Raw genomic sequence first — 57671 nt, forward strand, 5'->3', positions numbered from 1 at the left:
GAACTTTCCTTTCGCGACGTGTAAGGATATGTCGTCTACCGCTGTGTCTTCGCCAAAGTGCTTCGACACATGGGAAAGCTCTATCATTTATGTCCTCCGGGGCGAAGCGCGTCGGCTAACGCCCCCAAACTAGCATCTACAATAAGTGCCAAGACTAAAATAGGCAGCGCGCCAAGCAACACCATGTCCATAGCCGCTTGGCCCAACCCCTGAAAAATGAACGTGCCAAGCCCACCCGCCCCAATCAACGCAGCAACGGCCGTTAATCCAATCGCTTGAACAGCGGTGATTCGCACGCCTTCTAATAGTATTGGCAGCGCCAACGGAAATCTTACCTGCCAGAAGCGCTGATACGGACGCATACCCATCGCCTTAGCAGCATCTAAGGTTTCAGGGTCGACTTCATCAAGCGCAATATAAGTATTGCGCACCATGGGTAACAGGCTATAGGCAATGAGCGCCATCAATGCGGGGGTGGCGCCGATACCGCTAACCCCCAACTGGGCTAAAACAGGTACGTTAGCAGCTAGCCAAGCAAGCGGAGCCAGCAGTAGACCAAACAGAGCCAAGCTCGGAATCGTTTGCAGGAAGTTCAGCCATGCAAACGCTATTCGTTGTAGACGTTGGTAACGTCGCATTAGCATAGCGAGCACTAAACCAACTACGATACTAACGCTCACCGCTATGCCGACCAGTACCACATGTTGCAGCATGGCACGATAAAATTGCTGGTCGCGCGCTTGAAACTCCTGAACAAGGGCTAAATTTTCAAGCCATAAGGCGGCACAAAGCAGCCACGCTCCCCCCACGCTGCTGAGCAATAGGGTGGTCCATAAGCGCGACAACCCCAAACGTAAACGCACTTCCACTAGGCACAATAAAAGTAAAAAAAGCACGACCCAATAGGCAGCACCAATACCTAAACGCGCTTGCGGCAGAGTGGGATCAATCAGCCAGTGGCCTGCTACCATAAGCCCGAATGGCATCAATAAGAGTGTCAGGGTAATGATACAGAGCTGAGCATAGCTATGAAGACGGCTTGGCTTAATAGCCAAGCCGCCCATAGCGATAAATAGCAAGGAAACAAGCAGCGCACCGGGCCACCCAATCGCATGTACTAAGCCATAAGATGTACCCGCTACAATTCTATTAGGCGCGACGCTAACAAGACCCAGTAGCCAAGAGGCTCCTAACATAGCGGCACTTAAACATATCAGTACTGAGTTTAAATGCCCATATTGACTGGGTGGCGATGGCAAAGCGTCTATCTGCGACATTCATTAGTCATCCAGGCTATCAAGATAGTCGCTTGCGACTTGATCAGGCGAGAAACCATTCACCGCGACATCTGCGTTGAGCGTTTGCAACGTCACAAGGTCAAGGGTTGCAAATACGTCGTTGAGTAGCGTCTCAATTTCAGGGTAGGCATCCAGCACTTCGGCACGCACCACTGGCGACGGCTGATATACCGGCTGAACCCCCTTAATATCTTCTAAAACAACCAGCCCAAGCGCACTTAAGCCACCATCGGTGCCATAGGTCATGGCACCATTAACACCGCTTGTTTGTTGGGCAGCGGCTCGCATAGTAGCCGCCGTATTACCACCGGACAGCACAAGCAGTTGATCATCGCTCAGTTCGAACCCATAGGCATCCTGGAATGCCGGCAATGCCTGAGCGGACTCTACAAATTCTGCACTCGCTGCGAATTTAAACTCGCCGCCTTGGTTAACATAGTCGGCAAGATCATCAAGGGTCGTTAAGCCGTTGGCCGTCGCCACGTCTTCACGAATACTCATGGCCCAGGTGTTATTAGCGCTAGCAGGCTTCAGCCATATCAGCCCCTGCGCCGCATCGCGCTCTTTAACAGTCTGGTAAGCATCCTCTGCACTATTCCAGACAGGGCTGTCAGTCATATCAAAGAAAAAAGCGCCATTACCGGTATATTCGGGATAAAGGTCGATTTCTCCCGCTTCAAGCGCACTACGCACAACGCTGGTGCCACCTAGCTGTAGGCGATCTTCTGTAGTCACACCGCCCCGTTCTAGCGTTTGAATAATCAGCTCACCCAGCACGGACCCTTCTGTGTCGATTTTGGAGGACACGACAACAGGGTCGCTGGCGTAAGCAGTCGAAAAAGTAATGGCTGACAAGCAAGCGGCGATGGTCGGTTTTAGAGTAAAGCGCATAGTGGTCATCCTATTATTTAGCGTCTTGGAGGTATTATCTCAGTATAAGAGCCAACGACATTGACGTCAGACGCCATATCAACGGCGCCTGACATCTACAACGTTTCTATTCAATGCCCCCCACTGTCATCACGCTCAACATCGGTAACACTTAAGGCGCTTCAATCACCCAGGTTGTTCCCTCACGGGAATCCTTCAGGATAATACCCAAACTCGCTAGTTCATCTCGAATAGCATCTGCCTGAGCAAAATCTTTATTGGCTTTTGCGTCTTTACGCTGTGCTATTTTAGCCTCAATCTCAGTCTCACTCAGCGCTACCTGCTGCTGATTACCTTTCAAAAAGGTCTGAGGATCTTGCTGCAAAAGCCCTAGCACACCCGCTAGACGTGTTAATTCCGATGCTAAACGCTGCACTTTTTCTGGCGACTCGCTCTTAGCGCGATTGAGATCCCGCGCCAGATCAAATAATACCGCTAACGCCTCAGGCGAATTAAAGTCGTCATCCATCGCCGTGGTGAAACGCTCAACATAGCCTGCCTCATCACCGTCACCGCTAGATGACACTTCCACACCTTCTAATGCTGTGTAAAAGCGCGTCAGCGATTTGCGGGCCTCATGGAGAGAATCTACCGAGTAGTTAATGGGGCTACGGTAGTGGCTAGCCACTAGCAAGAAACGCACGACTTCCGGATCATGCCCTGCCAACACATCACGGATGGTAAAAAAGTTACCCAGCGATTTTGACATCTTTTCCTGGTTAACCCGCACAGCCCCGGCATGCATCCAGGTGTTGACGTAGGTTTTACCAGTCGCTGCCTCTGATTGGGCAATTTCGTTTTCATGATGAGGAAACGTAAGGTCAGGACCACCACCATGAATATCGAAGGTATCGCCTAAGCAGCATGTCGACATTGCTGAGCACTCAATGTGCCATCCAGGACGGCCATTGCCCCAAGGAGAGTGCCAGTGTGCTTCGCCCGGTTTAGCGGCTTTCCAAAGCACAAAATCAAGCGGGTCTTCTTTATGAACATCAACCTCGACCCGGGCACCGGAACGCATGTCATCAAGTTGACGATTATTTAGCTTGCCGTAATCAGCGAACTTGCGTACCCGATAATACACATCACCATTGGCAGCAGCATAAGCAAAGTCTTTCTTAATCAGCGTCTCAATCATGGCAACAATGTCATCGATATGACCTGTCGCCCGAGGCTCATGGCTTGGGGGCAATACCCCAAGACGTGCTTCGTCTTCGTGCATTGCCTGAATCATGCGCTCAGTGAGTACGCTAATCGATTCGTTATTCTCTTCGGCACGCTTGAGAATTTTATCGTCAATGTCGGTGATGTTACGGACATAAGTAACATCATAACCGCGATAACGCAGATAGCGGGTTATCACATCGAAGGCCACCATGACCCGCGCGTGGCCAAGGTGGCAGTAGTCATACACCGTCATACCGCAGACATACATGCTGACTTTACCCGCCACTAGCGGGGTAAACGGTTCTTTACGGCGTGTCAGCGTATTATAAATGTGCATATGACGATTCCTTAGCCCTTCTGTTTGATTTTCGCCCAGCTATCTTTCAACCCAACGGTACGATTAAACACCAGCTGCCCTGGCTTGGAAGCATGACGGTCAGCGCAGAAATAGCCCACCCGCTCAAACTGGAAGCGATCTTCTGGAGCAGCATCCGCCAAACTGGGCTCGCCAATGGCGTGGCATACCGCCAAGGAGTCGGGGTTCAGGTGTTCGAGGAAGTCGACATCTTTGTCACGATCCGGCTGTTCAACCGTGAACAAATTGTCATACAAGCGCACTTCCATCGGTACACCATGGGCGGCACTCACCCAGTGAATCACGCCTTTCACCTTGCGGCCTTCAGGGTTTTTACCCAGCGTATCGAAATCCACCGAACAGTGCAGTTCCGTCACGTCACCGGCTTCGTTCTTAACAACGTCATCACAACGAATCACGTAGCTGTTACGCAGGCGGACTTCTTTGCCGGGCGCTAAACGGAAAAACTTTTTGGGCGCGTCTTCCATGAAGTCGTCTTGGTCAATATACAGCTCGCGACTAAACGGCACCTTACGCACCGCCATATCTTCTCGCGCAGGGTGCCCAGGCACGTCATACACTTCTTCATGGTCTTCAGGAACGTTGGTCAGTACCACCTTAAGGGGTTTCAATACGCACATTGCCCGCGGCGCATTGTCCTCAAGATCAGAGCGAATCGCATGCGTTAGCATGGCAATATCCACCAAACCGCCATCGGCGCGCGTAACACCAATCATCTCACAGAACTTGCGAATGGACGCTGGCGTATAGCCGCGACGACGCATACCTGAAATAGTTGGCATACGCGGGTCGTCCCAGCCATCAACAATCTGCTCGTCAACCAGCAGTTTCAGCTTGCGCTTCGAAGTGAGGGTGTAATCCAAATTAAGTCGAGCAAACTCGATTTGGCGCGGCTTGGCGGGAACCGGCAAGTTATTCAAAAACCACTCGTAAAGCGGGCGATGGTCTTCAAACTCTAGCGTACAGATTGAATGGGTAATGCCTTCGATGGCGTCAGACTGGCCATGGGTAAAATCGTACGACGGGTAGATTTTCCACTTGTCACCTGTTTGATGGTGGCTGGCATGGCGAATACGGTAAAGGATCGGGTCGCGAAGATTGATATTGGGCGACGCCATATCAATTTTTGCACGCAGTACTTTTTCGCCTTCGCCAAACTCGCCGTTACGCATGCGTTCCAGCAAATCTAGGTTTTCGTCAACGCTGCGCTCGCGGTAAGGACTTGGCTTACCCGGTGCCGTGAGTGTGCCACGGTATTCGCGAATTTCATCTGGAGAAAGATCATCAACGTAAGCTTTGCCCTCGCGAATAAGATGTTGTGCCCACGCATAAAGCTGGTCGAAATAATCAGAAGCAAAGCGAACTGGGCCTGCCCAGTTAAAGCCTAACCAGCTGACGTCCTCTTTGATAGCGTCGATATACGCCTGTTCTTCCTTCGCGGGGTTGGTGTCGTCAAAGCGCAGATGACACTCACCACCTAGCTGCTCTGCCAACCCGAAGTTTAAACAGATCGACTTTGCATGACCGATATGTAAAAAGCCATTAGGTTCGGGAGGAAAGCGCGTCACGATTTTGGTGACCTGGCCGCCCTCTATTTCGTCGCGTACTTGGTTGCGAATGAAGTTCGGCGCTGGGGTGGTCTCGTTGGTCATGGTGGTGTTGATAACCTCATGGTGGATGGCGGGCTAGGCAACCAATGCCTAAGCTATTAGGGTTTGCGCTTCGCGGTGCCAAGCAAAACCGCTATTATAACGTGACGCCGATGCACAGCGCCAAGGCGAACGCCTTTATTGAACAGGAATTTATCTATGATCGTATTACAGACCAACCACGGTGACATCACTATTGCGCTTAATCATGAAAAAGCGCCAAAAACTGCCGCTAATTTTGAGCAATATGTCCGCGATGGTTTTTATGATGGCACTTTGTTCCACCGTGTTATCGATGGCTTTATGGTTCAGGGCGGTGGCTTCGATCAAGATTTTAACCAAAAGCCAACGCGTGATCCGATCGAGAACGAAGCCGACAATGGTTTACAAAACACGGTCGGCACCCTGGCAATGGCACGCACCCAAGATCCTCACTCTGCCACAGCGCAGTTCTTTATCAACGTTGGTAACAATAGCTTCTTGAATCATAGTGGTAAAAGTCTTCAAGGCTGGGGCTACGCCGTGTTTGGCGAGGTTGTCGACGGCATGGACGTGGTAGACGCCATCCGCGGCGTCAGCACCACACGTCGTGGCATGCATGCTGACGTGCCCGCAGACGATGTCATCATTGAGCGCGCCTATGTAAAAGAAGCCGACTAATTACGGGAGTTCTATGCGCACTCTGCTGATAGCTGATATGCATCTAAGCAGTGATACCCCTGAGATTAATCAGGGGTTTTATCGTTACTTAGAGCACACCGCTACTGGGGCTGATGCCCTGTATATTCTAGGCGACCTGTTTGACGCCTGGATCGGAGATGATCTCCTTGACACACCACATCCTCTTAGCGACATTGCCTGGGAAGTGATCAGACGGTTACGCAAATTAAGCAGCAACGGAACTGCGATTTATTTCCTGCACGGCAATCGCGACTTTCTGATTGGCGAGCGCTTTATCAGTGAGTGCCAAGCCTCTCTGCTACCCGAAAGCCAAACGGTGGAACTCCAAGGAGTGCCTGTCGTTATTCTACATGGCGATAGTCTTTGCACTAAAGATGATGCTTACATGGCGTTCCGCCAACAGTCGAGAGATCCTCAGTGGCAAACGCAAATCCTATCCTTACCCCTTGATCAGCGGCTGGAGCTTGCCAAGAGTCTGCGTATGCAGTCGGGCGATGCCAACGCGAGTAAAACGGAAGCGATCATGGACGTGACACACGAAGAAGTGGTGGCGCTGATGGCGCACTCTGGTGTCACCACCATGATTCATGGCCACACCCATCGGCCAAAGGTACATGACCTGACGGTTGAGGAGGTACCTGCAAAACGTTTTGTTCTTGGTGATTGGGATGTTCACCATGGCTGGGACATCGTCATTGAACGCACGACAGAGCATGACGCCATGCCTATTCTGCGCCAATTTACCTTAGCCAACCCACCCTAATACTTAACGTTGCACATCAGCAAAAAAGCCATCAAAAAAGCCGGCCAAATCAATTTTGGCCGGCTTTTTTGGGTTGATAAAAACGCGTTAATTAACGCTCGATCTTCGCGTCACTACGCAGGTCGTCTACCAAGCCCTGAATGATAGACTGGGCGCGAAGTTGCTCAGCCATTTGCACTACAAAAGAAGTAAGCTGCTCATCAACTTCACCTACCGATACGCTATCCAGCGCAATGATGGCAACACCTTCCGGCAGCGATACAGAACGGTAAACGCTATCGCCCTCCTGCGGACGCGGCATACGAAATACCTGTTGCACTACCGCCTGCGGAAGCCCACTGTCAGACTGGCGCGAAATATTGCTAGCCTCAAGCCAATCAATGTCGCTGGCCTCGCCCGCTTCCACCGCCTCGATCATACGAGCCGCCTCTTGCTCAAGCGCTTCTTGGCGTTGTTGAGCAACAACAGCGTTAGCAACTTCGTCACGCACATCGTCTAGCGTGAGTTGGGTCGCTTCGCGATGCTCCGCAACACGCAGCACAAGGCGACGATCATCATCAAGCTCGATCACTTCGCTGTTATAGCCTTCTTCTAGCACATCAGCACTAAAGGCCTCATCTAGCACCCCAGGCTCTGAAAGTACGCCCTCACCTTCACCGCGTGCTAACCAGTCAGTCTGGTTTAGCGTTAGCCCGAGGTCATCCGCTACGCTTTGCAGATCATCGGCAGCAAAACTCTCATCAATTAAGCGCTGAACTTGCTGATTGAACTCATCATTGACTTCACGCAGAGCAACATCTTGCTGAAGTGCCTCACGCTGCTCTTCAAAAGCGGGTGCGACCAGCTCTGTTACCTGAAGGATATGAAATGCACCATCCATTTCTACCAGTTGAGATGTTTCACCTTCATCTAGAGCAAAAGCTGCTTCATCAAAGGCATCACCAAAGAAACCACGACTAATAACCCCCAAGTCGCCGCCTTCCTCAGCACTCGCCGTATCATCTGAATAACGCAGAGCTGTATCGGCGAAAGTTTCACCGCTGCTCAAGGCTTCTAGAGCCTCATTAGCGTGTGCTTGCGCTTCTTGGCGACTGCGCTCTTCGCCAAACGTCACCATAATATGCGAGACCCGCCGATCAGCATTGCGGTTCTGCTCACGCCACGCATCGCGCAAGCTCTGCTCGTTAACCTCAACGTTTTCCGCCATGGCTTGACGGTCAACTAGCACATACTCAACGCGCACCTGCTCAGGACGCTTGAAACGTGCCTGGTTTGCATCGAAATATTCCTGCATTTGCGCTTCAGTAACATCCGCCTCTACACTTACATCATCGGCATCTAATAAAACATAGCGAAAACTGCGCTGCTGGCGCTGCAGCTCAGCTAAGCGCTCCTGCTCGTTTTCCAAGCTAAAGTCGCTAAACGCAAGGCCTTGCTGCAAGTGCTGACGCTTAATATCAGCACGCAGCTCTTCACGAAACGCCACTGGCGTGTATCCTGCACCAGCAAGACGGTTGCGGAATATTTCAGCCGAGAACCGACCATCTTGATCATGAAACTCTGGCAAACCAACAATCATTTGATCTAGTTGGGCATCAGAAACAAACACACCACCGTCTTCCGCATACCCCGTTAGCAGTTGCTGAGTTATTAGCTGGTCAAGAACGTCATTACGCAGCGCTCGCTCTTGCTCTGGTGGCACCTGTCCAGAGCGAAGCGCACGTTGCACCTCAAGCTCAACCTGCTGACGCATGATAGGTTCGCCGTTAACGCTCGCCACTTCATTAGGGTCATCGCCAAAGACACTAAACAGCGACTCCACGCCAAACAGCGCCATGGCAGCCACCATGACACCGATAATTATTTTGGCACCCCAGCTTCTGGAGCCATCTCGAATACTTTGCAGCATGCTAGCCTCAGATCATCACAGCTATCTATCGCCCTAACTATCGGGCCAGAAAAAAACATGGGCGCATCGCGAATGCGATGCGCCCATTAGCTTACAGCAAACGCGAGCCAATTAGTTGACGGCGTCTTTCAGCGCTTTACCGGCTTTGAAGCTGGGGACTTTTGCAGCGCTAATTTCAATCGGCTGGCCGGTCTGCGGGTTACGACCAGTACGAGCAGCACGCTCTTTAATTGCGAAAGTACCAAAACCTACCAGTGAAACACTTTCGCCTTTTTTGAGGCTATCGGTGACAGACTCCACCATGGCATCCAATGCGCGGGTTGCCGCTGCTTTAGGAATATCAGCAGACGCGGCAATAGCTTCAATCAGCTCGGACTTATTCACACTTCACCCCTTAACTGTTTCAAAAAAATGGCTCTGAACGGCACTGCCACCGTTAGTTGCAACTTCAAAGCGTAGCTGTGTTTTATAGCAATGCCTTGAAACTCCTGTCAAGCGACAGTGCCGAGAAATGCCCGCAACTCAAGGTCTTGGGCAAAACTATTAAGTAATGTTAAAACTCAATGGAGTATTAACGCTTAATGGGTACTCGTTACGACGGTTGAATTAAAAGCCGGATCAGAACCTTTCAACGAGACGCTCTCGTCGATTGGATCGTTATGTAGCGCTACGGCCAGTACTTCATCTATCCACTGTACGGGGCGGATATCAAGTGCCCCTTTGATATTTTCTGGCACTTCCTTGAGGTCTCGACGATTTTCCTCAGGAATTAAGACCGTCTTTATACCACCGCGACGGGCTGCCAGCAATTTCTCCTTTAACCCCCCAATGGGCATCACTTCGCCACGTAGGTTCACTTCGCCTGTCATGGCCACATCACAACGCACAGGGCGTTGAGTATAGGCAGAGACAATCGCGGTTACCATGGCGATGCCTGCACTTGGGCCATCTTTAGGCGTAGCGCCTTCCGGAACGTGAATGTGTAAGTCTTCATTCTCAAACCGTTGCGGATCAATACCATACTCTTTTGCACGCGCCTTAACGACCGTTTGTGCCGCACTCACCGACTCTTTCATAACATCGCCCAGCGAGCCGGTTTTGTTAATACGCCCTTTGCCGGGTGTCACAACCGATTCGATATTCAGTAATTCGCCGCCAACCGATGTCCACGCTAGCCCCGTCACACGACCCACTTGGTCTTCCTGCTCAGCCAACCCGTAGCTATAACGGCGCACACCTGCATAGGCTTCAATATCTTCAGCTGCCAGGACTTGTTGAGCCTGCAGATGGCTACCCTGCTTACCACTCGTTGCCTGCTCGGCTTCTAAACGCTCGCGCAACACCTTACGGCACACTTTGGCGATCTGACGCTCCAGCTCTCGCACCCCAGCTTCACGGGTGTAATAACGCACTAGTTCTAGCAGAGCATCATCATTGAGCGCCAGCTCTTCTGTTTTGAGGCCATTCGCTTCTTGCTGCTTCGGCAACAAATAGCGCCTAGCGATCGCTAGCTTTTCATCTTCGGTGTAACCCGGCAAACGAATGATTTCCATACGATCCAACAGCGGACCAGGAATATTCATTGAGTTAGCAGTACAGATAAATAGTGTTTCTGACAGATCGTAGTCCAACTCAAGGTAGTGATCACTAAAGCTATTGTTTTGCTCAGGATCAAGCACCTCTAGCAGCGCTGATGCAGGGTCACCGCGGTGATCCATACCGAGTTTATCGACTTCATCCAATAAAAACAGTGGGTTCTTAACGCCAGCACGGCTCATCCGCTGCATTAACTTACCCGGCAACGAGCCAATGTAGGTGCGGCGATGACCGCGAATTTCAGATTCGTCACGTACGCCACCTAACGCCAGGCGAACATATTTACGATTCGTGGCCCGTGCGATAGATTGACCAAGAGAGGTTTTACCCACACCTGGTGGGCCCACCAAGCATAATACAGGCCCTTTCATCTTACGCACGCGCTTCTGTACTGCAAGATATTCAAGGATGCGTGCTTTGACTTCTTCTAAGCCGTAATGATCCTGATCCAGCACTTCCTGCGCTTTCACTAAGTCGTGCTTGACGCGGGTACGCTTCTTCCAAGGGACGGCTATTAGCCAGTCAAGGTAAGAGCGAACCACCGTAGCTTCGGCCGAGTTAGCAGCCATCATTTTCAGCTTACTAAGCTCTTGAGTAGCCTTTTCTGCCGCTTCTTTGGGCATTCCAGATGAAGCGATGGCTTGCTCGTATTTTTCGGCCTCGTTCGGCACATTATCCAGCTCACCCATCTCTTTCTGGATGGCCTTCATCTGCTCATTGAGGTAATACTCGCGCTGGGTCTTTTCCATCTGCTCTTTCACACGCGAGCGGATGCGCTTTTCAACCTGCAGCAAATCAATTTCGGACTCAATCAGCGCCATTAAGTGCTCAATGCGATCACGCACGCGATCCATTTCGAGCAACTCTTGCTTGTCGCCTATTTTTAATGACAAGTGCGCACAGATGGTATCGACCAAGCGGCTCGGATCCTCAATTCCAGAAAGCGAATTGAGCACCTCGTTAGGCACTTTTTTGGACAGTTTGACGTATTGCTCAAATTGGTTGAGCAGCACACGTACCAGTGCTTCTTGCTCACGACTGGTTAGCGGCTCGCTCTCGCGAGGCACCAAGTAAGCTTGGGTGTAGCCCGTTTCGTGCTCTTCAATATCAATAACATCCGCGCGAAAATTACCTTCAATCAGCACTTTTACAGTGCCATCAGGCAATTTTAGCAGCTGCATGATATCGGCCACGGTGCCCATGGCATAAAGATCAGCGTTATCGGGCTCATCCTGGGAGGCCTCACGCTGAGCCACCAGCAGCACACGTTTGTCGGCCTCCATCGCCGCTTCCAACGCTTGGATGGACTTCTCACGACCAACAAAAAGTGGAATAACCATTTGCGGGTACACAACCACGTCCCGCAAAGGCAACAGGGGTAGACATTGTGTCTGATCGGCGTTCTGCTGCATCGCAGACGTTCCTCAAAATCGGATGAGTACTTGAAAGGGTACTTAGCCAAGTACCTCACAGTATGAAAAGCATGGCGCTAGGGCGCTGAGCAGCTAGGCAAACATTTCATGAATAACTTATGAATAACAAGGGGTCGCCTAGGCGACCCCTTGGTTTGGCGCAAGCGGTAAAAGCTAGGCCGTGGCGTGCACGTCGGGACTAGCCGTCGGTGCCATCAACACGAGCGTCTTCTTGCTGCGAATAGATCAGTAGTGGCTCACTTTCACCAGCAATCACTGAACTATCAATCACCACTTTGCTAACACCTTCAAGCGAAGGAATCTCGTACATGGTGTCTAGCAGCACAGACTCAAGGATAGATCGCAAACCTCGCGCGCCAGTCTTACGCTCCATTGCCTTGGTAGCAACAGCACGCAGCGCTTCGTCTCTAAACTCGAGCGTCACATCTTCCATTTCAAAGAGCTTGGCGTACTGCTTAACCAGCGAGTTTTTAGGCTCGGTTAAGATCTGTACCAACGCATCTTCGTTTAGCTCCGTGAGCGTTGCAATCACGGGCAGACGTCCAACAAACTCAGGAATTAAACCAAATTTCACTAAATCATCTGGTTCTACGTCGGCCAGTAACTCACCTACACCACGTGAAGACTCTTTGCTCTTCACGCTAGCATTGAAACCAATGCCGCCTTTCTCAGCACGGTCACGGATAACTTTATCAAGACCCGCAAAAGCGCCACCCACAATAAACAGCATGTTGGCCGTATTGACCTGAACAAACTCTTGCTGGGGATGTTTACGACCACCCTGCGGCGGCACGGATGCTGTTGTGCCTTCAATCAACTTGAGTAGTGCCTGCTGGACACCCTCGCCCGACACATCACGTGTGATGGAAGGGTTATCAGACTTGCGCGAAATCTTATCGATTTCATCGATATAAACAATGCCTCGCTCAGCCTTTTCGACGTCGTAATCACACTTCTGCAGAAGCTTTTGGATGATGTTTTCAACATCCTCACCCACATAACCCGCTTCTGTCAGTGTAGTGGCATCGGCAATGGTAAAAGGTACATTCAATAACCGCGCCATGGTTTCCGCCAACAGTGTTTTACCACTACCGGTAGGACCAATGAGCAGAATATTTGATTTACCTAGTTCTACATCGCCTTCGCGCACTTCCGTCTTAAGACGCTTGTAGTGGTTATAAACCGCTACAGATAGCACCATTTTGGCGCGATCTTGTCCGATGACATAGTCGTCTAACGTATGACGTATTTCGCGAGGCGTAGGTAAACGCTCTTCATCGCTCTCGGCATCGGCTTCGAGAACTTCTTCGCGAATGATGTCATTACATAAGTCGACACACTCATCGCAGATATATACGGACGGGCCTGCAATTAGCTTACGCACTTCGTTTTGATTCTTACCACAAAACGAGCAGTATAAAAGCTTGCCACCTTCGTCCTTGCCTTTGCCGTCGGCCATTCGCGTACCTCTATCACTGCGGCGGCTTACGCCGCCGGAAAAGCTCGTTAGAAAAGCAGAATCCTACCACGCTATCAGGATGTAGGCCGCTTATCCAGCACTGCGTCAATCAAGCCATATTCTTGGGCTTTAGTGGCGCTCATAAAGTTGTCACGGTCAGTATCCCGAGCAACAGTATCAAGTTCTTGACCAGTATGATGGGCTAAAATCTGGTTCAGTTTTTCACGAATACCTAAAATCTCACGGGTGTGGATCTCGATATCAGACGCTTGGCCTTGATAGCCACCCAGCGGCTGGTGAATCATCACACGGGAATTAGGCAAACAATAACGCTTACCTGCTGCACCTGCTGTCAGCAGCAGTGCACCCATGCTAGCCGCTTGACCAATACATACGGTCGACACATCAGGCTTAATAAACTGCATGGTGTCGTAGATTGACATACCTGCCGTAACAGACCCACCAGGCGAATTAATGTAAAGGTGAATATCTTTATCAGGGTTCTCTGACTCAAGAAACAGCAGCTGCGCCACCACTAAGTTCGCCATGTAATCTTCAACTGGTCCAACCAGGAAAATAACACGCTCTTTTAGCAGGCGTGAGTAGATGTCATAGGCTCTTTCCCCTTTGGCGCTCTGCTCAACCACCATGGGCACTAAACCGCCGGCGTTTTGAATATCAAACTCACTCATTCGTGATTCCTTGCGTCCGGTAAGGGAAAGCGCACCCACATGGGATGCGCCACGCGATGAAGTTAAGCGCTAGCTTGTTCGCTTTCTTCAACACCTTCATCTTGCTCGGCCTGTTGCTGAGCCGCTGCCAATGCCTGCTGGTAAGACATTTCAACGTCTTTAACGTTCGTCTGCTCCAGCAGCTTATCAACAGCCTTCTCTTCCAGGATGGCAGACTTCACTTGGGTTTTGAGCTGCTCATTACCCATGTAGTATTCAACCACTTCGGAAGGATCCTGATACTGCTCTGCCAGCTCTTCAACCTTAGCCTTAATTGCATCATCATCAGCGTCTAACTCATTCGCCTTGATAACCTCGGCCAGCAGCAATCCTACCTGGACGCGGCCTTTCGCTTGCGCTTCGAAGAGTTCATTCGGCAGCTGGCTGACATCAAAGTCCTCGCCCAGACCGAACTGCTGTGCTGCCTGACGCTTCATGCCATCAGTTTCTTGCTGAACAAGCGCACTTGGCACAGGAATATCGTTCGCTTTTTTCAGCGCATCCAACACCTGCTGCTTAACACGGTTATCCACCGCTTGGGCCGCTTCGCGAGTCATGTTCTTTTTGATTTCAGCGCGGAATTTCTCTTCATCGCCATCGTCAACACCAAAGCGCGCAATAAACTCAGCGTCTACGGCCGGCAGCGTTTGGCTACTGACTTTATGAACGGTGACTTTAAAGGTGGCTTCCTGGCCTGCAAGATGCTCTGCTTGGTAATCTTCAGGGAAGGTAACAGTGATGGTTTTCTCATCACCCGCCTTCGCGCCGATCAACTGCTCTTCAAAGCCTGGGATGAAGCTGTTAGAGCCAATAACTAAAGCATGGCCCTCAGCACTTCCACCTTCAAACGGCTCATCACCCAGGAAGCCCTGGAAGTCGATGGTAACTTGATCGCCATCAGCAGCAGCGGCGTCTACTTCTTCCCACGCAGCATTTTGCTTACGCAGCGTATCGATCATTTCGTCGACATCAGCATCGCTAACCGTCACTACCGGACGCTCAACTTCAGTGCCTTCGATAGACGCAAGCTCAACCTGCGGGTAGATTTCCATAACTGCCACAAACTCTAGGTCTTTGCCAGTTTGGTTTACTTTTGGCTCAATCTGGGGAAAACCAGCAGGATTAAGGCCTTCTTCCGTGATGGCACGCACATAGCGCTCACGCATCACTTCACCTACCACCTCATTGCGCACGCTGTCGCCATAGCGCTGACGAACTACAGCCATCGGCACTCGGCCTTGGCGAAAACCATTCAGGCGAACGTTTTTCGCGGTGTCTACTAAGCGAGCGCTGACGGCCTCGTCGATTTCGGCGGCCGGCACCTGAATAGTGATACGGCGTTCGATCTGGGAGGTCGTCTCGACGGAAACTTGCATGAATTGTCCTCTAGCGGCTGGGCGTTATGTTGATTGCGTAAAATAAGTACAAGGGGGCAATTTTAAGAACCCTAGCGCATCGTGGCAAGCGCCATGCTCGCAAGATGGGGGCATAACCCGCAAATACAAGGGTAATCACTAGCAAAACGACCATTTTAGGTCGTTTTTTGACCATAATGCAGTCAAAATTATTTTTAAACGTTAGATGAAGCCTTGTAGCCTGGCGATCACATCTAAAGTAGTGGCCTTTAATCGCGTTTTGCCCACCACAAAGAAACAGCATGAAATAGCAAACCACAGGTTGCTGCGTGGGAAATAAACACTTGCCAGCTAATCCAGTCAGTGAACAGACCATGCCATGCCCCCATTACCAGGGCACCCATCAGCAGCATAAATAGCAAGCGCTGACATAATTTCGGCAGCGCTTTTCGTGCATCAACCGACAGCATTTTCCACTGAACAGCGGCAGCACCCACCACAATGGCTAGCGCAATAAGTAACAATGCCTGGCGTGTTTCATGCCCTTCTACCATGTAACGAGGTATCGCGGCCAACATCACAATACAAAGTCCGAGGGCAACGCTAATACGCTCTGGAGAAAAAGGGACTCGCTGCATGGTTAAGCAACCTTCAGTTGCTGAGACTCAATCCACTCTTCTACCCACGGAATAGCGGCGTCATCTGCCATAAAGGTTTCCATAGCATCCACTTCCAGCCGCTCACCTAAACGCGTTGCACCATGATCCGCTAATAACGCATCGAGCGCCCTTCCCGCCCCACAGAACGTGTCTCCGTATGAGCTATCGCCCAACGCAATCAACCCATAGCGCAACGATGTCAGCGAGGGACTTTTTTCCTGCAGCCCGCGCACAAAAGAAACAAAATTCCCTGGGTAATCTCCACTGCCCGTGGTTGATACACAAAACAGCGTAAGATCTTGGCTATTGGTCAAATCGTCAATCGTCGGCTGCTCAGAAATATCAACCTTGTAGCCAGCCTGCTCAAATAACGGCTTTACTTGCTCTGCGACATCTAGCGCGCCACCGTACATTGTACCGACTAGAATCGTTAGCGTTGGCATGGCCTACTCCTCTGCAATAGTGTCGCACTGTGCTTTGTTCAGTCGACAAATACCCGATGAATTTGGTCAAATATTAACACGACTCGCAAAAACGACACACGCCTTCTCATGAGGCACTATCAATCATTTAGTAGGAAATCTTATGCAGCAGCTCTTTGAGGCATGGATAACACCGATCATGGTCGGTGGCTTAATCGTGTTTATGTGCTTTATTATTTGGGACTTAGCTAAGAAGTCCAACGCAGGGAAGTTTGGCACGATCATGCTTTTTGTCGTTCTGGGTGCTGGCATGCTGGGTTATGTCATTAAGGTAGTGATCACTTGGCTCATTGAAGGACGTGGACTTTAGTCCGAAAATTAAAAAGGAGCACCCGAAGGTACTCCTTTTCATTTGCTACCATTCTGCGCATCAGCTCAGCACAACTGCTCGACACACTCAGCCACCGATCAGTGCGTTTAAACTTCCGCCACCCGCAAGTTAGCTACTTGTATAACGCTCTACCTGCTGCTTTAGTTTTTGACCGGGACGAAAAGTAACAACGCGCCGTGCAGAAATGGGAATCTCTTCACCTGTCTTGGGGTTACGCCCCGGTCTTTCGCGCTTATCACGCAAATCGAAATTGCCGAAACCCGATAGCTTAACCTGCTCGTTTTCGCGCAAGCAGGCACGGATCTCTTCAAAAAAAGCCTCAACCATGGCTTTTGCTTCTCGCTTCGACAGCGCGAGCTCAGTGTGTAAATGTTCTGCTAGCTCTGCTTTGGTCAACGCACCCATAAGGCCCCCTCCATGTAGCAAACGCATTGCCAAGAACGTGATAAGCGTCGTGTCATGGCATTATTTAATTATTCACGTAACTATCCACCAAACCTAGTAGCAAATCCTATCCACAAATCCTATCCACGTAGCTCAGCATCTAATTCTGTTCGCACTTGCGATACGATAGAATCTACCAACAGGTTGATTTCATCGTCATTTAGCGTGCGTGATCCGTGCTGCCACGTCAAGCCCAATGCAATACTCTTACAACCATCAGCTACGCCCTTACCAGCATAGACATCAAATAGCTTAATGTCTTTTAAGTAATCGCCAGCTTGTGCTTTTGCACAATCAAGTAGCGCTTGAACCGGTATCTCTGCCTTAACAGTGAAAGCCAAGTCACGGCGAACTTCCGGATAACGTGACAGCGGCTCAAAGGCCGGGATGAGGCCCTCGCTCAGCGCATCTAAGCGAACCTCAAACATGACGGCATCAACTTTTAGCCCTAGCTTGGCTCGCACTTGAGGATGTAAGGTACCAATCCAACCGGCTGGCTGACCATTATGCAGCAGCCTTGCAGTTTGCCCAGGATGTAGCGAAGGATGCTCACCCGGCTCAAAACGCCAAGCATCCAGCGCGCCACCAAGCGCCAGTAAGCTTTCTAAATCGCCTTTTAGATCGTAAAAATCGACTTGGGCTTTAGCCCCGCACCAACCTTCAGCTTCACGACCTCCGCATACCAGCGCTCCCATCATCGGGACTTGCGAAAGGTTGTCCAAATGGCCATTAAATACCAAGCCGGTTTCAAACAGCCTGACACGGGTTTGCTGGCGGTTCAGGTTATGCTCAAGCGCACGCACTAAGCCAGGGAACAGACTGGCCCGCATCACCGACAGATCTGACGAAATCGGATTCGCCAACACTGGTGAAATAGCGTCCGGCAACATCACCGCCTGGAGATCAGGCGCAACAAAGCTGTAAGTTATCGCTTCCTGAAAACCGCGAGCTACCATTTGGTTACGCAATTGGGCTTGGGTTAGCACCGCCTCGTTAGCCGGACGTAGTGCCAAACGCGCCGCAGGGCGCCGAACAGGCAGGTTGTTGTAACCATGGACCCTAGCAATCTCTTCAATGAGATCTTCTTCGATCGACACGTCAAAACGCCAGCTTGGCGCTGTGACTGACCAGCCATCTGCCTGCTTATCAACTGCAAGCCCTAAACGCTGCAGAATGTCAGTTACATCTTCAACGGGCAGCCGCTTCGAAAGCGCGCTCTCTAAACGCGCCTCGCGCAATACAATGCTACGGGGTACTGGCAGGTGTTCGCCACTGGACGACTCAGTAACAGGGCCAGCCTGACCACCACATATCTCCATTAGAAGCTGAGTGGCACGCTCAATCGCCACACTGGCAAGCGCCGGATCAACGCCACGTTCAAATCGATGTGATGCATCCGTATGGAGACCGTAAGAACGCGCCTGCCCTGCGATAGCCAGCGGCGTAAAATAGGCAGCTTCCAAGAAAATCGTATCGGTCTTCTCACTTACCCCTGAGTTCTCGCCCCCCATAACGCCTGCCATTGCTAGAGGACCTTCATCATCAGCAATAACCAGCGTTTCAGGTCTTAGCGCTACTTCCTGACCGTCCAATAAGGTCAGGCGCTCTTCATTACGCGCCAAGCGAACGGTAATACCGCCGTGAAGGTTGTCGCGATCAAACGCATGCAACGGCTGGCCTAGCTCCAGCATCACGTAGTTAGTCACATCAACGGCAGGGTCAATGGAACGAACACCGCTACGCCGGAGACGCTCTACCATCCACAGCGGGGTTTCGACGCTAATATCGACACCTTTAATAATGCGGCCCAGGTAGCGTGGGCACTGCTCCGGCGCTTCAATACGCGCTGAAAAAGTATCGTCAATACTGGCTTCAATGGCCGCAATCTCAGGCCCACTCACCGGAAGACGATTGAGCACACCCACTTCTCGAGCCAGCCCCTTGATACTTAGGCAGTCACCACGATTCGGCGTGAGATCAACTTCAATGGTCATGTCATCGAGCTGCATATACTCTCGAAAACTTAGACCTACCGGCGCAGAGGCGGGCAGCACAAAAATCCCAGGAGACGTCTCTTCCTCAAGGCCTAGCTCTGAGGCCGAGCAAATCATTCCGCGTGACTCAACACCACGCAATTTGGCTTTTTTGATCTTAAAGTCGCCCGGCAGAATGCCACCCACCTGAGCAAACGGAATTTTTTGACCAACATCGACATTGGCAGCGCCACAAACAACCTGCACAGGCTCACCGGTACCATCATTAACAGTACATACGTTGAGCTTATCAGCATCTGGGTGCTTCTCTTTAGTCAGCACCTCTGCAACCACTACGCCACTAAACGCGGACGCAACGGCCTCGATAGCATCGACCTCAAGGCCTGCCATGGTAATTTGATCAGCAATTGCCTGCGTATCAAGCTGCGGAGCCACCCAGTCACGCAGCCACTGTTCTGAAAATTTCATATTGATTCCCGTCGTTGGCAGCGGTCTTAGGTAAATTGGCGAAGAAAACGCAGATCGTTCTCAAAGAACAAACGTAGATCATTGACACCGTAGCGCAGCATCGCAAGCCGCTCGGCGCCCATACCAAACGCAAACCCTGTGTAGCGCTCAGTATCAATGCCTGAATGCCTGAACACCTCGGGATGCACCATTCCACAGCCCATAATCTCCAACCAGCCGCTATGCGAGCAGACACGACAACCATCACCGCTACACATCACGCACTGAATATCGACCTCTGCGGAGGGCTCAGTGAATGGAAAGTAAGAGGGGCGGAAGCGCACTGAAAGATCATCGCGTTCAAAAAACGCCTGGAGAAAATCTTCAATAGTTCCCTTAAGATCTGCAAAGCTCACACCTTCGTCAACCAACAGACCTTCCACTTGGTGGAACATTGGGGTGTGGGTGAGATCTGAATCACTACGGTAGACACGACCAGGGCAAACAATGCGGATCGGCGGCTCACTACTTTTCATGGTACGTACTTGAACTGGCGATGTGTGAGTACGTAACAAGCGTGTAGCATCGAAATAGAAGGTATCTGCCATACCACGCGCAGGGTGATGAGCGGGTATATTTAGCGCTTCGAAATTATGGTAGTCATCTTCAATTTCTGGCCCTACCGCCACATCGTAGCCAATCCTGGTAAACAAGCCTTCAATACGCTCAAGCGTGCGAGTGACGGGATGCAGGCCGCCATTCTCTTGACCGCGGCCAGGCAGTGTCACGTCAATTTTTTCAGCTGCCAAGCGAGCATTAAGCGCTTCGCTTTCAAGCTGCTGACGCTTTGTATCAATTTCAGCTGCCAGGGTCTGTTTCGCCTGATTAATTTGCTCACCGGCGGCAGGACGCTCTTCTGCTGATAGCTTTCCTAAGCCTTTCAACAAGGCCGTCACTTCGCCTTTTTTACCCAAGTAACGTACGCGCAACTCATCTAGAGCAGGGACACTTTGCGCCGCATGAATAGCATCGCGAGCCTCTGACACCAGAGTAGGAAGATGGTCCATCCGATTCACTCCGAATTAAGCGATTTCCATCTCTAAAGATGGCTGGCATGTTGAAGGTGACAAAAAAACAGGGGAAGAGCGGCTGCTCTTCCCCTGCATGGGTCACACTGAAATGACCTCTGACACGTCACACTGATTTAACTCAGTGTAATGTGACTTATTGGGCAGCCTTGGCCTTTTCCACGATAGCCGCAAATGCAGCTTTCTCGTGTACTGCCAGGTCGGCCAATACTTTGCGGTCAATTTCAATACCGGCTTTCTTCAAACCGCCAACAAAGCGGCTGTAAGACATGCCATTGATGCGCGCACCAGCGTTAATACGCTGAATCCACAGAGCGCGGAATTGACGCTTGCGGTTGCGGCGGTCACGGTAAGCATACTGACCGGCTTTGATAACAGCCTGCTTGGCTACGCGGAAAACACGCGAACGGGCTCCGTAGTAACCTTTAGCCTGCTTCAATACTTTTTTATGGCGACGACGGGCAACTACGCCACGCTTAACACGAGTCATAACACACTCCTGACTTTATGACTGAGGCTAAATGCACTCAGATAAGAAAATTCGACCTTACAGATTCGGCAGCATGCGCTGAATCAGCGCTTTGTCAGAAGCATGGATCTGCTTCATACCACGCAGCTGACGCTTACGCTTGGTCGACTTCTTGGTCAAGATGTGGCTACGGAAAGACTGCTTGTGCTTGAAGCCATTAGCGGTCTTTTTAAAGCGCTTAGCAGCGCCGCTGTTGCTTTTGATTTTCGGCATGAGAAAACTCCGCTCGATATTTTTTAGAAAACCCAGGGCCGATCAGCGCTTTCACGCTGACCCGTTAGCTTCGCCGTTGGATCACTTCTTCTTCGGGGCAATAATCATGATCATCTGGCGTCCTTCCATTTTCGGGAAAGACTCTACCGCTCCGATCTCTTCCAGGTCTGCCGCGATCCGTTCCATTAGCTTACGACCAATGTCCTGGTGCGCCATTTCACGACCACGGAAGCGCAATGTGACTTTGCCCTTATCACCACCTTCAAGAAAGCGCGTCAGGTTTTTAAGCTTGACCTGATAATCGCCTTCGTCGGTGCCAGGACGGAATTTGACTTCCTTGACCTGAATTTGCTTCTGCTTTTTCTTTTGAGCCGCTTTCTGCTTCTTCGTCTCAAAAACAAATTTGCCATAATCCATAATCTTACAAACGATTGGATCGGCATTCGAAATTTGCACGAGGTCTAAACCGGCAGCTTCTGCACGCTCAAGCGCTTCGGTGGTGGGCACAACACCCAACTGTTCACCTTCAGCATCGATCAAACGTACTTCTTCTTCGGTAATTCTCTCGTTCATTGGTGGGCGCTTGTCTTGTGGACGCCCGCGCTGATTGCTTCGCTTGATTGCTCCGTCTCCTTAGGCAATTGACGATGTCGCCAGGGCTGCTCGCTCTGCACTGCAACGTTCGATGAATTCATCGACTGTCATTGTGCCGAGGTTTTCGCCGCTGCGAGTTCGCACGGCCACTGAGTCAGCTTCGACTTCCTTATCTCCCACCACAAGGAGATAGGGAACTTTCTGTAACGTATGCTCACGGATTTTAAAGCCGATCTTCTCGTTCCTCAAGTCCGCTTTAACTCGTAAGCCATTTTTTTGCAGCCGTTGCTCCAACTCAAGCGCATAATCACGCTGCGCATCAGTAATGGTCATCAACACAGCTTGCTGAGGTGCCAACCATAGCGGCATCGCACCAGCATAGTGCTCGATTAGGATTCCCAAGAACCGTTCAAAAGAACCTAAGATAGCACGATGAAGCATCACTGGGGTCTTTCGTGTCCCATCTTCATCAACGTATTGCGCGCCTAAGCGCCCTGGCAAATTGAAATCTAACTGTAGAGTACCACATTGCCAAACACGATTCAGGCAATCACGCAGAGCGAATTCAATTTTCGGGCCATAAAAAGCCCCCTCTCCTGGCTGAAGCTCCCAATCAAGCCCCGTCGCATTGAGCGCAGCCTCAAGCCCCTGCTCTGCTCGATCCCACATCTCTGCTTCGCCAAGAAAGTCCTCAGGTCGAGTTGACAGCTTGAGTTCAACATCCTCGAAACCAAGCGTTTTATAAACTTGCAGGGTAAGCGCAATGAATGCTTCCGCTTCTGCCTGAATTTGACCTTCGGTACAAAAAATATGCGCATCATCTTGAGTAAAGCCACGAACGCGCATCAGACCATGCAATGAGCCCGATGGCTCATTGCGGTGGCAGCTACCAAATTCTGCTAGACGTAACGGTAAATCGCGGTAGCTTTTCAATCCCTGATTAAATACCTGTACATGACAGGGACAGTTCATAGGCTTAACAGCATACTCACGCTTTTCTGACTCAGTGGTAAACATGAGCTCACTGTAGTGACCCCAGTGGCCCGATTTCTTCCACAACGAAAGATCCACTACTTGCGGCGTTTTAATCTCTTGATAACCATGCGCTCGCTGAATTTTGCGCATGTAATCTTCTAGCGCCTGGTACATCGTCCAGCCATTGGGGTGCCAAAAAACCATGCCTGGCGCTTCTTCTTGCAAATGGAAAAGATCCATCTTGCGTGCCAATTTGCGATGATCTCGCTTTTCGGCCTCTTCTAGGCGCTTCAAATAAGCTTTGAGCTGCTTCTTATCGCCCCATGCTGTACCGTAAATACGTGTCAGCATCGGGTTTGAGGCATCTCCACGCCAATAGGCGCCAGCTAGCTTGGTTAGCTTGAAAGCTTTCAGGTGGCGCGTATTCGGCACGTGCGGCCCGCGACACATGTCCGTGTACTCTTCATGATGATACAAACGTATTGTTGCACCCTCAGGTATATCACGGACAATTTCCTGCTTGAACGTTTCGCCACGCTCAATAAACGTTTTCATCGCCTTGTCGCGATCAACGTACTCACGCACCACGTCGTAATCACGCTCAATAAGTGATTGCATGCGTTTTTCGATGGCTTCCAAGTCGTCAGGCGTGACCGACTTGCCGAAATCAATGTCGTAATAAAAACCATCGTCAATGACTGGCCCAATGGCCATTTTGGCATCAGGGTACAGTTGCTTAACCGCATGTCCAATCAAGTGAGCACAGGAATGGCGGATAATCTCAAGCCCTTCGGGATCACGGGCGGTAATTATCGCCACTTCAGCATCTTGCTCGATCAAGTCAGCAGCATCGACCAATACACCATCAATCTTGCCAGCCACACAGGCCTTGGCCAAACCAGGGCCAATGGATTCTGCGAGCTGCATGATAGAAAGTGGTGCTTCGAACGTTCTTTGGCTGCCATCCGGCAATGTTACTATGGGCATTAAGATATTCCTTGAGCGCAGTGGTGATCCATACCAAGGATCACATTTCGCTATCAATGATCGAGAGTATTAGGTGCTTTTTGAGGGTTGCCCAGCCTACCAGAATTTAGCAGGCCGTAAAATAAAACGGGAGGCATAAGCCTCCCGTTTCGTGCTTAAAGGGCATTAATCACTGGCACAATGGCCTAACCCTTTAATGTAAAGCGATGCGTGGCTTAGTTCCACTCATCCATTTCTACACGACGGTTTTGTGCGCGCCCCGCATCGGTATCATTGCTAGCAACCGGGCGCTCTTCGCCGTAGCCAACAGCACGCATACGGTTAGCACCTACGCCACGTTGGGCAAGGTAAGCAGCAACGGATTCCGCACGACGCTGCGACAGATTTTTATTGTACTGAGCAGCACCGCGAGAGTCAGTGTGACCTTCAATGCTCACACGCACATCAGGATTATTGACCAGGCGCTCTGCAACACCGTCCAGAACACCTCGTGCTTGGGCAGTTAGCTGTGCAGAATCAAACTCAAAGTTTACGTCCTGCAACACAACGCTGTCAGGGCAACCTAGTGAGTTAACTGCAACACCTGCAGGAGTATTGGGGCACTGATCGCGATAATCCGGCACGCCGTCGTTATCAGAATCGAGCGGGCAGCCATTTGCGTTAACAGCTACACCAGCAGGCGTTCCCGGGCACTGATCACGGTAATCTGGTACACCATCACCATCGGAGTCCAGCGGGCAGCCTTCAGCATCCACTGCAACGCCTGCGGGCACTTCACCATAGCTTGGGCACTGCGGTGCTACTGGCTCAGGCGTACGGTCTGCACATAGCAGGCCACCGATCGCTGCACCAGCAGTTGCGCCAATAGCGGTATTTTCATCTTCGTCAGAATTGCCGCTCGTTGCGTAAGCAATACTGCCGCCGATAACACTGCCTGCCAATCCGCAAACGAAGGGATGTTGATACCAATCGCGATCGCTACTTGCGCTGGTTTGGCCAGATGATTGTGATGCTGAGCTGGCACAGCCTGATAAACCCACTACCAGTGCAGAACCGATTAGCAAGCCAGTCGTTGATTTTTTCATGCAAGACTCCTTCTTGATCCAATGCTGACATGGTCAAAAGACCAAATCTATCCCAATGCTTCTAATTCGCGAGAGCATCCATTTTTCGCTGCTCAGTACCATGGCAATATTGTGCTTTCACCATATGCCTGAACGTTTGCCTATGATTAACGTTTAATCACCAGAAGGCAACAATGCCGAGATATCAACTTCTTGCCAATACCGACATTTTCAGCATAGCAAAATTGACGCCATAAGCGTCAAAAAAACATAGGTTATCGTACTTATAGCCCCCTATGCTCGTTAAACAGGGTTAATGAAGTCCCATAGATCCTTTGGACCTCCAGTCAATTACCTTTTTTGCTGCCTCAAGTACGGCTGGACGCATATCGTCCTCAACAGCAATACGCTCTTTATCTTCTTGCATTCGCTCTCGTGGCGTCAATTGCTTACGTGCGGAGTGAGTTTTTAAATGCCGAGTACGATTGTACACCTCTGCAAACGCTTGAAAGTCTGGACGCTCTGTTAGGCTAGAATCAATAATCTCAAGCAACACTTTGCATCGCCAAGCCCCTTCTGTAATGTCGACTTGCTCTTGCACCAGCGCGCTAACGACAAAATCAAGATTTTCCAGGCTGTTTTGATGGGCACGACGCTCTTCGTCCAGCCGAAACGCTTCTCGACGCTTAACCTCTTGGCGAAGTTTATAGGCATAAAAACCAAGGGCTGCAACGACAATAATTGCAACGATGAATAACAACAACGCTCCTGTGGAACTCATAACGCTCCTTTCACAACGGAGAGGTAGAAAGCTTGACGATAATTGTACACCCTATTTCCCCAACGATACCACTTTCACAATTTTTTCATCTTTGTTACAGCACAACAACAAATAGCCTCTATTGTTTTTGACTCAGCAAAACCTCTAGTTACCACCTTACGTCAAGAGAACCCGAGATGACTTTAGATCATTCACCTCATTAAGATACTGATTATAAGGATATTTCCAACACCAAACAGCCCACCCCATACACAAGGTCAAGGCAACCGCTCCAGCGGTATGTAACAGAGCCAGCCATAGTGGAAGCCACAACAACACATTAGCAATGCCAAGCGCGACTTGGGCAAAATAAGCAATTACCACCAAGGTGAGCGCTCGCCCGACAGACGCAGCCGTACGATATCGCCACCATAGCGCCAACAAGACAATACCGAGTGCAAGCGCTCCAATACGATGCATAACGTGAATTGCAGTACGTGCATCGGCATGTAGCTGGCCATGTAAATAATTAGGGCCGACCGTTTGTGTTAGGTGGAAGCCTTCACTTATATCCATTTCTGGCCACCACTGCGTATTGCAGGTCGGGAATCCTTGGCAGGCAATACCTGCATAATTGCTGGATACCCAGCCACCTAAAGCAAGCTGCACAACTAATATCAACACGCCGATTACCCAGAGCGCATTAGCACTCTTAAATGGAGAGGTATAACGTGTGGAAAAAGAAGCATGGTCGATAGAGGTAGGTACAGGCCTTGTCAAGCTGAGCCGAATTCGCAGATGCACCCAAAAAAACAGCATCAGCACACTTAGCCCACCCAACAAATGCAAAGTAACCACTTGTGGCCAAAGCTTTAGCGTCACTGTAAAAGCGCCAAACGCACCTTGAAGCAGAATAACAACGAGCAAGGCAATACTTACTTTCCATGGAAACCCTGGACGCTTGCGCAATGAAAAACCTAGCGCCACTACGCTTAGAACGATAAGCCCTAAAAAACTTGCTACATACCGATGAGCCATCTCTACCCATGCTTTAAAAGGCACAAGAGGTACATCAGGATGTTGTAGAGCAGCATGCTCGGCATCCGGGACTAACAGCCGCCCATAACAGCCTGGCCAGTCTGGGCACCCCAAACCAGCGTCAACTAAGCGCGTCCATGCGCCAACTAGAATCACTAACGCTGTAAGCACAGTGCCGACCAAGGTTAAACGTTTCAGCCATTGTAAGCGCCGCTCAGTAGAATATGGCACGTTGCTTCCTTACGACCTGCGAGGTCGAGCATGCAGAGTAACGGTATATTGTTTGCTATAGCGGATTAACCTTAAACAAATGACGTATATCATCGAGAATATCAGCTGCTGGCACTGCATTATTAAATGACAACGCTGGCCTGCCGAAAGGATCCATTAGCCAGACGCTATTTTCTTCTCGCCATGCAGGTTCTGCCAGCCAACGACTAACCTTTTCACCTGGAAGCTCTTGTGCACTCCCGCCTATTCGTAGTCGCTCTAACCGAGGGGCTTCTCGACCCAACGCTCGATGCAGACGCCACAATTCATCCATGCGCTCATCACAGAGAGAAGTACAGTCAAACACGAGTGTCCATGCATCATTTTTTTCGGGTTGAGCGCTCAGAGGCCAATCATCTAGCACTGGTACGCTGACATGCACTTGACCATGGGCAGTATCTTCACTAGGTATGCCTATTTGCCATGTCAACATCATCCACGCAGTAACAATAGGCGCCGCGAATGCTGCAAATATCAGCAACAACTTAACTCGCGGATAACGAACTGGCTGGCGTTGCTCCATGCTTTTCCCCTCAGCAACCTGTAAGGCTATCTTTTGTAAGACTATCTTTGCGCAGGCGACGTCCCCCCAACACCATGACCACTGTCGCAGCAAGTGCCAACCCCCACCATTGGAAAGCATAGCCAAGATGGCGACTAGGAGGCATCACGCTAGCTTCCCACCAGGGCGTAAACACCCCCTCACCCTGGTCAGCATGTAGCCAGCCGGTGTAAGTGAAGGCCGGCAATGTTGATTCCCACGGGGTTAAACTGATCTGCTGCAGCCTTACCCCTTCCTTGTTTTTGCCATATAGCGGTCCACCGGATCGCGCAACCTGCCACTCACCTGAAACGGATACGCTGCCCTCTGGAGTATCCGCTTGCGGCGCCGCCCTACTTGGCCCTGTCTCAATAAATCCCCGCTGAATAAGCCACAACTGATCAAAACTGTCTCGGAAAGGGGTTAACACAGCCACGCCCAGACGCCCATCTACAATGCGGTTATCCAGATAAAGCGTGTGATTAGCGAGGTACTCTCCTTGCAAATGCAGCTCAGATCCATCTTCTGGCATAGCAGTAGGCGATTTGACCAAAGGCGCTGCCTGACGAGCGGCTAACAAAACTCGCTTGTCAGCGGCACGCTCCCACTGCCATAGTCCTAGGAAGATACCTAGCGAAACTAATACGCCCCAAAACACACACCAGACGTATAGACGTTGCGACCCAAAAGAGGTTTTCGTCATGTGGTTAAAGCTGCTCATTGGCCTAGTTTTTATTGGAATAGTCGCTAGTTTAGCGGCTGGCGCAGGTTTTTTATTAAAGGATGACAGCAGCTCGCGACGGCTACTAGCATCCCTTAAATGGCGCATTGGGTTAACATGTCTACTCATGGCCTTATTAGTGTTTGGCTTCTGGTCGGGAGATTTAGGCTAATTGATTAGAAAACGTATACAAAAATAAATAACCCAACCCATACAACATCTACAAAGTGCCAATACCAACAAGATGCTTCAAAACCAAAATGATGATCTTGGGCAAAGTGCCCTTTATGTATACGTATCAGCATACTGGTTAAAATTAACGTACCTATAATGACATGAACGCCGTGAAAGCCCGTTAGAATAAAGAAAGTAGCGCCGAAGATTCCTGCCTCAAGCGTAATACCATAATGGTTATACGCTTCATAATATTCGACGCCCTGAATCATAATAAAACAGCAGCCCAGCAATACAGTACCTGCCAGCCAGTTTCTGCACGTCTTACGCTCGCCTAATTTCAAAGCTTCATGTGCAACCGTCAAAGTAATGCTCGACGTTACCAAAATTAGTGTATTGACGAGCGGCAATTGCCATGGACTTAAGACACTATCCGGGCCAGCCACCGACGAATCAGGAGGGTTTAACAACGGCCACTGAGCGACAAAATCAGGCCAAAGTAACGCAGAAACACCTTTTGCTCCTTCACCACCTAACCAGGGTATAGCAAACGTTCTAACGTAAAATAAGGCGCCAAAAAATGCGGCAAAAAACATCACTTCCGAAAAAATAAACCAGCCCATCCCCCATCGAAACGAGCGATCCATTTGGGCATCGTACAATCCGCTCATTGACTCGTGAATAACATCTCTGAACCAAAAGCCCATGACGGTAATTACACAAGCCATACCGATTAGCATGAACGGGGTACCCGTGTCGTACACAAGCTTAATTCCTGTACCCACCATCATAGCCCCGAGCGCCAGCGAGCCTAGAATAGGCCATCGACTCTTTGCAGGAACATAGTAGCCGCCACTCATATCGAATCCCCTATCGTTTTGTTGTCATTCTTCGAGATGTCTTTTACTAAGTGATGAACCGGGTACAAGGTATACACCAGCGTTATCGTATTAATATCCTCAGGAAGGTCACGCGCTAGCTGGAATATCAGAGGAATCGTCAAGCGCTCATCCCCTTGAAGCTGCTGCTCTTGGAAACAGAAACAGCTTATTTTTCTTAAATGCGTCGTAGCACTTGAAGGAGAGACGCTAGGTACAGCTCGCCCCCAACTTTCGACATGACTGTTGTTGGTAAACGTAAAATCAACTTCAGCTGTTTGGCCTGGGTGGACACGCATTTGGCGGTTTTCGACGCTCATTCGCCATGGTAACCCCGCGCCACCTCGGGTAATGAACTGCACGGTGATATAGCGGGACTGATCAACTTCTTCATGAATAATGGCTTTAGCCGTTGTATCCACTTTGCCATTAAGGCCCGTCACACTACAAAACACGTCATAAAGAGGGACCAGTGCGAATGCAAAGGCAAACATCCCAATTAACGCCGCTACTGTACGAATGACTGTCCGTTTAACCCCAACTGATTGCACCGTATCATTGACTGCCATATATCCCCCTAGACCATTCACTGATGGACAGCTAATTAGTCATGATGATGGGTACGGTTAAATACTGGCGGTGTTTCAAAGGTGTGCAACGGTGCCGGACTGGGGACGCTCCACTCTAGGTCTTCTGCGCCTTCCCAAGCTTTTGCAGATGCTTTTTTACCTCCTCTTACACACATCACCACAACCAATACAAACATCAGCTGTGACGCTCCAAAAAAGAAGGCACCAATGCTGGAGAGCAAATTAAAATCTGCAAATTGTAATGCATAGTCGGGAATACGCCTTGGCATGCCCGCCAAGCCTGCGAAATGCATAGGGAAAAACGTTAGATTAACGCCAACAATAGAGCACCAGAAATGGCATTGAGCAAGTCGCTCGTTAGGATAATAACCTGTCCATTTGGGTAGCCAATAATAGACACCAGCCATAATGGCAAAAATAGCACCAGGTACTAGCACATAATGAAAATGCGCTACGACAAAATAGGTATCGTGGTATTGGAAATCCGCAGGTGCAATGGCCAACATTAGTCCTGAGAAACCGCCGATGGTGAATAGAACCACGAAAGCCAAAGCAAACAGCATGGGCGGTTCAAAACTGATCGAGCCACGAAACAGCGTGGTCACCCAATTAAATACTTTCACGCCTGTGGGCACGGCGATCAGCATGGTCGAGTACATGAAAAATAGCTCCGCTGTTAGCGGAAGACCGACGATAAACATATGGTGTGCCCACACTAAAAATGACAGCAGCGCGATAGCTGCCGTGGCATACACCATAGACGCGTATCCAAACAACGGCTTACGCGCGAAGGTAGGAATAATGGCTGAGACAATACCAAAAGCCGGCAAAATCATGATGTAAACTTCAGGATGGCCAAAGAACCAAAATAAGTGCTGGAAAAGCACTGGATCGCCGCCGCCCGCAGCGTCAAAGAAACTGGTACCGAAGTTAATATCCATCAGCATCATGGTAATAACGCCCGCTAGTACAGGCATTACCGCAATCAATAGAAAAGCCGTAATTAACCATGTCCATACGAACAGCGGCATATCCATCATGCGCATTCCAGGTGCGCGCATATTCAGAATGGTCGCAATAATATTTATAGCCCCAAGAATCGAGCTAATACCTGCAATGTGCAGAGCTAAAATAAAGAATGTTGTGGAGGCAGGTGCGTAAGTCGTCGATAATGGCGCATAAAATGTCCAGCCAAAATTGGGCCCACCGCCCGGCATGAATAGCGTAGAAAGTAGCAATGTAAACGCCACCGGAAGCAGCCAGAAACTAAAGTTATTAAGCCTGGGCAGCGCCATATCCGGCGCACCAATCTGAAGCGGAATCATCCAATTGGCTAGCCCAGTAAACGCTGGCATTACCGCAGCAAACACCATGATTAATCCATGCATGGTGGTCATTTGGTTGAAAAATTCTGGCTCTATAAGCTGCAAACCAGGTTGAAATAGCTCAGCTCTCACGACTAGGGCAAATATGCCTCCAACAAAAAACATGGTGAGAGAAAAAATCAGGTACAGAGAACCAATTTCTTTATGGTTGGTTGTCAGAACCCATCGCAGTATCCCTTTGGGCTGAGCCGCATGGTCGTGATGAGAATGACCGCCAGCCGCTGCAGTAGAGCTATGTTGCAGCGAGTGTTGAGGAGGTAGTTTGGGCGCCATGAGCATCTCCGCCTGATTTATTGTTAGTACCTTAAATTATTGTGCAATACGTTCGGCCACCGTAGCTGGCTGCACCACATCACCTGTCTCATTGCCCCAAGCATTGCGGGTATAAGTAACAACAGCGGCTATTTCGACAGGATTTAACGTACTGCGGAATGCCGGCATAGCAGCGCCAGAAACACCGTTAATAACCCGATTCAGGTGCCAATCTAAATCACTAATCAGTTGATTATTGTTGGCTAGTGCAGGAAATGCGGGTGGCGCCCCCTGACCTTCGCTTTGGTGACAGGCAGAACAGATAGTCTGATAAACGGTCTCTCCCCGCGCCATCAAATCCTCCATCTCCCACTCCCGGTCAACCCCCATAGCCTCTTGCTCTGCGGCTTCTTTACGTTCTGCCAACCATGCCTCGAACTCTTCTTCTTCCATCGCATGCACAACCACTGGCATAAACCCGTGGTTAACGCCGCAAAGCTCAGCACATTGGCCACGATAGATGCCCGGTTCATTAATTTTCACCCAATTCTCATTGATGAACCCAGGAATCGTATCCTGCTTAACGGCTAGTTCAGGCACCCACCAAGAGTGAATAACGTCATCCGACGTCATTAAAAAACGCACTTTACGATTGATCGGCAGTACCAATGGCTCATCTACGTCTAACAAATAGTGTTCATCTCTCGCTTTTTCTCCACGAATTTGTTCAGTTGGTGTACTCATATTGGAGGTAAACGCAACATCTTCACCAAGGTACTCGTAGCGCCAGCGCCATTGTTGGCCAGTAATCATCACATCTAGATCAGCTTCTGAAGCGTCGTACATACTCTTCAACGTCGCCGTTGCGGGCACGGCCATTCCAACCAAAATCAGAATAGGAATAGCGGTCCAAAGAATTTCTACGGAGGTATGCTCATGAAAATTCGCCGCTTTTTCCCCTTTTGAGTGTCTGTATTTAAATAGTGAGTAAAACATCACCCCAAACACAATCACCCCAATGACCACGCATACCCAAAAAATCGCCATATGCAGACCAAAAATATCTTGGCTGATATCGGTGACCCCAACAGGCATATTCCAGCTATTAGCATGAGCTTGAGTGATACTGAAGGCACTGGTAATGGTTAGCAGCCATTGCCACGATAGATGCATAGGAACCTCCGTTATTATTGTTGTTCTCGCCAACCTTTTTATTAGGTCAGGATTAACTGATTAACGTCAGTATAGAAAACATGTGGCATTCGTCACGAACAACTATCGTGAGGTGTATCAACGCTTCATCGCGACGCAATCACTGCAATCCCGACCAAGATCAGAACAAATACGAGCGTGATTACAATTCCCGTCACAATAAAGGCCGCGGGGTTACCGCTAGAAAAATCCTGTTGCCGCTTGAGGTCATTTTGTACGCCTAGCAGTGCTGACAGTACTGATTTAACGACTGACCACATTGCGCCTCTCCTCGTTATCACGTATTGCGTCGCCTAAATGAACAACTCTTCTGCAGAGCTTTAGCTATAGTTGAAGATAGGAGAACCTGTGAAGAATGCCTCACAAATTGAAAAACTCGATAGGAACCTACTATGGACCATACAAACAAAAAGCAGCCCTCATCCATCAACGACACGAACCAAGATATCGCAGCTTGGTGGCAGCATTACTGCCTATTGAGCACCATGCCAATGGTGCGTTGTCAGATTGCGTGGCTTGAGAGCGTGACAGAAGCCATGCAGCTGGAAGCTGAGCTTTTCCAAGCTATCGCTAAAAGTAGCGAAAAACTGACGCTATGCCTGACTGATGGCAAAGAAAATTGCAGCGCTAAGGAACTCACTGAGCATTACCAAGAAATGGTCAAAACGCTTACCGATGCTAATCTTGAGCGTTTTGCTAAGGTATCTCAGCTTTCCCATGAGTTTCGACGTAGCCTTTGGGAAGAAATCTAACAAATCTAACAATTTGGGATTAAGCTTGCGACTTACTGTCGTGCCATTCACACTACGCACGCTTTGCTAAGAGCAGCTTTTGACTGGTGATGGAGCCTAATATGCCCAAATGTCGTGGATTTATTTCGTTGTTCTCGTTAATAACCGTGGTCTTAGTATCGTTGACTGGCTGCACAACTTACACTTGGCCGGATGGCTCGCAAGAGACTGTGCTTGGCGTGCCCCCAGAAGAAGAAAACCGGCGTTATGAAGAGCAGCGTGCCGACGGAGTACGCTATCGCGTGCCAGGTAAAATACCTGAAGAGCAAACGCAATGACCTTCTTCGATCTGGCTTCTCTTTAAACGGTGTTATTAACGTTACCTTCGTTTTGTAGATGCCGTTGCTTGAGCGGTAATTGGATCTTCTGGCCAGGGGTGTTTAGGGTAGCGGCCACGCATCTCTTTACGCACCTCTGGGTAGCCATTCAACCAAAAACTGCGTAAATCCTGAGTAACTTGAAGCGGCCTTTTTGCCGGTGAAAGCAGATGAATAACAACCGGCACATGACCGTCCGCAACGGCGGGAGTATCCTGCCAGCCAAACGCTTCCTGTAACTTCAAAGCAAGCACTGGCGGCCTTCCTGTTAGGCAGGGCTCATAATCAATGGCTGCTCGATTACCGCTAGGAGCCATTATTGTCGACGGTGTTAAACGCTCAAAATGGGTTTGCTCATCCCAACTGAGCGTTGCCATTAAGTAGGTCTGGAATGGCATTTTTTCTAGCAGGCTGAAGCGTGTCATACCCGTCATGTAGGGTGCCAGCCATACATCCAAACTGTCTAATAGCGCGCTTTCTGACCAGTCAGGCCATACGTTAGAATAAATACTCGCCACTAGCGCCATTCGCCCCTGTAATTGCTTAACCTTGCCATTAAAAAGCGCCGCAGGGCGTTGCTTTAATGCGCGCAGCAATGCCTGCTGGACAGCCTCTCCAGATAACTCCGCTAAGGGCCGACTTGCCAACACAAGTTCACCATGGCGCTGAACAGCTTCACCAAGAAGCTTTCCTTGGGCATTTGACCAAGTAACACGCTCCTCCCACTGTTGAGTTGCCGGGTAAAGGTCAATAAGCGCTGCCTGCGTAATCGGTTCTGCCAGGTAAATTGCTGCCTCACTACTGGCACTCTCTACGCTAACGGCGACGATAAATGCTTCATTCGCTAGGGGGTGGCTAATGGAGAGCGTGGCAGTTTTGCCATTGGCCAGCTTGAACCGACCTGGACTGATGAATTGACCAACGCGATCCGGGTAAGCCATCGCCAGCAGATAGCTAAGCGGCTCAAGCGGTAGCTTATGTGGCATCTGAAGGCTAGCCATGTCCATAAGGCGCTTGGTTTCTCGTTGCCATTGAGGAAATCGCCAGGGTTGGCTGAGCCGCTGAGCCAGCGCATCTCTTAGCGAGCCGCTGACACGCTCTCTACCCTCTAGCAGAGCTGCTAAAGCACAGGCGAGCGGTAATGCATCCAATGACACTGCCTTTGACAGCATGACCGCTAAACGAGGTTCAAGCGGCCAACGCGCACTTTGCTTACCTAATGGTGTTAATAAACCCGCTGCATCTAGAACACCAAGCTGACGAAGCAAAGCCTGGCTACTTTGCCATGCACCGTTAGGCGGTGGTGTCATCCAAACTAACTCTTCGGGCGAACGCGCTCCCCATACGGCAACCTCAAGCGCAAGTTTTGATAAATCAGCTTGTGCTATCTCAGGTTCACCATAGGCAACCAGTGGCTGCTCTTGAGACCATAAGCGATAACATACACCCGGCTGCTGCCGCCCTGCACGACCACGACGTTGATCAGCGCTGGCACGATTGACACGCCGGGTAGTTAGTCGAGTGAGCCCAGTTCGCGGCTGAAACAACGGCACACGCTCCAAGCCAGCGTCAATAACCACATTAACGCCATCAACTGTCACACTGGATTCCGCAATGGCCGTCGATACAATCACCCGCTGGCGAGTTTCGTGTAACTTCAATGCCGCTTGCTGCGCCTCGATAGGCATGCCGCCATGTAATGCGCGCACCTCAATATCAAAGGTGCTATTTTCCAGCATTTGCACTAGCCGAGTTATCTCTGCCACCCCAGGTAAAATCACCAACACGTCGCGGCTACCGGCATTCGCTAAGGCTTCGGTTACCACTCGGTAAGCGGCAGCGTCTAACGCTTCATCGCTGTTAAAAGGGCGATAATAGGTTTCAATTGGGAATTCACGCCCCGTACTTTCAATCACGCATGTATCGCTGCCCAATACGCTTTTTAAAGCAGCAACATCTAACGTCGCAGACATCACCATCAGTCGTAAGTCATCGCGAATGCTTTGCTGAATATCCAGCGATAGCGCCAGCCCAAGATCTGCTTCTATGCTGCGCTCATGAAACTCATCGAAGATGATACCGGCGACGCCTTCGAGCAACGGATCATCTTGCAACATACGCGTCAGGACGCCCTGGGTGACCACCTCCAAGCGTGTGTGCGGCCCCACTTTGCTGCCCCCTCGCATACGATAGCCAACTGTCTTACCGACAGGCTCATCAAGCTGCGCGGCCATAAAGTTTGCCGCCAAACGAGCAGCTACCCGTCGAGGCTCTAACAACACTATCTTCTGGCCCTGCGCCCATTGACTGTTAAGCAAGGTCAGCGGAACGCGGGTTGTCTTACCCGCCCCTGGCTGGGCGATTAAGATTAGGCGGTTATGTTCAGAGAGAGCCGCCTGAATCTGCTTGAGGTGCTGTTCAATGGGAAGCGTAGACATCGCCAATAGGGGCATAGCAGCTAAACTGATGAGTCGTTTGATAAATGCGACGCTGAAATACCGCATCCTTTCAAAATAACATGCTCAAGAAAACGGCAAATAGACTCGAAATCCGTTTCGCTGAGCACTTCAGTCCCTAATATCCCCGTTACCTGCGCACTGTATTCCGTGTAATGCTGGGTAGCCGACCAAATCAAGAATATAAGCCAGCGTGGATCGACATCATCCATTTTCCCTAGCTGAGACCACTGGTGAATAATTTCTGCACGGGAAGCTACCCACTCTTTCAACTCACCAGAGAGGTAGTTACTCAAAAAAGGCGCACCCGCCAAAATCTCGGCGGCAAATAGCTTTGAACCTTCGGGGTAACGCTGACCCAGCATCATTTTGGTGCGAATAAAATCGCTTAATACCTTAGCTGGATCACTTTCAGGTGTTATATCTTCAAGTACCGCATTCCACCGGTTCATCATTCGATTAAGCAGTCGTACATAAAGCAGCTGCTTACTGCCCATGTAATAGAGAATATTCGCCTTAGGAAGACCTGCTATATCGGCGATGGCCTGAAGGCTGGCACCACGATAACCATGTTGAGAAAACACCTGCTCCGCAGCGCTCAGTATGGTCTGTTCAATGCGATCTCTGCTGGCATTTTCATGGTTAGCGGTATCCGCTGTCATTGATTAAGCTCCTTTAATAAGCGCTTTTGATAAGCACCAATGGTCAGCCCATGGGACTTATTACATATAATTGGTTTATCGACGCCGGCCGTGTAAGTGCACAGACAGCCGCATTAGCAACAAATTCTTGCAAGGTGCGCTCTTTTGTCTCAAGCTAAACAATATTGACCGATCGGTCAGAACAATCATAACGGAGTTTGGCATGGCTACGATTGAGTTCCTGCTCAACGGCACCCCCAAGCAGTGTCATGTACCCCCTGACACCAGCATTCTAACGCTGTTGCGTGATCATTTGGGCATCACTGGCACAAAAGAGGGCTGCGCATCGGGTGATTGTGGTGCTTGTACAGTCGCAATCAACAATCCAAGCGACACGCAAAGCCGCTTTTTAAGCGTCAACGCGTGTATTACCCCGGCTCATCAACTTCACGGTCAGCACGTTATTACCGTTGAAGGGCTTGCGACTGAAGGCAACTTGCACCCAGCTCAACGCGCAATGATCGAGTGCCATGGCAGCCAGTGCGGATTTTGCACACCAGGAATTGTCATGTCCTTGTTCACCTTGCATGCCAACCAACAGCAGCGCCCCTCACCTCTTACACCAGAAACACTGGAAGCCACATTAGGTGGAAATTTATGCCGCTGCACGGGATACCGACCGATTCGTGACGCCGCATTGAGTATGCAAGATTACTCTTGGGAAGCACCGCAGTGGTTCGATGCGTCTCAGCCAGCCAGTTACCCGCTTCATGTGCCGGAGTCAACCGCAAAGAGTGAGCCACTGTTCGTACAGCCAACCACCTTGGCTGAGTTGGCCGACGCAAGATATCGCTATCCTGATGCACGCCTTGTGGCTGGCGCAACAGATCTATGGCTGGAAAGCACTCAGCGCCTTACCGCACTGAACCAGCTTATTGATACCACTCGCGTGGCTGAATTGCGCCAAATTGAAGAGGCGACATTCCAAGCTCAACCAGGTTGGTGGGTAGGCGCCGGGGTTACGTACTCGCAACTTGAGCCCTTATTAAGCAGTCACTTTCCTGCGTTTGCACACCTCCTTCACAGGCTCGGCTCCCAACAAGTTCGTAACCGGGGAACGCTCGGTGGAAACATCGCCAACGCTTCGCCAATAGGAGATACGCCACCTGTACTACTGGCGCTCAATGCGTGGGTAGAACTTACCAGCCATGTCGGTACTCGCCAGCTGTTGCTAAGTGATTTTTTTATCGACTATAAAAAAACAGCGCTGGCTGCTGATGAAGTCATCAGTCGAATTTTTATTCCTCAACTGGCCGAATCAGCCACACTAAGGGTCTGGAAGCTTTCTAAACGACGCGAGGATGATATAACGGCGGTATTAGGTGCGTTTTGCTACCGTGTTAATCAGGGTGTGATGGAGGATGTTCGCATTGCCTTTGGCGGTATGGCTGCAACTCCCAAGCGAGCGAGTCAAACAGAAGCTGCGTTAGAGGGCCAGCCCGTTTCCAAAGCTAGCTTTCAAGCAGCCCAGCAAGCCCTTGCTGAAGAGTTTCAGCCAATGAGCGATGTACGGGGTAGCCAATACTACCGAGAACAAGCCGCTCTCAACCTATTAGAACGCCTCTACTTATCGCTTTCGTCACCCAACCAGGAGGTGATGCTCCATGCGTACGCTCACTAAACTTGATGGCGACAGCAGCCGAGCTCGTCGAGAGTTACATGACCACATCCAAGGGTCAGGCCCACTTGCCCGCCATACTGTCGATAGCCACGGTCAGCGCCAAGCAGGCACCGCTAGCTTCCATGAAAGCGCTGAAAAACACGTTACCGGCAAGGCCGCCTACATTGATGACCTCAAAGCACCGGCAGATGCCCTGCATGTAGCTCTGGGGCTATCTCCTGTCGCACACGGCACATTGACCGCGCTTGATCTCGAAGCAGTTAAACAAGCGCCTGGCGTTGTCGATGTCATCACTTTTCACGACGTGCCCGGCCATACGGATATCGGCCCTGTCTTTCCAGGCGACCCCATTTTTGTTGATCAAGAAATTAGCTACGCAGGCCAGTGTATTTTCGCCGTTGCGGCTACCTCGCTTCAGGCTGCTCGCCGAGCGGTAACGCTGGCCCAGTTAAGTATTGATGAACAACCAGCGAGCCTCGACCCTGTTGCTGCAGCCGAACGCAATGATGTGGTTCGCCCTACACATGTTCAAGAGCGAGGCGATTGGCAAGCGGAACTGCGCCAAGCCGAGCAAACGGTTGAGGGCGAGCTTTTCATCGGCGGACAGGAACATTTTTACCTGGAGGGACAAGCGTGCTTGGTTCTGCCTACCGAAGATGAAGGGGTCATTGTCCATACCTCTAACCAGCACCCTAGTGAGACCCAAAAACTTGTCGCTGAAGTACTGGGCATTCCCTTTCATGCAGTTACCGTTGAAGTACGCCGCATGGGCGGCGGTTTTGGAGGCAAAGAAACTCAAGCATCTCCTTGGGCTTGTATGGCAGCCATTATTGCCCGCAGAACCGGAAAAGCTACACGTATACGTCTACCACGAAGTGATGATATGCGCGCGACCGGTAAGCGACACCCCTTTCATAATCGCTACCGACTAGCCATTAATCGGCAAGGCATCATCCAGGGGGGAGACATAACAGTTATTGGTGACTGCGGATACTCGCCTGACCTTTCGGACGCCATTGTTGACCGTGCAATGTTCCATGCCGACAACGCTTACTCATTAGGCAATGCTCGCGTCACCGGTCATCGAGCTAAGACCCATACCGCTTCTAACACGGCTTTTCGGGGTTTTGGCGGCCCTCAGGGCATGATGATTATCGAAGCTGCAATGGATGATATCGCGCGCAAGGTCGGTGAAGACCCTCTCACCATACGCAAACGAAACCTCTATCGCGACGGGCGAGACGTCACCCACTACGGACAGCCAGTGGACCAAAAGCAGTTACTTCATACGCTGATTGATACATTGGAAAGCAGTAGTGATTACTGGGCGCGCCGTGCGGCTATTAAGGCATTTAATAGCAACAGCCCCATTATTAAAAAAGGGCTCGCGCTGACGCCAGTAAAGTTTGGCATCTCATTTACCGCCCAGCACCTCAATCAGGCCGGTGCGCTGCTGCATGTTTATACCGATGGCAGCATTATGATCAATCATGGCGGCACTGAAATGGGCCAAGGACTGCACACCAAGATTTGCCAAGTAGTGGCTCGCGAGCTTGGCTTGGATTTAGATAGCGTGCGGATTAGTGCAACTCGCACGGATAAAGTACCCAATACATCCCCGACGGCGGCTTCAAGCGGCGCCGACCTCAATGGCATGGCCGCGCGAGATGCCGCCAGTAAATTGCGCGAAAGGTTGTTCGACTTTGCCGCGATGCATTTTGAAGGCGGCTTAGACCGAGAAGGCATGCGCCTGGAAGATGGCATGCTGATTGCTGGGATTAATGAAAGCGAGCGTCGCATCCCCTGGGGAGAGCTTGTTCAAACGGCCTACCTCAATCGCATCTCGCTGTCAGAAAAAGGCTTTTATGCGACACCATTGATTCATTACAACCGTGCAACGGGCCAAGGCCGCCCTTTTTATTATTACGCGTTTGGAGCAGCCGTTGCCGAAGTGAGTGTTGACACATTGAGCGGCGAATATTTAGTTAACCGTGTTGACGTGCTGCATGACGTTGGCAATTCGCTAAACCCTGCCATTGATATTGGCCAAGTAGAAGGTGGCTTTATCCAGGGAATGGGCTGGCTAACCAGTGAAGAACTTAAGTGGAGCGATAAAGGTATGCTGGTTAGCGACGGGCCTGCGACCTACAAAATACCCACGTTTGGTGATCTTCCCGCTATTTTTAACGTTGAACTATTGGAAGGCCACCCAAATTCCATGGCAAGCCTATATCGTTCTAAAGCCGTTGGTGAGCCACCGTTTATGCTTGGTATCTGTGTTTGGTCTGCACTACGTGATGCGCTTTCAAGCTTAACCGATTACCAACAGTCTCCCCATCTCGACACTCCCGCAACCCCTGAGCGAGTGATGTTGGCTGCAAACGCAATTAGAGAAAAAGCGCTATGACACAGCCCCCGGCAGAAACTTGGCACGCTGCACTCGATCGATTGCAGCGTAGCGGCGTTCCCCACGTGTTGGCCACTCAGGTAACCAGCGCGGGCTCAACCCCGCGTGAGCCCGGCGCGCGCATGGTGATCACCCAAGAGGCTGTCTATGACACTCTAGGTGGAGGCACTTTCGAGTGGCAAACTATCCACGCTGCTCGAGACTTTTTACAGCAAGGCCGCGCGGGCTTTCACTTAGAGGCATTCTCGCTAGGTGGCCGCAGCGGCCAGTGCTGTGGCGGTTATGTCAATGTGCTGCTGGAAATGTTTCCTGGTGCCGCTACCAATATCGCTTTATTTGGTGCCGGCCATGTCGGACGAGAGATCGTAAAGCTTAGCGAACCGCTACCCTGGCAAGTACACTGGTTTGATAGCCGAGCAGATGTATTTAACGAACGCGATCAGCAGCAATCCCGACTCAGTTGCCATACGCTGAGCAGTGCACAAGAGGGAACTTCAGCCCTGCCGCCCTACTGTCATGCATTGGTATTAACCCACAACCATGATGAAGATTACGCCCTTATCACCGCTTTACTACAGCGCAATGACATCGCCTCGATAGGATTAATCGGCTCTGATAGCAAATGGGCAAGCTTCCGAGGACGACTGCAGCGCGAAGGCTACACCGCTGAAGAAATAGAGCGTGTACGCAGTCCCATTGGCTGTATTCATAACACTAAACTTAGCAACAAAACCCCCTATGCGATTGCTTTGACGGTGGTAACCGAACTGCTTTGGCTAACGGACAAGCCAGCCTCACTAGACATGCGCGGCCTTGAGCCGAACGCAATACGTGCACTTGTTGACGATACGAAAACGACTCAGAGTTAATATGAATTCCTCAATCGATACGCTCATCCGCGCTGAAATTGTCAGCTTTGCACGCGACCCAGGTAATGATGACCTACCTCAGCCAGGTAGCCTAGAGCATTATGGCGACGGGCTACTGTGGCTAAAAGGCAGTCATATTCAGGCTGTCGGCCACTATGGTGATCTCGCTGATCAACTGCCAAGTGACGCCCATGTTATTGATTATCGCGGCAAGTTGATTATGCCCGGTTTTATCGATACTCACGTTCACTATGTTCAGCTAGACATCATGGCTTCCTACGGCCGACAGCTGCTTGATTGGCTAAATGACTATACGTTTCCTGAAGAGTGCCGTTTTGCCAATCATGCGCATGCTGAAGCGCTATCGAACGCTTTTCTAGATGAAATGCTTCGCGCGGGAACGACAACAGCCCAAGTATTTGGCTCAAGCCATCCTGGCTCAGTGGATGCGTTCTTCACCGCCTGCCAAAAACGTCAGCTACGCATGCTGGTCGGTAAAGTATTAATGGATCGCAACGCGCCTGACGCCCTAATGGATGGCGTGTCAGGGATTGCAGACAGTGAGCGACTTATTCAAGACTGGCATGGCAATGGCCGACTAGGTTATAGCGTCACGCCACGCTTTGCGCCCACCTCTACCAAAATACAAATGGATGCTGCCGGCGCCCTCTTGCGTAACGACTCTAGCCTTTGGCTGCAAACTCATTTGGCTGAAAACAGTGGGGAATTAGACTGGGTAGCCGAATTATTTCCTGGTAGCCGCGACTACTTAGCCGTTTACGAAGAAGCGGGATTAGTCGGCCCTCGCAGTACCTTCGCGCACGGCATTCATCTGGATAACGATATGCGTAAACGCTTGGCGGATCGAGGCGCCAATATTGCCTTTTGTCCAAGCTCCAATCTTTTCCTAGGCAGCGGATTATTTGACCGAGAAGCAGCTAAACAGACCGGCATGGCATTTACCTATGCTAGCGATATCGGCGCAGGCACCGATTTATCAGGGTTTGGAACGCTTAAGGCAGCCTACCAAGTGGGCCAATTAGGGGGACAGCCTCTCACCGCATGGCAAGGTTTTTACGGTTTAACCCATGGCAATGCAAAAGCGCTTTCACTAGATACCCATATCGGCCAACTTGCCCCTTCCTACGAGGCTGATTTTGTAGTCATTGATCCTCATGCGACATCACTGTTGAAGCGCCGTATCCAACACAGCAAAACACTCGGCGAGCGCTTATTTGCGCTGATGATGCTCGCTGATGATCGCGCTATCTATGAAACTTGGGCCGCTGGCGAATGCCAGCACCAACGGGATTAATTTTCAAAGTTAGCTCGTCATTCCCGCAGGCCCTTAGCGGGAATACATGTTGGGCTGGGGTTTCGGGCTGCTGCAGGTCAAGGTCAAGGTAGATTCCCGATAACCCCACTCGGGAATGATGGTGCGGTGGCTCGGGAATGACGGTGCGGAGACTTGGGAACATCTCTAATTGATTTTCTTTCGCGCAAACAAAAAACCCAGCCGATGGGCTGGGTTTCTTGTTAAATAAGTGCCTGACGATGACCTACTCTCGCATGGGGAGACCCCACACTACCATCGGCGCTAAGCGGTTTCACTTCTGAGTTCGGCATGGGATCAGGTGGTTCACGCGTGCTATGGTCGTCAGGCGTAACTGGTCATGTATATCATGCTGAACGTGTTATCGATGTTTTGTGGCGTCTCTCGTCTCCTGTCACTGACAGGAAGCGCGTATCCGGTTTTCATTATCACTGCGACCAGACCCCTTGGGTGTTATAGGGTCAAGCCTCACGGGCCATTAGTACACGTTAGCTCAACGCCTTGCAGCGCTTCCACACCGTGCCTATCAACCAGCTGGTCTCGCTGGGCCCTTCAGGAGGCCGCTACTGACCGCGCTGTTCTCCTGGCGGGTGGCCTTTATCGCGCTTGGCCTTGCAGCTGTGCCTTTTGCGGCGCTGGCATTCGTGATCAAACCACAATCGCATTCGGTAGTCGTTGTCACGAAGCCTAAGCCCAAAGCCCCCTTGCTTGTCCCGGGGGCCTTGGGTGCTCTGATCGCAATGGGTTTTGGGCTTGGCGGTGGCATCGGCATTTTTACGCTAATCGGTGAGCGCTTGCGTGATGTTGCCGGGCACGGAACAAGCATCATCGGAGTGACGTACGTCTTGCTCGGGGCTGTCAGCATGGCGGGCAATTTCATGATGCCCGTGATGATTTCATGCCTCGGCGATGGGCGGCGCGTCATGCGCATCGCCCTGGTCATATGCCTGGTCATGAATGCAGTGGTATTTGCAGTCGCAAGCACACTGCCATGGTCCTTGCTAATTGCATTGCCACTATGGGCACTTGCGGGGGGAGTGGGCTCTCCCGCCCTGCAATACCACATTGCCAGACTCGCTCCCTCACGACGAGGGGCTCTGATCGCTCTAGGCATGAGCCTGATGCACATCGGGATAGCCCTATCGGCCAGCCTGGCCGGTATCGGCTATGCCAATGGGTCGCTTTGGGTTGCAGCCCTTGGAACGGTTCTGTTTGGCGTGGCCATCATGGTGCTTCGACCGCTTGTCAATTCCGGCGTGGTGGGGCAACTCGAATAGCGGCGAGGTATGGCTAAGGTGACCGTGCGCCGCCCAGGCTCCTTAATACTTGTTTGTATCCAGTTAGGCTATGGCCTAACTGGGTGTCAGCCGTTTGACCCCTTAGGGTCTTTCTTGACAATAATTACACGCTGCTGTCGCCGTTGGGCTGGGAGCACATCAATCTGACCGGCGACTACATCTGGCATCAGGATAAAGAGGGTCGAGCGCGGTTGTTTTCGGCCACTACGGACACCTCGAGAGGCTTAGCGTACGATTTTTTCCGTTTCGTAAGTTGACCCTAATATAGATATAGCACCCTCTTTATTCACAATCTCCCAAAACTGTCTACACAAACGGTAAATAAGTAGTGAGCTGCCTCATCAGATTGCATATCGCCGAGTTGGCTCATTATACAGTCATTGGTATTCGACGGTCCTTGCCAGGCTGCAATATAGAGCCCCAGAAAAACGCCAGCCACTAGTCCTCCAGCACCAATCAGCCATCTCATTTGCATTGACCTTCTCTCTGCTTAGGTTTTTATACAATAATCAAAAAAGATACTACCTACCTAGCCATAAGCGTACTAGCCTCAACGTTCAGCCATTAAAAAAGCCATCGTATATTTGAGCTGCGCCCCAAAAGTTGGACTCTTATCCAACGATTGGGGTGCAGTTCATACGGGCGGTTTTTGCGCTTCACTATTAAGAAAGATCTGTCAGCGCTTCCGGATGTTTTTCAGCGACTCGTAGCAGTGTACGTGCAGTACCGGTAGGCACGCGTCGGCCTTGCTCCCAACCGCGAAGCGTACCTGGGCTCACGTCCAGCAACTTAGCAAACTCACCTTGAGAGAGCCCCATGCGATGGCGAATTTCTGCGGCCTTGGGTACTTCTACTTGCGTCTCACGAGCGGCTTTGCCTTGCTTCATTTGGCGTATAGAAGCCAGCAGCGTGTTGCCAAGCTCTTCACCGGTCATAAAGTCATCACTCTGCATCTTCAATCTCCTCTTTAATCTGCTTGAGGATGTGAGAGGGGATATTCCCACGTACTGATTTAGCATATATCACCAACAGCCAAATCTTCCCATCCGGTAAGCAGTTGTAATGAATGACACGTACGCCGCCACTCTTTCCTTTACCCTGCAGTTTCCAACGCACCTTTCGGCACCCACCCGATCCTGGAATAACATCACCAGCTTCGGGATTTTTGGCTAACCACTCGAAGAAGGCTGTTCTTTCAGCTTCACTCCAAAGTGAATCGGCGCTGGCTTTAAAGATATCTGTTTCGGCGATCGTGTACATGAGCTTATTGTGCGTCACTGACGTATGAATGGCAAATGCGAATTTTCAGATGGTGTACTAGATACGCGGAGAGAGGGATGATAAAGAGCTTATAATCAGTTTGATTCAGGATAGAAGTGGTAGTGGCGTGGAGGGATAAATTGGGTAACTATAAGGTGGGCTTTAGAGGTGGGAACTAGCACAAAACACAAGAGTATAACCGCTAGTCGTTATACTGTTGTGCTTTAAGTGATTGAATTTCATATTTAAAAAGCTACTTTAACCCTGGTCTTGAAAACCGGCATAGGTTAATAGCCTATCCAGGGTTCGAATCCCTGTCCCTCCGCCACCTCGATTCTAAAGCCCCGTTTTACGGGGCTTTTTTCGTTTCTAGGCTCTGCGTTTCCTTCCTAGCATGCCCTCCATTAAATTCACCGGTCTTTCAGTGTGTCCAGATTGTGTCTGGGAATCCTGAGCCACTTCGGCAGGGGGGTGCTTCTATTCGAGCGCTGGCCCAAATGGTTAACCGCATCGCGTGCGCGGTGGGGTGCCAGGTGGGCATACTTCTCGATCATCTTCACCAACGGTGGGCAACGCAACAAGAAAACGGCCAGCGATCTTAAACGCCAGGGCGTGAAGTCAGGAGTCTTTAACTTGCCCGTGCGCCAAGCCCGCGGCGGTTGGTTTGGCTTGTACTTGGAGTTTAAAGCAACGCCACCGCGTGACGCTGCGCTGGCGCCTAGCCAGTTCGATTGGTTGGAAGGTAGCGAATACGAAGGCTACTGCGCCGTGCTGGCGCGTGGACTTGATAAGGCGAAATCGGTGTTGAGGGAGTACGCCAGTTGGCCACGCACGCAAATAGTCGGTGAAAGGCTGGCGCTGGAGAGCGGTAGTGAATGGAGGAAGGGGGGATGACGCAGCTTAAGGGGAGCAGCATGCAGTTTGACGATAGGAGGCGGATAGAAAACCCCTGGCGATTGGTGGAAGCTGCAAAGACCGATGAGGCTGCTCGCAACGCTGCCGTAGCCCGTATCATTGACACCATGCTGGAGCTACAACTTGATTATCGCCACGACAACCCTGGCTTCCAACCGTTCAGTGTTACGGCTCTAGCGGGAGAGATACTGGGCGGCGGTGGACGTAGTGACCAGGCTATGTTGGCCGTGTTGAACTACCACCCTCAAAGCCAGTGGCACAAAACCTGTACCTGGTTGTTGGATCAACTACCCAAACGCCCAGCCGCGGCGATGCTATTACAGGCTGCCCGGGTGTGTCCTGAGAAGATGGGCGCCAGCAAGTGGATGGTCACGGCGAGGCAGATGGTGGAACGACAGGAGGTATTGCTTAGGGCGCTGGGGCTGAATGAAGGCGTATGGTACTTTGAGAGTGCGGAGGCGTTGCAGGTGGCGGGTAAGCGTGCGCGTAAGAGGTTGTGGCAGGGGTTGTCGATGGGTGAGGTGAGGCATACATAGGTTGCGTTGGCCAAAGAATGGCCAACGCTCTTACTATCTCAATAGTCTAAACGACTATTAAAAATTTAGGCTTCACCTCCGACGCTTCAATTTTATTGCGTCCACTCTTCTTAGCTCGATAGCTGGCCGCATCGGCGCGAGATAGAACATCATCGATAGTCTTATCGCCTTTGTGGAAGTGGCTCACACCTATACTTGCGGTAACTTTCCATTGACGTCCATTACCTTCAATTGAGCAAGCGGCAATGCTTGCGCGTAGGGACTCAGCAATCTTGGGGGCACGCTCTGGTGTGCAGCCTGGCAGCAAAATGGCAAATTCATCCCCACCTTGGCGAGCTGTATAATCACTGCTTCGCACTTCGTTCTGTATAACACTAGCTATCTGTTGAAGCATTTGATCGCCGAGGGCGTGGCCCCCTTGGTCGTTCACCGGTTTAAAATGATCCAAATCGAAAAGAATAACTGCTGTCGGTTTTTCCGTACTTTGCCATTGATTAAACAACTCTTTTAGGTGCCTCCTAAGCCCACGACGATTAAGCAAGCGGGTCAGAGGGTCATGCTCTGCTTCCCAGTTCTTTTGAGCATAATCATTGTAATGTTGGGTAATATCGCGCACCGTGCCGACGGTCCCTATGAACTTATCGTTTACACGAATAGCGGCTGTATGTATATCTAACCAGTACAACTCTTGATTGGTACCTACGAAGCGAAATTGACGCGCAAAGCTCGATTGTTTTACAAGACTACGCAGCCAAGCCGATCTAACATCTTGGCGATCATCGCAGTGAACTCGGTCGCTCCAGTCATTTAGACTATTAGGGGCGTCATCTCCCAATAGCTGATGTAAGGAATCATTGATAAACGTCAAGTGACCACGCTGATCCGTAACAAACATGCCCAACGGCGAAGCGGATAGCGTCCCTCTTAGCATTGCCTCCTGCTCAACTAGGTCACTTAAACTGGTCTGCCGAGCAGACTCTGTCGCGTTAATCACATCTATGACGCGTCGAAGCTCCATCGCACTGGTCGGAATATTAAGTACAGAGCGGCGTCCATCTTGAAGCTCTTGAACTTGCTGAGCAAGGTGAGCTAGGGAGCGTAGCGTTATCCATATCACTCCCCATACTAGAGGTAAGATAAGGATGAGCACGCCCCAGGCATAAACAGTGATTTTCTTCATGCCTGCAATAAGGGGGGCTTCGGCTTGGTCTTGTGGTAGATGTACGCCAACGATCCAGTTAGCAGGCCAAATTTGTCGATAAGCTACCAGTTGAGGCTCATCTGATAGCGAGCGGCCCACACTTTCGCCTTCCCATCCATCCAGCGCCTTATCTAGGACTGGTGAAATGTTATCGGGTAATATCACGATAGCTTCTTGTTGACCTGGGGCGTAAATACGTTGTCCAGACGCGGTCGTAATTGTGACATAGCCGTTGTCGCCCAGACGGATTTGCTCAAAATTTTTGAACAGTCGACTTTGTTTTATATTGACTAAACCACCTAAAAAACCTGTGTAGCGTCCTTGGTTGTCATGCATGGGAACTAGCATTAGCACCAGCGGTGTATTCGAAATGCGTCCTATAAGAGGCTCGCTGACGTATGGGGTTTTAAATGCGTGCATAAAGCGTGCATATTCCCGATCGGCAAAACTATAGCCTTTGGCACCTCCGTCGGCTGGCCACTCGTCAACGATTTTACTGTTTAGATCGTAGACTAGCAGTGCCTCAAAGAGAGGCTCCATTGTATAAGCATGATGTTCAAGAAGAGCCCCTTCTCTTGGCAGCATAACCCTCTCCGCCAAACGCTCAAGTTCTCTGACTCGTTCATTCACTTGAAATGTAATAGAGTTGCTGATGAGTTCCGCTTCATACCGCAGATGCTGGTTATTCGTCTCATTAACCAGGAGCCGTCCCGCCTTCCAGCCAAACGTTAAGACAATGAGGCAAAGCAGACTCCACAGCACTACGGCACCAATGACTAGGCGCCCACGAAGCGTAGTGAAGGGAAAGGAAATAAGACGAAAAAATAATCGTTTAACACGATGTCTTTGAGTAGATTTTCCATTTAATGTCAGTGTCATGCACAGCACCTGTCAGGAGAGGGGGGCAACGCAGTAGCGTATCGTCTATTTTTTATTAATAAGAAGTCCGGCTATATTAGCAGTTAAAGAAATACTGTATGAAATGTTGCCCCATTCTATACATAACATCAGTTCGTGTTTTGGTGGAGACCATGGTGCACCCGATGAAAGCCATTCGATTTGCGCGCAGCGTTTGATGAGCTGGACGAAGAGGGGGGAGAGTCAGCTTTCCTAATGGCGCTGCGTCATGTTGTCGAAGCACAAGGTGGAATGGCGCTGGTAGCAGAGCGCGCTAAAGTATCACGCGAAAGCCGTTACCGCGCTTTATCCCCCAAGGGCAACCCAACACTTCGAACTATGACCGCGGTGATTAAAGCCACAGGCGTTAACTTCCACGATCTTACCCATCAAGCGCCAGCAAGCTAAAACTAATTAAAAGACGTGCATAGCGTCGCATCGAAGCGCACACAAGCACCTGTATTTATTCGATCTCAGGCCACCCAGCGGTGAGCACCTCTCCATTACATGTGGCCGTCAGTATCAAACGCTGTTGTGCTTTTGATGACATGCCGTTCAAGAGCCATAATGTTGTACTGGTATTTGAGACTCAATACCTTTTGCTATTCCTTCCCCTGACCCTGGAGCTGTCTTGGATAGATTCGAAGAGATGCGCGTGTTTGCGGCGGTGGCACAACTGGAGAGTTTTTCGGCTGCTGCGCGGCAGCTTACGCTGTCGCCGCCTCGGGTGACTCGGGTCGTGGCGGCGCTTGAAGCGCGTTTGGGTGTTGCGTTGTTACAACGCACGACACGGCAGGTGCGCGTAACGGAAGCGGGGCGTCGTTATCTTGAGGATGTCCAGCAGGTACTTGCCCAGCTTGCGGAGGCTGAGGCCGCTGCGACCGGTAGCTATCTCACCCCACGCGGCCTATTGCACGTCACTGCGCCAGTGCTGTTCGGCGAGTACTTCGTTACCCCGCAAATCGTCGACTATCTGGAACAGTATCCTGATGTGCAGGTTCGCGCCGAACTGATCGATCGACCGGTTAGCTTGCAGGAGGAAGGCATCGATGTGGCGGTACGCATCGGCCACGTGCCAGAGAACTGCCAAAACTTGACCGTGCCGGTGGGTGAGGTGCGGCAAGTGGTTTGCGCAAGCCCCGCATGGTTGGCCCAGCACGGCGAGCCAACGCACCCGCTGGAGCTGGAAGCACTGCCCACGGTGGTGGCGGAAGGCGGAAACTTGAGCGGGCACTGGTGGTTCGAAGAGCAAGGCAAACGCATTGAGGTGACGCCATCGCCGCGGCTGCGCATCAGCGCTATTCACGCGGCGTTAACAGCGGTCGAGGCAGATGCGGGGCTCACACGACTGCTCTCTTACCAAGTGGCTACTAGTGAAGCCGAAGGTAGAGTGCGGCGCGTATTGAGGCATTTCGAACCCGCTGCCATTCCCATTAATATTTGGGTGACAGCAGGCCGTGGGCGGGCTGCCAGCGTGCGTACCTTCGTTGACTTTCTTGCCGAGCGGCTGCGTGCCGATCCGGCGCTCGGCTATCGTACCTAACCATGGCGCTCCCACCTGAGTTGGTGCTGCGCTTTGAGGCTTTAATGGCGCTCTCTGCCGTTGCCCAACACGGCAGCGTGCAGGCCGCCGCTGATGCGGGCAGCCTCTCAGCGCCCAAGATCCATCGTCTGCTGCGGGCGCAGGAGCAGCGCTTAGGCGTCGCTTTAGTCACGACATCAACGAGAGGCAGCACATTGACCCCGGTTGGCGAGCGTTTACGCGAATACGCTGACACACTGATCCATACAGTTACCGATGCTGAAACCAGTGCGCGCTTAGAGCATCGCGAGCTCAAGGATACGTTACGTATACAAGCGCCCCAAACGTTGGTGGAACCACTCCTATTGCCGGTGGTACTGCAATTGCAAGAGCAGCATCCCGCGCTGAAGGTCTACTTGCTGGCTGATGAACATCCCATACATATAGAGAGCGATGCGCCTGTGCATCTTCGCCTTATGCGTGGGTCGCTACCTGGGAGCGTTTACGCTAGGGCCCTAGGTGATTTGCGCATTGGCTTGTTTGCCAGCCCTCATTATCTGAATAAGGCAGGGCGTCCTGAAAACCTCAACAGCTTGGCCCACCATGCGCTTATTCACTGTCATCGGGAAGGGCAGGCGCCTGTTTGGCGTTTGGCTGAAGGCCAATCCTTCCGCTTTGAACCCCGGCTTAGCGTTAGCGCAAGTGCCGCAGGGCTGCAGGCGGCTATAGAAGGTGCGGGCATCGTACGTTGCTACGCGCTAGAAGCGCGTCGTGCTTGCGCGCAGGGGCTGCTCGAACCTGTCGCCAAACCCCTCTGGCCTAAGGCTGACACTCTGGCGCTAACCTACACCCTTGGTATTCGAGCGCCTGCCAGCGTTATGGCGTTCCTTGAGCTGGCAACTCCTTGGCTGCGGGCGCAGTTGGTGGAGTAATTATTTCATTTAGCGCAATTTTGTGTTGTTCATGATCGCTATTCTTGCATCTCTTTGCTTGGCGCAGAATGAGTGACGTCACTCAATAGTGGTGACACTCATCTATTGAAAGCGCTTATTCAAGGAGCCCAACAATGTCCAATGCTATCAAGGTTTATCGCCACGCTCTTTCTGGCCACTGCCACCGCATTGAGCTGATGCTTTCTCTGCTCGATTTGTCTGCCAGCTTTATCGATGTTGATCTAGCCGCAGGCGAGCATAAAGTGCCACCTTTCCTGAATTTGAATGCCTTCGCACAGGTGCCAGTGCTTGATGATCAAGGCGTTATCCTGGCAGATTCCAATGCCATTCTGGTCTATCTGGAGCGTCGCTATGGGGCCGGTCGCTGGCTGCCTGACGACCCGCTAATTCAAGCACAGGTGCAGCGCTGGTTGTCGGTGGCGGCTGGGCCGCTTGCGAACTCCGCTATGAAGGCTCGCTTGGTCACGGTGTTTAATGCTCCTTTCGACCCTGAACCGCTGATTGCTGATGCTCATGAGCTTTTTAAAATTGTAGATGCCCACTTAGTAAATCAGCCTTTCCTAGCGGGTGAGCAGGCCACCCTGGCGGAGGTTTCGCTCTACAGCTACATCGCCCATGCGCCTGAAGGGAATGTCTCGCTGGAACCTTACCCGCATATTCGCACTTGGCTTCAGCGTATCGAGTCGTTGGATGGGTTCGTGCCTATGGGCGTGACCAAGGTGGGGTTGGTCCGCTAGGCCAGCCGATGCAGCATTCCAAATCGGTGCGGGCGAACTGCTCGCGAGGAGTCAAGGGTGAATAACGACATCACCAGCAGCCCATGGCATCAAGGCGAACTTGCTTTGCAACGGGTGGTCGGTGTGGAACAGCAGATGGCAGAAGTGGGCCGCAAGGTGATGCGTCCCTTTCTGACACCGCAGCTCCAGCACTTCTTCCCTCAACTGCCGTTTGTGGCAGCAGCGGCGGTGGATAGTGACAGCTGGCCATGGGTCTCACTGCTGGAAGGCCCTCCAGGATTCGTTGATGCGCCGGACGAATCACGGTTGGATCTAGCGTTATCACCGCCAGCAGATGACCCCCTTACACCGCTGCTTATCAACGGCGCCAACATTGGGCTACTGGGTATCGAGCTTCACACGCGCCGTCGTAACCGGGTCAACGGAGTACTGCGGGGTTCAGCAGGTCAATGGCAGTTGGAAGTGGCTCATGCCTTCGGTAATTGCCCGCAGTACATTCACGACTGGTCGACGATGAACTCAGTACAGCCCCAGCCGGGTTCCGTGCTAGCCATGCGCGACGCGAACCTAGGTCAATTACCGGCGCCAGTGCTTGAGCATATTGATCGTGCGATCACGGTCTTCGTGGGCAGTTACGCCCATACCGACCAAGGCGTTCAGGTGGACGCCTCTCATCGTGGTGGGCAACCGGGATTTATTCGGCGCCTGGGATGTGATCTGATTCTGCCCGATTTTGCGGGCAATCGATTCTTCAATACGCTAGGCAACGTGCTGTCCAGCGGCCGCGCTGCCTTAGTAATACCGGATTTTGCCAGTGGAGATGTGCTGCACCTCTCCGGTGAAGCGCGGCTTGTGGACGAGGATACCGTAGGGGCGCGGTATCCCGGCGCTGAACGCTACTGGTGTCTGACGCCACGCCATGTTGTCTGGCGCCCAGGGGCGTTGCACTGGCGTAGCCACGCAAATGAAGTGGCCGCTGAGGTTGAACTCCATGGGCCCTGGCTAGCGCTTGCCCCCTCCACACTACAGCGCGTTCAAGTAGCCGCCGTGGTGGAGGAGACGCCCGAGATTCGCTCTTTCTATTTGAAGAGCTCCCAGCAAGGCAAAGAGCTGGCTCCATTTAAAGCGGGACAGTTCATTACACTACGTGTACCGCGCTTGGATGGTACGCCGCTGGTACGCAGCTATACGCTTTCGGGCGATAGCCAGCAAGCCGACTATCGCATCAGTGTTAAGGCCGACGGCGAGGGCTCGCGTTACTTACACAGTGCGCTGCAGGTGGGCTCGGAGTTGTCTGTCAGCCTGCCGAGTGGGTCGTTTACAGCAGAAGCTAGCGGCTCAGACCGTGCTCACTGGATGCTGCTGGGAGGTGGCATCGGCATTACGCCGATACTGAGTTTGGCGCATGAGCTAACCGGCGCAGACCGGGGCCCCGTAACCTTAATTCATAGCGTGCGACATGCTAGTGAGGCGCCTTTTAGTGAGGAACTACTCGACCTGAGCGCGCAGGGGCTACGATTACAGCGCCACGTTACCGGATCTGCCAATGTCCCTAACGGCTGGATTCCAGGTCGGGTTTCGCTGGTGGAGGTTCTGGCTGATAAAGTCCTTTCCGAAGTGCAGCTGTACTTATGCGGCCCCGCTACCTTTGTCCAGCATTACCATGAGGAGGCGTTGGCTCTAGGACTCGCACCCAATCAGATACACACAGAAGCCTTCGGCCCTTCGGCGCTAGCAAAAACATACGCAGTACCATCCGCTGAACAAGCGGTAGAAGTAAGCTTTGCCAATTCTAGTGTGGTAGCTCACTGGCAACCTGGTGAAACTCTTTTGGAAACTGCTGAAAAAGCAGGACTTCATCCTGCCTATGGATGTCGCAGCGGTAGCTGTGGAGAGTGCGCCTGCTTATTGGATCAGGGGGAGGTGACCTATCCAGAAGGCATATCAGTACCAGAGGGAAAAGTTCTACTGTGCAGTGCTCGACCTGCTAAGCACTCTGGAAGGCTTGCGATACATCTTCCTTAGGGGATTCTCAGTGATGGAAGTGGCCTTTTTTCCATCACGTGGGTGTGGCGCGTCTACCCCAAACGACGGAACCTAGTTTAGCCCAACCATGACCACTGCGCGTTTTTCTACTGACAGTTGTAATATGAGCACTCATATTTCTGGGGCAGCATGCTGTGAGTTTCGGTAAAACAATTGTTTATGATAAGGCGCTGTATACTGATGCGCATTTTTCTGGCAAAACGCATCGCTCAGGCGAGCTGCGTTTTTATAAGTTTCAATAAATTACGGCCGTTTAGTCAGAATGGTTGTTACCAGAAAGCCACACATGTTCATTAATAAACTGTTATGCAATGAAGCTATGAAATATCAAAAACTGCACATAATTGGTGGTCCGGGAAGCGGAAAGTCATATATTGCTAGAAGGCTTTCAGAGAAATATGGTCTGCCTCAGCACGATTTAGATGACATATTTTGGGACCGAAACCATACGGATTACATTAGGTCTAGCGACGAGGCACGGCAAAGAAACTTAGAGTCAATCCTGTCGAATGAAACCTGGATAATTGAAGGGGTCTATTATAAATGGCTAGAGAAGTCCTTTGAGGGCGCCGATAAGATAATTGTTCTCAATACGCCAGTGTTGCTGAGGCAATGGAGGGTTCTGCGGCGCTATTTGGGCTACAAACTTTCACGCAGCCACGAAAAAGATGAAACGTTTGCAAACCTTATTGAATTGATATCTTGGAACCAAAAGTACGACCGGGACAATCTGGTAAGGTTTTATGCGTTTTCCAAAGCTCAAGCTCATAAAATAGTAGTTTGCAGCAATTTCTCTGAGGTAGAACGAGCAGTTAATGCATAGCCAAACCATCAAATACGCTCGTTCCTCGCGCCGTTTATGGCCGTTCACGGCCTATGCTAAAAGATACGCCCAAGTGTCACGCTAAAGCCTTTACCGGCTCTTACCCTCACCTAAGCAACCGCTAGGCCTCGCTCACTACTTCCCACGGCCTATTCACGCATAACGTTCCATCGAAGCGCTCTCAAGCGCTTTTTTAGTTGAGTGAGATGTGGGGGGATTTTTTGTGACAGGTTTCGCTTCCTAAGCTACTGTCATCTTAAGGATTGTGAGTGACTGCGATGGGCTGGTTTCGACCTTAAGTCACGTTGAGTAGCGCTAAAAAAGGGAAGTAAGCATGTTTAAAAAAAGCAATTTATTCTCTATTTCGACCGCTGCGGCGCTTTCTCTGCTGCTAGTTTCCTCTACGCTGGCTAATGAGGCTAATGAGGCTAATGAGGCTAATGAGGCTAATGAGGCTAATGAGGCTAATGAGGCTAGTGAGGCGAATGGAGTGTATAGCGAGACGGCCACAGGGATGGTTGAGCTCGTTGTTCAAGCAATCTGTGATGGTGATATAGAAAGGCACCTTGGGATGCATCAACGGAAAATTGAGCCGGATCCCTATTATGAAGAGAAATTTTCTGTCTTCCATGAAGCATGTAACGATGCGGGTATTGCGGAGATTGAAGTAACCTCGGATTTTGATGATGACGTCATGCAAGAGCAGAAGCGGCGCTATTTAATTGACGCGAATATTGTGATGGGAGACGGGGCTGTTTACACAACGTCGATTCGAGTGGCTTGGGGCTCAATTCAGGGGCCAGAAGGCAGCGAGCCCGTTGAGACGTGGCGATTAGCTGGGCTGAGTAGAGTACAAGTGCCCATTCTTAATGAAGCACTGTCTCGGAATTAGATTTAGGTTGTTCTCTACTTAATACAACGACCCCAGGGGTAAGCATAGCGTGTTATCCCTGGGGGTATAGTTGGTGAGATAGTGACAGTCTTAGATCTTGATGTCGTAGTCGACGTATTTGTTCATTAGCTCGTCGTAGGTACCGTCTTGCTTGATTTCTCGCAGTGCCTCATTGAACTGCTCCGCCAGGGCTTCATTGCGAGGATGGAAGGCTGCCGCCACGCCATGTCCGAAATAGTGCTTGGGCTCGCGGATCAGCGGCGAGCTGGTAACAATCCCGCTGCCTTCAGCGTTAACTTCAAGCGATGACAGCGCTAGTGGGTAATACATAAAAGCTGCGTCTAAACGACCTGTTCTAATGTCTACCGCGAGATCTTCGCCTGTTGCATAGCGCCGTACGTCAACGAGATCGCCATAGGTGTCGGTGATGTACTCATCGCGGATGGTGCCACGCTGAACGCCTACCGATATGCCTTCAAGGGCGTCGTGATCCTCAATATCGATCTCTTTGCCTTCCTGAGTCACCCAGACACTAGGGTTGCTGTAGTAGGGTTCTGAGAACAGCACTTGCTCGCGGCGCGCATCGGTGATTGCCATTGAGGACATGATGGCGTCGTATTTGCGTGCTAATAAGCCGGGGATGATGCCGTCCCAGCCTTGCTCTACCCATTCGCACTCACGCTCGATGCGTCGGCATACTTCTTCACCCAGCTCCACCTCAAAGCCTGTTAGGGTGCCGTCGGGCAAGCGATACTCAAAAGGCTCGAAGGGAACATCAACAGCGAGGCGAAGTGGATCGTCGGAGTAGGCTGGAACGGCAAATAGCAGTGATGTAAGCGCCGTTGCTATTCCTATGTGACTGCGGAGCATAGACTTTCCTTTTTTCGTTTTTATATAAGGTGTTGATTAAGCAATTTTGCATGATTCGCGTAATAGGTAAAGTGCTTTATAAAGGCTTGTTAAAAGCTTCTGAGGAGCCAGGGCCTTTTGTCGTTCCTAAACACTTAGCTTTCGCGATTTAGCCGTTTGGTTTTATGATTTTGATCGTAATGGCCACTACTGTGCATGCCAGGGCAGGTAAAACAACGTCTAATACCGAATCCAGCGTCCAGCCACGCCAA

General features: G+C 51.0%; 57 protein-coding genes, 1 rRNA gene and 1 other annotated feature (2 of these 59 running past the window's edge). Of the genes, 20 read left to right on the plus strand and 38 right to left on the minus strand.

Annotation, left to right across the window (positions count from 1 at the left end):
• From CEK60_RS06285 to CEK60_RS06305, 5 genes are all read right to left on the minus strand, one after another.
• Positions 1-87, minus strand: partial view of an ABC transporter ATP-binding protein gene (locus tag CEK60_RS06285; RefSeq protein WP_089038307.1) — the start only. Its footprint begins 879 nt before the window's first position; 87 of the gene's 966 nt are visible here — the first part of the coding sequence; it begins with the start codon at positions 85-87; its stop codon lies beyond the left edge, outside the window.
• Positions 84-1277 carry an ABC transporter permease gene (locus tag CEK60_RS06290; protein WP_089038308.1) on the minus strand — a complete coding sequence of 398 codons (1194 nt, stop codon included), beginning with the start codon at positions 1275-1277 and terminating at the stop codon, positions 84-86. The genes CEK60_RS06285 and CEK60_RS06290 overlap by 4 nt, the downstream gene beginning before the upstream one ends.
• Positions 1278-1280: 3 nt before the next feature.
• Positions 1281-2189 (minus strand): glycine betaine ABC transporter substrate-binding protein OsmF, encoded by a 909-nt coding sequence (gene osmF / locus CEK60_RS06295; RefSeq protein ID WP_089038309.1) that lies wholly within the window; start codon positions 2187-2189, stop codon positions 1281-1283.
• 151 nt (positions 2190-2340) lie between these two features.
• Positions 2341-3732, minus strand: coding sequence for a cysteine--tRNA ligase (gene cysS / locus CEK60_RS06300; protein ID WP_089038310.1), 1392 nt, complete (start codon positions 3730-3732; stop codon positions 2341-2343).
• An 11-nt stretch (positions 3733-3743) separates the two neighbouring features.
• Positions 3744-5423, minus strand: a complete 1680-nt coding sequence (locus tag CEK60_RS06305) for a glutamine--tRNA ligase/YqeY domain fusion protein (protein WP_089038311.1) — start codon at positions 5421-5423, stop codon at positions 3744-3746.
• 156 nt (positions 5424-5579) lie between these two features.
• Between CEK60_RS06305 and CEK60_RS06310 the strand changes: the two genes are divergently transcribed.
• Both CEK60_RS06310 and CEK60_RS06315 read left to right on the plus strand, forming a co-directional pair.
• Positions 5580-6080 (plus strand): peptidylprolyl isomerase, encoded by a 501-nt coding sequence (locus CEK60_RS06310; protein ID WP_038483952.1) that lies wholly within the window; start codon positions 5580-5582, stop codon positions 6078-6080.
• A 13-nt stretch (positions 6081-6093) separates the two neighbouring features.
• Positions 6094-6864, plus strand: coding sequence for a UDP-2,3-diacylglucosamine diphosphatase (locus CEK60_RS06315; protein WP_089038312.1), 771 nt, complete (start codon positions 6094-6096; stop codon positions 6862-6864).
• A 91-nt stretch (positions 6865-6955) separates the two neighbouring features.
• Here CEK60_RS06315 and CEK60_RS06320 read toward each other — a convergent pair whose 3' ends face one another.
• The 8 genes from CEK60_RS06320 to CEK60_RS06355 form a co-directional block, all read right to left on the minus strand.
• On the minus strand, positions 6956-8773 hold the full coding sequence (locus tag CEK60_RS06320; protein WP_089038313.1) for a SurA N-terminal domain-containing protein: 1818 nt from the start codon (positions 8771-8773) through the stop codon (positions 6956-6958).
• A gap of 111 nt (positions 8774-8884) precedes the next feature.
• Positions 8885-9157 carry an HU family DNA-binding protein gene (locus CEK60_RS06325; protein ID WP_009724302.1) on the minus strand — a complete coding sequence of 91 codons (273 nt, stop codon included), beginning with the start codon at positions 9155-9157 and terminating at the stop codon, positions 8885-8887.
• A 194-nt stretch (positions 9158-9351) separates the two neighbouring features.
• The gene (lon, locus tag CEK60_RS06330; protein WP_089038314.1) at positions 9352-11781 is read right to left on the minus strand and encodes an endopeptidase La; all 2430 of its coding nucleotides are present in this window, start codon (positions 11779-11781) and stop codon (positions 9352-9354) included.
• 199 nt (positions 11782-11980) lie between these two features.
• Positions 11981-13261, minus strand: coding sequence for an ATP-dependent Clp protease ATP-binding subunit ClpX (gene clpX / locus CEK60_RS06335; RefSeq protein WP_038483940.1), 1281 nt, complete (start codon positions 13259-13261; stop codon positions 11981-11983).
• Between the two features lie 74 nt (positions 13262-13335).
• Entirely contained in the window at positions 13336-13953 is a 618-nt protein-coding gene (gene clpP, locus CEK60_RS06340) for an ATP-dependent Clp endopeptidase proteolytic subunit ClpP (protein ID WP_089038315.1), read from the minus strand.
• Positions 13954-14015: 62 nt separating this feature from the next.
• Entirely contained in the window at positions 14016-15368 is a 1353-nt protein-coding gene (tig, locus tag CEK60_RS06345) for a trigger factor (RefSeq protein WP_089038316.1), read from the minus strand.
• Between the two features lie 248 nt (positions 15369-15616).
• Positions 15617-15985, minus strand: a complete 369-nt coding sequence (locus tag CEK60_RS06350) for a hypothetical protein (protein ID WP_089038317.1) — start codon at positions 15983-15985, stop codon at positions 15617-15619.
• Positions 15986-15987: 2 nt separating this feature from the next.
• Positions 15988-16449, minus strand: a complete 462-nt coding sequence (locus CEK60_RS06355) for a flavodoxin domain-containing protein (protein WP_089038318.1) — start codon at positions 16447-16449, stop codon at positions 15988-15990.
• Between the two features lie 142 nt (positions 16450-16591).
• On the opposite strand from CEK60_RS06355, the gene CEK60_RS06360 reads away from it, so the two are divergent.
• Positions 16592-16798: a DUF2788 domain-containing protein gene (locus CEK60_RS06360; protein ID WP_038483925.1), complete on the plus strand. Its 207-nt coding sequence runs from the start codon at positions 16592-16594 to the stop codon at positions 16796-16798.
• A gap of 129 nt (positions 16799-16927) precedes the next feature.
• Here the strand turns inward: CEK60_RS06360 and CEK60_RS06365 are convergent, their stop codons facing one another.
• The 12 genes from CEK60_RS06365 to CEK60_RS06420 form a co-directional block, all read right to left on the minus strand.
• Positions 16928-17224 (minus strand): integration host factor subunit alpha, encoded by a 297-nt coding sequence (locus CEK60_RS06365; RefSeq protein WP_009724294.1) that lies wholly within the window; start codon positions 17222-17224, stop codon positions 16928-16930.
• 119 nt (positions 17225-17343) lie between these two features.
• On the minus strand, positions 17344-19725 hold the full coding sequence (gene pheT, locus CEK60_RS06370; protein WP_089038319.1) for a phenylalanine--tRNA ligase subunit beta: 2382 nt from the start codon (positions 19723-19725) through the stop codon (positions 17344-17346).
• A 26-nt stretch (positions 19726-19751) separates the two neighbouring features.
• The gene (pheS, locus tag CEK60_RS06375) at positions 19752-20771 is read right to left on the minus strand and encodes a phenylalanine--tRNA ligase subunit alpha (protein WP_089038320.1); all 1020 of its coding nucleotides are present in this window, start codon (positions 20769-20771) and stop codon (positions 19752-19754) included.
• Between the two features lie 157 nt (positions 20772-20928).
• Complete coding sequence (gene rplT, locus CEK60_RS06380) at positions 20929-21282, minus strand: 50S ribosomal protein L20 (RefSeq protein WP_009097607.1); 354 nt, start codon at positions 21280-21282, stop codon at positions 20929-20931.
• Between the two features lie 57 nt (positions 21283-21339).
• Positions 21340-21534: a 50S ribosomal protein L35 gene (rpmI, locus tag CEK60_RS06385; RefSeq protein WP_009724291.1), complete on the minus strand. Its 195-nt coding sequence runs from the start codon at positions 21532-21534 to the stop codon at positions 21340-21342.
• 81 nt (positions 21535-21615) lie between these two features.
• Entirely contained in the window at positions 21616-22155 is a 540-nt protein-coding gene (gene infC / locus CEK60_RS06390) for a translation initiation factor IF-3 (protein ID WP_083003855.1), read from the minus strand.
• Positions 22156-22167: 12 nt separating this feature from the next.
• Positions 22168-24090, minus strand: coding sequence for a threonine--tRNA ligase (gene thrS, locus CEK60_RS06395; protein WP_089038321.1), 1923 nt, complete (start codon positions 24088-24090; stop codon positions 22168-22170).
• Positions 24091-24305: 215 nt separating this feature from the next.
• Entirely contained in the window at positions 24306-25175 is an 870-nt protein-coding gene (locus CEK60_RS06400; RefSeq protein ID WP_089038322.1) for an OmpA family protein, read from the minus strand.
• A 292-nt stretch (positions 25176-25467) separates the two neighbouring features.
• Positions 25468-25935 (minus strand): DUF2489 domain-containing protein, encoded by a 468-nt coding sequence (locus tag CEK60_RS06405; protein WP_089038323.1) that lies wholly within the window; start codon positions 25933-25935, stop codon positions 25468-25470.
• Between the two features lie 156 nt (positions 25936-26091).
• Entirely contained in the window at positions 26092-27183 is a 1092-nt protein-coding gene (locus tag CEK60_RS06410; RefSeq protein WP_089038324.1) for a COX15/CtaA family protein, read from the minus strand.
• Positions 27184-27238: 55 nt separating this feature from the next.
• Complete coding sequence (locus CEK60_RS06415) at positions 27239-27745, minus strand: hypothetical protein (RefSeq protein ID WP_089038325.1); 507 nt, start codon at positions 27743-27745, stop codon at positions 27239-27241.
• Between the two features lie 10 nt (positions 27746-27755).
• Complete coding sequence (locus tag CEK60_RS06420) at positions 27756-28466, minus strand: SURF1 family protein (protein ID WP_089038326.1); 711 nt, start codon at positions 28464-28466, stop codon at positions 27756-27758.
• Here CEK60_RS06420 and CEK60_RS06425 point away from each other — a divergent pair.
• On the plus strand, positions 28465-28656 hold the full coding sequence (locus CEK60_RS06425) for a DUF2909 domain-containing protein (RefSeq protein WP_038483896.1): 192 nt from the start codon (positions 28465-28467) through the stop codon (positions 28654-28656). The two genes, CEK60_RS06420 and CEK60_RS06425, sit on opposite strands and share 2 nt — an antisense overlap.
• Before the next feature lie 4 nt (positions 28657-28660).
• On the opposite strand, the gene CEK60_RS06430 is transcribed toward CEK60_RS06425, so the two are convergent.
• The 5 genes from CEK60_RS06430 to CEK60_RS06450 form a co-directional block, all read right to left on the minus strand.
• Positions 28661-29518 carry a cytochrome c oxidase subunit 3 gene (locus CEK60_RS06430; protein ID WP_089038327.1) on the minus strand — a complete coding sequence of 286 codons (858 nt, stop codon included), beginning with the start codon at positions 29516-29518 and terminating at the stop codon, positions 28661-28663.
• Entirely contained in the window at positions 29515-30105 is a 591-nt protein-coding gene (locus CEK60_RS06435) for a cytochrome c oxidase assembly protein (RefSeq protein ID WP_089038328.1), read from the minus strand. The genes CEK60_RS06430 and CEK60_RS06435 overlap by 4 nt, the downstream gene beginning before the upstream one ends.
• Before the next feature lie 35 nt (positions 30106-30140).
• Positions 30141-31784, minus strand: coding sequence for a cytochrome c oxidase subunit I (gene ctaD / locus CEK60_RS06440; RefSeq protein ID WP_089038329.1), 1644 nt, complete (start codon positions 31782-31784; stop codon positions 30141-30143).
• A 36-nt stretch (positions 31785-31820) separates the two neighbouring features.
• Positions 31821-32936 carry a cytochrome c oxidase subunit II gene (coxB, locus tag CEK60_RS06445; protein ID WP_089038330.1) on the minus strand — a complete coding sequence of 372 codons (1116 nt, stop codon included), beginning with the start codon at positions 32934-32936 and terminating at the stop codon, positions 31821-31823.
• A gap of 125 nt (positions 32937-33061) precedes the next feature.
• Positions 33062-33235 (minus strand): DUF2970 domain-containing protein, encoded by a 174-nt coding sequence (locus CEK60_RS06450; RefSeq protein ID WP_089038331.1) that lies wholly within the window; start codon positions 33233-33235, stop codon positions 33062-33064.
• Between the two features lie 132 nt (positions 33236-33367).
• On the opposite strand from CEK60_RS06450, the gene CEK60_RS06455 reads away from it, so the two are divergent.
• Positions 33368-33727 (plus strand): hypothetical protein, encoded by a 360-nt coding sequence (locus tag CEK60_RS06455; protein WP_089038332.1) that lies wholly within the window; start codon positions 33368-33370, stop codon positions 33725-33727.
• A 101-nt stretch (positions 33728-33828) separates the two neighbouring features.
• Positions 33829-34044 carry a hypothetical protein gene (locus CEK60_RS06460; RefSeq protein ID WP_089038333.1) on the plus strand — a complete coding sequence of 72 codons (216 nt, stop codon included), beginning with the start codon at positions 33829-33831 and terminating at the stop codon, positions 34042-34044.
• 41 nt (positions 34045-34085) lie between these two features.
• Here CEK60_RS06460 and hrpB read toward each other — a convergent pair whose 3' ends face one another.
• The gene (gene hrpB, locus CEK60_RS06465; protein WP_198361473.1) at positions 34086-36521 is read right to left on the minus strand and encodes an ATP-dependent helicase HrpB; all 2436 of its coding nucleotides are present in this window, start codon (positions 36519-36521) and stop codon (positions 34086-34088) included.
• A 20-nt stretch (positions 36522-36541) separates the two neighbouring features.
• A complete protein-coding gene (locus CEK60_RS06470) occupies positions 36542-37201 on the minus strand; it encodes a TetR family transcriptional regulator C-terminal domain-containing protein (protein ID WP_089038335.1) in 660 nt (219 codons plus the stop codon).
• Between the two features lie 202 nt (positions 37202-37403).
• Between CEK60_RS06470 and xdhA the strand changes: the two genes are divergently transcribed.
• From xdhA to guaD, 4 genes are read left to right on the plus strand one after another with little or no spacing between them, the layout of a single operon-like run.
• Positions 37404-38861, plus strand: a complete 1458-nt coding sequence (gene xdhA, locus CEK60_RS06475) for a xanthine dehydrogenase small subunit (RefSeq protein ID WP_089038336.1) — start codon at positions 37404-37406, stop codon at positions 38859-38861.
• Positions 38845-41268, plus strand: a complete 2424-nt coding sequence (gene xdhB, locus CEK60_RS06480) for a xanthine dehydrogenase molybdopterin binding subunit (protein ID WP_089038337.1) — start codon at positions 38845-38847, stop codon at positions 41266-41268. The genes xdhA and xdhB overlap by 17 nt, the downstream gene beginning before the upstream one ends.
• Positions 41265-42137 (plus strand): xanthine dehydrogenase accessory protein XdhC, encoded by an 873-nt coding sequence (gene xdhC / locus CEK60_RS06485; RefSeq protein WP_089038338.1) that lies wholly within the window; start codon positions 41265-41267, stop codon positions 42135-42137. Before xdhB ends, xdhC begins: the two co-directional genes overlap by 4 nt.
• A gap of 1 nt (position 42138) precedes the next feature.
• Positions 42139-43452, plus strand: coding sequence for a guanine deaminase (gene guaD / locus CEK60_RS06490; RefSeq protein WP_089038339.1), 1314 nt, complete (start codon positions 42139-42141; stop codon positions 43450-43452).
• 231 nt (positions 43453-43683) lie between these two features.
• Here guaD and rrf read toward each other — a convergent pair.
• A 5S ribosomal RNA gene (gene rrf / locus CEK60_RS06495) occupies positions 43684-43799 on the minus strand.
• A gap of 141 nt (positions 43800-43940) precedes the next feature.
• Positions 43941-44025 (minus strand) — a sequence feature (23S ribosomal RNA rRNA prediction is too short).
• 149 nt (positions 44026-44174) lie between these two features.
• Here rrf and CEK60_RS22090 point away from each other — a divergent pair.
• Entirely contained in the window at positions 44175-44747 is a 573-nt protein-coding gene (locus CEK60_RS22090; protein WP_157698015.1) for a hypothetical protein, read from the plus strand.
• A gap of 683 nt (positions 44748-45430) precedes the next feature.
• On the opposite strand, the gene CEK60_RS06505 is transcribed toward CEK60_RS22090, so the two are convergent.
• Positions 45431-45721: a helix-turn-helix domain-containing protein gene (locus tag CEK60_RS06505; protein ID WP_088701400.1), complete on the minus strand. Its 291-nt coding sequence runs from the start codon at positions 45719-45721 to the stop codon at positions 45431-45433.
• Complete coding sequence (locus CEK60_RS06510) at positions 45711-46028, minus strand: hypothetical protein (protein WP_035579411.1); 318 nt, start codon at positions 46026-46028, stop codon at positions 45711-45713. The genes CEK60_RS06505 and CEK60_RS06510 overlap by 11 nt, the downstream gene beginning before the upstream one ends.
• 633 nt (positions 46029-46661) lie before the next feature.
• Between CEK60_RS06510 and CEK60_RS06515 the strand changes: the two genes are divergently transcribed.
• Positions 46662-46922 carry a hypothetical protein gene (locus CEK60_RS06515; protein WP_232471480.1) on the plus strand — a complete coding sequence of 87 codons (261 nt, stop codon included), beginning with the start codon at positions 46662-46664 and terminating at the stop codon, positions 46920-46922.
• Between the two features lie 20 nt (positions 46923-46942).
• Complete coding sequence (locus tag CEK60_RS06520; RefSeq protein ID WP_157698016.1) at positions 46943-47479, plus strand: hypothetical protein; 537 nt, start codon at positions 46943-46945, stop codon at positions 47477-47479.
• A gap of 46 nt (positions 47480-47525) precedes the next feature.
• Here CEK60_RS06520 and CEK60_RS06525 read toward each other — a convergent pair whose 3' ends face one another.
• Entirely contained in the window at positions 47526-49559 is a 2034-nt protein-coding gene (locus CEK60_RS06525; RefSeq protein ID WP_089038342.1) for a sensor domain-containing diguanylate cyclase, read from the minus strand.
• Positions 49560-49739: 180 nt separating this feature from the next.
• Between CEK60_RS06525 and CEK60_RS06530 the strand changes: the two genes are divergently transcribed.
• The 7 genes from CEK60_RS06530 to CEK60_RS06560 all read left to right on the plus strand — a co-directional run bounded on the left by CEK60_RS06530 (position 49740) and on the right by CEK60_RS06560 (position 56550).
• A complete protein-coding gene (locus CEK60_RS06530) occupies positions 49740-49985 on the plus strand; it encodes a helix-turn-helix domain-containing transcriptional regulator (protein ID WP_232471481.1) in 246 nt (81 codons plus the stop codon).
• A 223-nt stretch (positions 49986-50208) separates the two neighbouring features.
• Positions 50209-51120: a LysR family transcriptional regulator gene (locus CEK60_RS06535; RefSeq protein WP_089038343.1), complete on the plus strand. Its 912-nt coding sequence runs from the start codon at positions 50209-50211 to the stop codon at positions 51118-51120.
• Between the two features lie 2 nt (positions 51121-51122).
• Positions 51123-52031: a LysR family transcriptional regulator gene (locus tag CEK60_RS06540; protein ID WP_089038344.1), complete on the plus strand. Its 909-nt coding sequence runs from the start codon at positions 51123-51125 to the stop codon at positions 52029-52031.
• Positions 52032-52165: 134 nt separating this feature from the next.
• Entirely contained in the window at positions 52166-52789 is a 624-nt protein-coding gene (locus tag CEK60_RS06545) for a glutathione S-transferase family protein (RefSeq protein WP_089038345.1), read from the plus strand.
• Between the two features lie 57 nt (positions 52790-52846).
• The gene (locus CEK60_RS06550) at positions 52847-54814 is read left to right on the plus strand and encodes a 2Fe-2S iron-sulfur cluster-binding protein (RefSeq protein WP_089038346.1); all 1968 of its coding nucleotides are present in this window, start codon (positions 52847-52849) and stop codon (positions 54812-54814) included.
• A 340-nt stretch (positions 54815-55154) separates the two neighbouring features.
• Positions 55155-55658: a DNA topology modulation protein FlaR gene (locus tag CEK60_RS06555; protein ID WP_157698017.1), complete on the plus strand. Its 504-nt coding sequence runs from the start codon at positions 55155-55157 to the stop codon at positions 55656-55658.
• 334 nt (positions 55659-55992) lie between these two features.
• A complete protein-coding gene (locus CEK60_RS06560) occupies positions 55993-56550 on the plus strand; it encodes a hypothetical protein (RefSeq protein ID WP_089038348.1) in 558 nt (185 codons plus the stop codon).
• Positions 56551-56640: 90 nt separating this feature from the next.
• Here CEK60_RS06560 and CEK60_RS06565 read toward each other — a convergent pair whose 3' ends face one another.
• A complete protein-coding gene (locus CEK60_RS06565) occupies positions 56641-57420 on the minus strand; it encodes a transporter substrate-binding domain-containing protein (RefSeq protein ID WP_089038349.1) in 780 nt (259 codons plus the stop codon).
• Between the two features lie 148 nt (positions 57421-57568).
• Positions 57569-57671, minus strand: partial view of a hypothetical protein gene (locus tag CEK60_RS06570; protein ID WP_089038350.1) — the final stretch only. Its footprint extends 203 nt past the window's final position; only the last 103 of its 306 coding nucleotides appear in the window; its start codon lies off the right edge, out of view; it ends in the stop codon at positions 57569-57571.

It is taken from the genome of Halomonas sp. N3-2A, from assembly GCF_002216165.1.
Lineage (GTDB): Bacteria > Pseudomonadota > Gammaproteobacteria > Pseudomonadales > Halomonadaceae > Vreelandella.

Coding starts and splice junctions, on each gene's coding strand:
- pheT (WP_089038319.1), bottom strand. CDS start 19,725: ATGAAATTTTCAGAACAGTGGCTGCGTGACTGGGTGGCTCCGCAGCTT.
- CEK60_RS06350 (WP_089038317.1), bottom strand. CDS start 15,985: ATGCAGCGAGTCCCTTTTTCTCCAGAGCGTATTAGCGTTGCCCTCGGA.
- CEK60_RS06455 (WP_089038332.1), top strand. CDS start 33,368: ATGGACCATACAAACAAAAAGCAGCCCTCATCCATCAACGACACGAAC.
- CEK60_RS06565 (WP_089038349.1), bottom strand. CDS start 57,420: ATGCTCCGCAGTCACATAGGAATAGCAACGGCGCTTACATCACTGCTA.
- CEK60_RS06470 (WP_089038335.1), bottom strand. CDS start 37,201: ATGACAGCGGATACCGCTAACCATGAAAATGCCAGCAGAGATCGCATT.
- xdhB (WP_089038337.1), top strand. CDS start 38,845: ATGCGTACGCTCACTAAACTTGATGGCGACAGCAGCCGAGCTCGTCGA.
- CEK60_RS06305 (WP_089038311.1), bottom strand. CDS start 5,423: ATGACCAACGAGACCACCCCAGCGCCGAACTTCATTCGCAACCAAGTA.
- coxB (WP_089038330.1), bottom strand. CDS start 32,936: ATGCATCTATCGTGGCAATGGCTGCTAACCATTACCAGTGCCTTCAGT.
- CEK60_RS06520 (WP_157698016.1), top strand. CDS start 46,943: ATGCAGTTTGACGATAGGAGGCGGATAGAAAACCCCTGGCGATTGGTG.
- CEK60_RS06460 (WP_089038333.1), top strand. CDS start 33,829: ATGCCCAAATGTCGTGGATTTATTTCGTTGTTCTCGTTAATAACCGTG.
- CEK60_RS06420 (WP_089038326.1), bottom strand. CDS start 28,466: ATGACGAAAACCTCTTTTGGGTCGCAACGTCTATACGTCTGGTGTGTG.
- CEK60_RS06290 (WP_089038308.1), bottom strand. CDS start 1,277: ATGTCGCAGATAGACGCTTTGCCATCGCCACCCAGTCAATATGGGCAT.
- xdhC (WP_089038338.1), top strand. CDS start 41,265: ATGACACAGCCCCCGGCAGAAACTTGGCACGCTGCACTCGATCGATTG.
- lon (WP_089038314.1), bottom strand. CDS start 11,781: ATGCAGCAGAACGCCGATCAGACACAATGTCTACCCCTGTTGCCTTTG.
- CEK60_RS06505 (WP_088701400.1), bottom strand. CDS start 45,721: ATGCAGAGTGATGACTTTATGACCGGTGAAGAGCTTGGCAACACGCTG.
- CEK60_RS06365 (WP_009724294.1), bottom strand. CDS start 17,224: ATGGGTGCGTTGACCAAAGCAGAGCTAGCAGAACATTTACACACTGAG.
- CEK60_RS06555 (WP_157698017.1), top strand. CDS start 55,155: ATGAAATATCAAAAACTGCACATAATTGGTGGTCCGGGAAGCGGAAAG.
- CEK60_RS06415 (WP_089038325.1), bottom strand. CDS start 27,745: ATGGAGCAACGCCAGCCAGTTCGTTATCCGCGAGTTAAGTTGTTGCTG.
- CEK60_RS06545 (WP_089038345.1), top strand. CDS start 52,166: ATGTCCAATGCTATCAAGGTTTATCGCCACGCTCTTTCTGGCCACTGC.
- CEK60_RS06360 (WP_038483925.1), top strand. CDS start 16,592: ATGCAGCAGCTCTTTGAGGCATGGATAACACCGATCATGGTCGGTGGC.
- CEK60_RS06315 (WP_089038312.1), top strand. CDS start 6,094: ATGCGCACTCTGCTGATAGCTGATATGCATCTAAGCAGTGATACCCCT.
- CEK60_RS06400 (WP_089038322.1), bottom strand. CDS start 25,175: ATGAAAAAATCAACGACTGGCTTGCTAATCGGTTCTGCACTGGTAGTG.
- CEK60_RS06320 (WP_089038313.1), bottom strand. CDS start 8,773: ATGCTGCAAAGTATTCGAGATGGCTCCAGAAGCTGGGGTGCCAAAATA.
- cysS (WP_089038310.1), bottom strand. CDS start 3,732: ATGCACATTTATAATACGCTGACACGCCGTAAAGAACCGTTTACCCCG.
- hrpB (WP_198361473.1), bottom strand. CDS start 36,521: ATGTCTACGCTTCCCATTGAACAGCACCTCAAGCAGATTCAGGCGGCT.
- CEK60_RS06425 (WP_038483896.1), top strand. CDS start 28,465: ATGTGGTTAAAGCTGCTCATTGGCCTAGTTTTTATTGGAATAGTCGCT.
- clpX (WP_038483940.1), bottom strand. CDS start 13,261: ATGGCCGACGGCAAAGGCAAGGACGAAGGTGGCAAGCTTTTATACTGC.
- CEK60_RS06450 (WP_089038331.1), bottom strand. CDS start 33,235: ATGTGGTCAGTCGTTAAATCAGTACTGTCAGCACTGCTAGGCGTACAA.
- xdhA (WP_089038336.1), top strand. CDS start 37,404: ATGGCTACGATTGAGTTCCTGCTCAACGGCACCCCCAAGCAGTGTCAT.
- CEK60_RS06540 (WP_089038344.1), top strand. CDS start 51,123: ATGGCGCTCCCACCTGAGTTGGTGCTGCGCTTTGAGGCTTTAATGGCG.
- CEK60_RS06560 (WP_089038348.1), top strand. CDS start 55,993: ATGTTTAAAAAAAGCAATTTATTCTCTATTTCGACCGCTGCGGCGCTT.
- CEK60_RS06435 (WP_089038328.1), bottom strand. CDS start 30,105: ATGGCAGTCAATGATACGGTGCAATCAGTTGGGGTTAAACGGACAGTC.
- pheS (WP_089038320.1), bottom strand. CDS start 20,771: ATGGACCATCTTCCTACTCTGGTGTCAGAGGCTCGCGATGCTATTCAT.
- CEK60_RS06525 (WP_089038342.1), bottom strand. CDS start 49,559: ATGACACTGACATTAAATGGAAAATCTACTCAAAGACATCGTGTTAAA.
- CEK60_RS06310 (WP_038483952.1), top strand. CDS start 5,580: ATGATCGTATTACAGACCAACCACGGTGACATCACTATTGCGCTTAAT.
- clpP (WP_089038315.1), bottom strand. CDS start 13,953: ATGAGTGAGTTTGATATTCAAAACGCCGGCGGTTTAGTGCCCATGGTG.
- tig (WP_089038316.1), bottom strand. CDS start 15,368: ATGCAAGTTTCCGTCGAGACGACCTCCCAGATCGAACGCCGTATCACT.
- guaD (WP_089038339.1), top strand. CDS start 42,139: ATGAATTCCTCAATCGATACGCTCATCCGCGCTGAAATTGTCAGCTTT.
- CEK60_RS06430 (WP_089038327.1), bottom strand. CDS start 29,518: ATGAGTGGCGGCTACTATGTTCCTGCAAAGAGTCGATGGCCTATTCTA.
- rpmI (WP_009724291.1), bottom strand. CDS start 21,534: ATGCCGAAAATCAAAAGCAACAGCGGCGCTGCTAAGCGCTTTAAAAAG.
- CEK60_RS06510 (WP_035579411.1), bottom strand. CDS start 46,028: ATGTACACGATCGCCGAAACAGATATCTTTAAAGCCAGCGCCGATTCA.
- thrS (WP_089038321.1), bottom strand. CDS start 24,090: ATGCCCATAGTAACATTGCCGGATGGCAGCCAAAGAACGTTCGAAGCA.
- CEK60_RS06355 (WP_089038318.1), bottom strand. CDS start 16,449: ATGCCAACGCTAACGATTCTAGTCGGTACAATGTACGGTGGCGCGCTA.
- CEK60_RS06405 (WP_089038323.1), bottom strand. CDS start 25,935: ATGAGTTCCACAGGAGCGTTGTTGTTATTCATCGTTGCAATTATTGTC.
- rplT (WP_009097607.1), bottom strand. CDS start 21,282: ATGACTCGTGTTAAGCGTGGCGTAGTTGCCCGTCGTCGCCATAAAAAA.
- ctaD (WP_089038329.1), bottom strand. CDS start 31,784: ATGGCGCCCAAACTACCTCCTCAACACTCGCTGCAACATAGCTCTACT.
- osmF (WP_089038309.1), bottom strand. CDS start 2,189: ATGCGCTTTACTCTAAAACCGACCATCGCCGCTTGCTTGTCAGCCATT.